The 55,134-nt window shown below is 60.9% G+C and carries 60 protein-coding genes; 27 read left to right on the top strand and 33 right to left on the bottom strand.

The window, feature by feature from the left end:
* Positions 1-183: 183 nt before the first annotated feature.
* Complete coding sequence (locus tag ACK4TM_RS02760; protein ID WP_409696363.1) at positions 184-1,146, bottom strand: YbhN family protein; 963 nt, start codon at positions 1,144-1,146, stop codon at positions 184-186.
* Positions 1,147-1,244: 98 nt separating this feature from the next.
* Here ACK4TM_RS02760 and ACK4TM_RS02755 point away from each other — a divergent pair, with 98 nt between their 5' ends.
* Genes ACK4TM_RS02755 through ACK4TM_RS02740 form a run of 4 tightly spaced genes read left to right on the top strand, consistent with a single transcriptional unit; the run spans position 1,245 to position 5,365 of the window.
* Positions 1,245-2,342, top strand: a complete 1,098-nt coding sequence (locus ACK4TM_RS02755) for an ABC transporter ATP-binding protein (RefSeq protein ID WP_409696360.1) — start codon at positions 1,245-1,247, stop codon at positions 2,340-2,342.
* Positions 2,343-2,363: 21 nt separating this feature from the next.
* A complete protein-coding gene (locus ACK4TM_RS02750; RefSeq protein ID WP_409696357.1) occupies positions 2,364-3,659 on the top strand; it encodes an extracellular solute-binding protein in 1,296 nt (431 codons plus the stop codon).
* 3 nt (positions 3,660-3,662) lie between these two features.
* Positions 3,663-4,538 carry a carbohydrate ABC transporter permease gene (locus ACK4TM_RS02745; RefSeq protein ID WP_409696354.1) on the top strand — a complete coding sequence of 292 codons (876 nt, stop codon included), beginning with the start codon at positions 3,663-3,665 and terminating at the stop codon, positions 4,536-4,538.
* The gene (locus ACK4TM_RS02740) at positions 4,535-5,365 is read left to right on the top strand and encodes a carbohydrate ABC transporter permease (RefSeq protein ID WP_409696351.1); all 831 of its coding nucleotides are present in this window, start codon (positions 4,535-4,537) and stop codon (positions 5,363-5,365) included. Before ACK4TM_RS02745 ends, ACK4TM_RS02740 begins: the two co-directional genes overlap by 4 nt.
* On the opposite strand, the gene ACK4TM_RS02735 is transcribed toward ACK4TM_RS02740, so the two are convergent.
* The gene (locus ACK4TM_RS02735; protein ID WP_409696348.1) at positions 5,362-5,511 is read right to left on the bottom strand and encodes a hypothetical protein; all 150 of its coding nucleotides are present in this window, start codon (positions 5,509-5,511) and stop codon (positions 5,362-5,364) included. The genes ACK4TM_RS02740 and ACK4TM_RS02735 overlap by 4 nt on opposite strands.
* On the opposite strand from ACK4TM_RS02735, the gene ACK4TM_RS02730 reads away from it, so the two are divergent.
* Both ACK4TM_RS02730 and ACK4TM_RS02725 read left to right on the top strand, forming a co-directional pair.
* A complete protein-coding gene (locus tag ACK4TM_RS02730; RefSeq protein ID WP_409696345.1) occupies positions 5,510-5,977 on the top strand; it encodes a GNAT family N-acetyltransferase in 468 nt (155 codons plus the stop codon). The genes ACK4TM_RS02735 and ACK4TM_RS02730 overlap by 2 nt on opposite strands.
* A 233-nt stretch (positions 5,978-6,210) precedes the next feature.
* Positions 6,211-6,636 (top strand): hypothetical protein, encoded by a 426-nt coding sequence (locus ACK4TM_RS02725; protein ID WP_409696342.1) that lies wholly within the window; start codon positions 6,211-6,213, stop codon positions 6,634-6,636.
* A gap of 48 nt (positions 6,637-6,684) precedes the next feature.
* Here the strand turns inward: ACK4TM_RS02725 and ACK4TM_RS02720 are convergent, their stop codons facing one another.
* Positions 6,685-8,307 carry a sulfatase-like hydrolase/transferase gene (locus tag ACK4TM_RS02720; RefSeq protein WP_409696339.1) on the bottom strand — a complete coding sequence of 541 codons (1,623 nt, stop codon included), beginning with the start codon at positions 8,305-8,307 and terminating at the stop codon, positions 6,685-6,687.
* The gene (locus tag ACK4TM_RS02715) at positions 8,304-9,083 is read right to left on the bottom strand and encodes a CDP-alcohol phosphatidyltransferase family protein (protein ID WP_409696336.1); all 780 of its coding nucleotides are present in this window, start codon (positions 9,081-9,083) and stop codon (positions 8,304-8,306) included. The genes ACK4TM_RS02720 and ACK4TM_RS02715 overlap by 4 nt, the downstream gene beginning before the upstream one ends.
* 108 nt (positions 9,084-9,191) lie before the next feature.
* Between ACK4TM_RS02715 and ACK4TM_RS02710 the strand changes: the two genes are divergently transcribed.
* Positions 9,192-9,731, top strand: a complete 540-nt coding sequence (locus ACK4TM_RS02710; RefSeq protein ID WP_409696333.1) for a cytochrome b — start codon at positions 9,192-9,194, stop codon at positions 9,729-9,731.
* 93 nt (positions 9,732-9,824) lie between these two features.
* Here the strand turns inward: ACK4TM_RS02710 and ACK4TM_RS02705 are convergent, their stop codons facing one another.
* Positions 9,825-10,556, bottom strand: a complete 732-nt coding sequence (locus ACK4TM_RS02705; protein ID WP_409696330.1) for an endonuclease/exonuclease/phosphatase family protein — start codon at positions 10,554-10,556, stop codon at positions 9,825-9,827.
* Between the two features lie 166 nt (positions 10,557-10,722).
* Between ACK4TM_RS02705 and ACK4TM_RS02700 the strand changes: the two genes are divergently transcribed.
* The gene (locus ACK4TM_RS02700) at positions 10,723-11,856 is read left to right on the top strand and encodes a lytic murein transglycosylase (RefSeq protein ID WP_409696327.1); all 1,134 of its coding nucleotides are present in this window, start codon (positions 10,723-10,725) and stop codon (positions 11,854-11,856) included.
* Between the two features lie 37 nt (positions 11,857-11,893).
* Here ACK4TM_RS02700 and ACK4TM_RS02695 read toward each other — a convergent pair whose 3' ends face one another.
* Entirely contained in the window at positions 11,894-12,901 is a 1,008-nt protein-coding gene (locus ACK4TM_RS02695) for an LLM class flavin-dependent oxidoreductase (protein ID WP_409696324.1), read from the bottom strand.
* A 479-nt stretch (positions 12,902-13,380) separates the two neighbouring features.
* Here ACK4TM_RS02695 and ACK4TM_RS02690 point away from each other — a divergent pair, with 479 nt between their 5' ends.
* From ACK4TM_RS02690 to ACK4TM_RS02680, 3 genes are read left to right on the top strand one after another with little or no spacing between them, the layout of a single operon-like run.
* Positions 13,381-14,922 (top strand): pilus assembly protein TadG-related protein, encoded by a 1,542-nt coding sequence (locus tag ACK4TM_RS02690; RefSeq protein WP_409696321.1) that lies wholly within the window; start codon positions 13,381-13,383, stop codon positions 14,920-14,922.
* Positions 14,919-15,452, top strand: a complete 534-nt coding sequence (locus ACK4TM_RS02685; RefSeq protein ID WP_409696318.1) for a TadE/TadG family type IV pilus assembly protein — start codon at positions 14,919-14,921, stop codon at positions 15,450-15,452. Before ACK4TM_RS02690 ends, ACK4TM_RS02685 begins: the two co-directional genes overlap by 4 nt.
* On the top strand, positions 15,449-16,066 hold the full coding sequence (locus ACK4TM_RS02680) for a TadE/TadG family type IV pilus assembly protein (RefSeq protein ID WP_409696315.1): 618 nt from the start codon (positions 15,449-15,451) through the stop codon (positions 16,064-16,066). The genes ACK4TM_RS02685 and ACK4TM_RS02680 overlap by 4 nt, the downstream gene beginning before the upstream one ends.
* Here the strand turns inward: ACK4TM_RS02680 and ACK4TM_RS02675 are convergent.
* The gene (locus ACK4TM_RS02675) at positions 16,063-16,839 is read right to left on the bottom strand and encodes a DeoR/GlpR family DNA-binding transcription regulator (protein WP_409696312.1); all 777 of its coding nucleotides are present in this window, start codon (positions 16,837-16,839) and stop codon (positions 16,063-16,065) included. The two genes, ACK4TM_RS02680 and ACK4TM_RS02675, sit on opposite strands and share 4 nt — an antisense overlap.
* 249 nt (positions 16,840-17,088) lie before the next feature.
* On the opposite strand from ACK4TM_RS02675, the gene glpD reads away from it, so the two are divergent.
* From glpD to nikR, 10 genes are all read left to right on the top strand, one after another.
* On the top strand, positions 17,089-18,693 hold the full coding sequence (glpD, locus tag ACK4TM_RS02670) for a glycerol-3-phosphate dehydrogenase (RefSeq protein WP_409696309.1): 1,605 nt from the start codon (positions 17,089-17,091) through the stop codon (positions 18,691-18,693).
* Between the two features lie 26 nt (positions 18,694-18,719).
* On the top strand, positions 18,720-19,808 hold the full coding sequence (locus ACK4TM_RS02665) for an ABC transporter ATP-binding protein (RefSeq protein WP_409696306.1): 1,089 nt from the start codon (positions 18,720-18,722) through the stop codon (positions 19,806-19,808).
* 9 nt (positions 19,809-19,817) lie between these two features.
* Complete coding sequence (locus ACK4TM_RS02660; RefSeq protein ID WP_409696303.1) at positions 19,818-20,924, top strand: ABC transporter ATP-binding protein; 1,107 nt, start codon at positions 19,818-19,820, stop codon at positions 20,922-20,924.
* Complete coding sequence (locus tag ACK4TM_RS02655) at positions 20,924-21,796, top strand: carbohydrate ABC transporter permease (protein ID WP_409696300.1); 873 nt, start codon at positions 20,924-20,926, stop codon at positions 21,794-21,796. The genes ACK4TM_RS02660 and ACK4TM_RS02655 overlap by 1 nt, the downstream gene beginning before the upstream one ends.
* A 79-nt stretch (positions 21,797-21,875) precedes the next feature.
* Complete coding sequence (locus tag ACK4TM_RS02650; RefSeq protein WP_409696387.1) at positions 21,876-22,652, top strand: carbohydrate ABC transporter permease; 777 nt, start codon at positions 21,876-21,878, stop codon at positions 22,650-22,652.
* Between the two features lie 20 nt (positions 22,653-22,672).
* A complete protein-coding gene (locus tag ACK4TM_RS02645) occupies positions 22,673-22,945 on the top strand; it encodes a DUF2160 domain-containing protein (protein WP_409696384.1) in 273 nt (90 codons plus the stop codon).
* 91 nt (positions 22,946-23,036) lie between these two features.
* A complete protein-coding gene (locus ACK4TM_RS02640; protein ID WP_409696297.1) occupies positions 23,037-24,749 on the top strand; it encodes an ABC transporter substrate-binding protein in 1,713 nt (570 codons plus the stop codon).
* Positions 24,750-24,860: 111 nt separating this feature from the next.
* Positions 24,861-26,348, top strand: a complete 1,488-nt coding sequence (gene glpK / locus ACK4TM_RS02635; RefSeq protein ID WP_409696381.1) for a glycerol kinase GlpK — start codon at positions 24,861-24,863, stop codon at positions 26,346-26,348.
* A complete protein-coding gene (locus ACK4TM_RS02630) occupies positions 26,348-27,466 on the top strand; it encodes an iron-containing alcohol dehydrogenase (protein WP_409696294.1) in 1,119 nt (372 codons plus the stop codon). Before glpK ends, ACK4TM_RS02630 begins: the two co-directional genes overlap by 1 nt.
* A gap of 66 nt (positions 27,467-27,532) precedes the next feature.
* The gene (nikR, locus tag ACK4TM_RS02625) at positions 27,533-27,997 is read left to right on the top strand and encodes a nickel-responsive transcriptional regulator NikR (RefSeq protein ID WP_409696291.1); all 465 of its coding nucleotides are present in this window, start codon (positions 27,533-27,535) and stop codon (positions 27,995-27,997) included.
* On the opposite strand, the gene arsJ is transcribed toward nikR, so the two are convergent.
* The 4 genes from arsJ to ACK4TM_RS02605 form a co-directional block, all read right to left on the bottom strand.
* Positions 27,981-29,249 (bottom strand): organoarsenical effux MFS transporter ArsJ, encoded by a 1,269-nt coding sequence (gene arsJ / locus ACK4TM_RS02620; protein ID WP_409696288.1) that lies wholly within the window; start codon positions 29,247-29,249, stop codon positions 27,981-27,983. The genes nikR and arsJ overlap by 17 nt on opposite strands.
* Positions 29,246-30,244 carry an ArsJ-associated glyceraldehyde-3-phosphate dehydrogenase gene (locus tag ACK4TM_RS02615; RefSeq protein WP_409696285.1) on the bottom strand — a complete coding sequence of 333 codons (999 nt, stop codon included), beginning with the start codon at positions 30,242-30,244 and terminating at the stop codon, positions 29,246-29,248. Before ACK4TM_RS02615 ends, arsJ begins: the two co-directional genes overlap by 4 nt.
* Positions 30,244-31,074, bottom strand: coding sequence for a helix-turn-helix domain-containing protein (locus ACK4TM_RS02610; RefSeq protein ID WP_409696282.1), 831 nt, complete (start codon positions 31,072-31,074; stop codon positions 30,244-30,246). The genes ACK4TM_RS02615 and ACK4TM_RS02610 overlap by 1 nt, the downstream gene beginning before the upstream one ends.
* A 70-nt stretch (positions 31,075-31,144) precedes the next feature.
* Complete coding sequence (locus ACK4TM_RS02605; RefSeq protein WP_409696279.1) at positions 31,145-32,290, bottom strand: alpha-D-ribose 1-methylphosphonate 5-triphosphate diphosphatase; 1,146 nt, start codon at positions 32,288-32,290, stop codon at positions 31,145-31,147.
* Between the two features lie 35 nt (positions 32,291-32,325).
* Between ACK4TM_RS02605 and ACK4TM_RS02600 the strand changes: the two genes are divergently transcribed.
* On the top strand, positions 32,326-33,000 hold the full coding sequence (locus ACK4TM_RS02600; RefSeq protein WP_409696276.1) for a DUF1045 domain-containing protein: 675 nt from the start codon (positions 32,326-32,328) through the stop codon (positions 32,998-33,000).
* Here ACK4TM_RS02600 and phnN read toward each other — a convergent pair.
* Genes phnN through phnG form a run of 7 tightly spaced genes read right to left on the bottom strand, consistent with a single transcriptional unit; the run spans position 32,982 to position 37,901 of the window.
* Positions 32,982-33,524 carry a phosphonate metabolism protein/1,5-bisphosphokinase (PRPP-forming) PhnN gene (gene phnN / locus ACK4TM_RS02595; protein WP_409696273.1) on the bottom strand — a complete coding sequence of 181 codons (543 nt, stop codon included), beginning with the start codon at positions 33,522-33,524 and terminating at the stop codon, positions 32,982-32,984. The genes ACK4TM_RS02600 and phnN overlap by 19 nt on opposite strands.
* Positions 33,521-34,204: a phosphonate C-P lyase system protein PhnL gene (gene phnL / locus ACK4TM_RS02590; RefSeq protein WP_409696270.1), complete on the bottom strand. Its 684-nt coding sequence runs from the start codon at positions 34,202-34,204 to the stop codon at positions 33,521-33,523. The genes phnN and phnL overlap by 4 nt, the downstream gene beginning before the upstream one ends.
* 2 nt (positions 34,205-34,206) lie before the next feature.
* Complete coding sequence (phnK, locus tag ACK4TM_RS02585; RefSeq protein ID WP_409696267.1) at positions 34,207-34,977, bottom strand: phosphonate C-P lyase system protein PhnK; 771 nt, start codon at positions 34,975-34,977, stop codon at positions 34,207-34,209.
* Positions 34,974-35,804, bottom strand: coding sequence for an alpha-D-ribose 1-methylphosphonate 5-phosphate C-P-lyase PhnJ (locus tag ACK4TM_RS02580; RefSeq protein ID WP_409696264.1), 831 nt, complete (start codon positions 35,802-35,804; stop codon positions 34,974-34,976). The genes phnK and ACK4TM_RS02580 overlap by 4 nt, the downstream gene beginning before the upstream one ends.
* A complete protein-coding gene (locus tag ACK4TM_RS02575) occupies positions 35,801-36,886 on the bottom strand; it encodes a carbon-phosphorus lyase complex subunit PhnI (RefSeq protein ID WP_409696261.1) in 1,086 nt (361 codons plus the stop codon). The genes ACK4TM_RS02580 and ACK4TM_RS02575 overlap by 4 nt, the downstream gene beginning before the upstream one ends.
* Entirely contained in the window at positions 36,886-37,446 is a 561-nt protein-coding gene (phnH, locus tag ACK4TM_RS02570; protein WP_409696258.1) for a phosphonate C-P lyase system protein PhnH, read from the bottom strand. Before phnH ends, ACK4TM_RS02575 begins: the two co-directional genes overlap by 1 nt.
* Entirely contained in the window at positions 37,446-37,901 is a 456-nt protein-coding gene (phnG, locus tag ACK4TM_RS02565; RefSeq protein ID WP_409696255.1) for a phosphonate C-P lyase system protein PhnG, read from the bottom strand. Before phnG ends, phnH begins: the two co-directional genes overlap by 1 nt.
* Positions 37,902-37,994: 93 nt before the next feature.
* Here phnG and phnF point away from each other — a divergent pair, with 93 nt between their 5' ends.
* Both phnF and ACK4TM_RS02555 read left to right on the top strand, forming a co-directional pair.
* Entirely contained in the window at positions 37,995-38,705 is a 711-nt protein-coding gene (phnF, locus tag ACK4TM_RS02560) for a phosphonate metabolism transcriptional regulator PhnF (RefSeq protein ID WP_409696252.1), read from the top strand.
* 65 nt (positions 38,706-38,770) lie between these two features.
* A complete protein-coding gene (locus ACK4TM_RS02555; protein ID WP_409696248.1) occupies positions 38,771-39,958 on the top strand; it encodes an alpha-D-ribose 1-methylphosphonate 5-triphosphate diphosphatase in 1,188 nt (395 codons plus the stop codon).
* Here the strand turns inward: ACK4TM_RS02555 and ACK4TM_RS02550 are convergent, their stop codons facing one another.
* The 10 genes from ACK4TM_RS02550 to ACK4TM_RS02505 all read right to left on the bottom strand — a co-directional run bounded on the left by ACK4TM_RS02550 (position 39,959) and on the right by ACK4TM_RS02505 (position 49,079).
* Positions 39,959-40,573, bottom strand: a complete 615-nt coding sequence (locus tag ACK4TM_RS02550; RefSeq protein WP_409696245.1) for a chloramphenicol acetyltransferase — start codon at positions 40,571-40,573, stop codon at positions 39,959-39,961. It abuts the gene before it with no gap.
* Positions 40,573-41,901: a phosphonate ABC transporter, permease protein PhnE gene (gene phnE / locus ACK4TM_RS02545; RefSeq protein ID WP_409696242.1), complete on the bottom strand. Its 1,329-nt coding sequence runs from the start codon at positions 41,899-41,901 to the stop codon at positions 40,573-40,575. The genes ACK4TM_RS02550 and phnE (ACK4TM_RS02545) overlap by 1 nt, the downstream gene beginning before the upstream one ends.
* Positions 41,898-42,770: a phosphonate ABC transporter, permease protein PhnE gene (gene phnE / locus ACK4TM_RS02540; protein ID WP_409696239.1), complete on the bottom strand. Its 873-nt coding sequence runs from the start codon at positions 42,768-42,770 to the stop codon at positions 41,898-41,900. The genes phnE (ACK4TM_RS02545) and phnE (ACK4TM_RS02540) overlap by 4 nt, the downstream gene beginning before the upstream one ends.
* A gap of 66 nt (positions 42,771-42,836) precedes the next feature.
* Positions 42,837-43,742, bottom strand: a complete 906-nt coding sequence (gene phnD, locus ACK4TM_RS02535) for a phosphonate ABC transporter substrate-binding protein (protein WP_409696237.1) — start codon at positions 43,740-43,742, stop codon at positions 42,837-42,839.
* 48 nt (positions 43,743-43,790) lie between these two features.
* Positions 43,791-44,609 (bottom strand): phosphonate ABC transporter ATP-binding protein, encoded by an 819-nt coding sequence (gene phnC / locus ACK4TM_RS02530; protein WP_409696234.1) that lies wholly within the window; start codon positions 44,607-44,609, stop codon positions 43,791-43,793.
* 83 nt (positions 44,610-44,692) lie between these two features.
* Positions 44,693-45,310, bottom strand: a complete 618-nt coding sequence (locus ACK4TM_RS02525; protein ID WP_409696231.1) for an ABC-type transport auxiliary lipoprotein family protein — start codon at positions 45,308-45,310, stop codon at positions 44,693-44,695.
* A gap of 3 nt (positions 45,311-45,313) precedes the next feature.
* Entirely contained in the window at positions 45,314-46,987 is a 1,674-nt protein-coding gene (locus ACK4TM_RS02520) for an MlaD family protein (protein WP_409696228.1), read from the bottom strand.
* Positions 46,987-47,772, bottom strand: coding sequence for an ABC transporter ATP-binding protein (locus ACK4TM_RS02515; RefSeq protein ID WP_409696225.1), 786 nt, complete (start codon positions 47,770-47,772; stop codon positions 46,987-46,989). The genes ACK4TM_RS02520 and ACK4TM_RS02515 overlap by 1 nt, the downstream gene beginning before the upstream one ends.
* Positions 47,772-48,881 (bottom strand): MlaE family lipid ABC transporter permease subunit, encoded by a 1,110-nt coding sequence (locus ACK4TM_RS02510; RefSeq protein WP_409696222.1) that lies wholly within the window; start codon positions 48,879-48,881, stop codon positions 47,772-47,774. Before ACK4TM_RS02510 ends, ACK4TM_RS02515 begins: the two co-directional genes overlap by 1 nt.
* Before the next feature lie 69 nt (positions 48,882-48,950).
* Positions 48,951-49,079, bottom strand: a complete 129-nt coding sequence (locus ACK4TM_RS02505; RefSeq protein ID WP_409696219.1) for a hypothetical protein — start codon at positions 49,077-49,079, stop codon at positions 48,951-48,953.
* A gap of 64 nt (positions 49,080-49,143) precedes the next feature.
* Here ACK4TM_RS02505 and ACK4TM_RS02500 point away from each other — a divergent pair, with 64 nt between their 5' ends.
* Positions 49,144-49,995 (top strand): universal stress protein, encoded by an 852-nt coding sequence (locus tag ACK4TM_RS02500; protein ID WP_409696216.1) that lies wholly within the window; start codon positions 49,144-49,146, stop codon positions 49,993-49,995.
* Positions 49,996-50,061: 66 nt separating this feature from the next.
* On the opposite strand, the gene ACK4TM_RS02495 is transcribed toward ACK4TM_RS02500, so the two are convergent.
* Both ACK4TM_RS02495 and ACK4TM_RS02490 read right to left on the bottom strand, forming a co-directional pair.
* Entirely contained in the window at positions 50,062-50,397 is a 336-nt protein-coding gene (locus tag ACK4TM_RS02495; RefSeq protein WP_409696213.1) for a phasin family protein, read from the bottom strand.
* Positions 50,398-50,471: 74 nt separating this feature from the next.
* The gene (locus tag ACK4TM_RS02490; protein ID WP_409696210.1) at positions 50,472-51,197 is read right to left on the bottom strand and encodes an endonuclease/exonuclease/phosphatase family protein; all 726 of its coding nucleotides are present in this window, start codon (positions 51,195-51,197) and stop codon (positions 50,472-50,474) included.
* Positions 51,198-51,226: 29 nt separating this feature from the next.
* On the opposite strand from ACK4TM_RS02490, the gene ACK4TM_RS02485 reads away from it, so the two are divergent.
* Positions 51,227-51,907, top strand: a complete 681-nt coding sequence (locus ACK4TM_RS02485; protein WP_409696207.1) for a hypothetical protein — start codon at positions 51,227-51,229, stop codon at positions 51,905-51,907.
* Here the strand turns inward: ACK4TM_RS02485 and ACK4TM_RS02480 are convergent.
* From ACK4TM_RS02480 to ACK4TM_RS02470, 3 genes are read right to left on the bottom strand one after another with little or no spacing between them, the layout of a single operon-like run.
* Positions 51,904-52,665 carry an ABC transporter permease gene (locus ACK4TM_RS02480; RefSeq protein ID WP_409696204.1) on the bottom strand — a complete coding sequence of 254 codons (762 nt, stop codon included), beginning with the start codon at positions 52,663-52,665 and terminating at the stop codon, positions 51,904-51,906. The two genes, ACK4TM_RS02485 and ACK4TM_RS02480, sit on opposite strands and share 4 nt — an antisense overlap.
* Positions 52,662-53,456, bottom strand: a complete 795-nt coding sequence (locus tag ACK4TM_RS02475; RefSeq protein ID WP_409696201.1) for an ABC transporter ATP-binding protein — start codon at positions 53,454-53,456, stop codon at positions 52,662-52,664. The genes ACK4TM_RS02480 and ACK4TM_RS02475 overlap by 4 nt, the downstream gene beginning before the upstream one ends.
* 2 nt (positions 53,457-53,458) lie before the next feature.
* Positions 53,459-54,460: an ABC transporter substrate-binding protein gene (locus ACK4TM_RS02470; protein WP_409696199.1), complete on the bottom strand. Its 1,002-nt coding sequence runs from the start codon at positions 54,458-54,460 to the stop codon at positions 53,459-53,461.
* A gap of 299 nt (positions 54,461-54,759) precedes the next feature.
* On the opposite strand from ACK4TM_RS02470, the gene ACK4TM_RS02465 reads away from it, so the two are divergent.
* Positions 54,760-55,047, top strand: a complete 288-nt coding sequence (locus ACK4TM_RS02465) for a hypothetical protein (protein WP_409696196.1) — start codon at positions 54,760-54,762, stop codon at positions 55,045-55,047.
* Positions 55,048-55,134: the final 87 nt, after the last annotated feature.

Raw genomic sequence — 55,134 nt, 5'->3', positions numbered from 1 at the left:
TTCCCCTCACACCTTGCTGTACTGAACAACCCGTACAGAAACGGACACGCTCGACCGGGTAGACACGCTAACATAGCGCAGAACAAAGGGAAATGTTCCACCCTGCCGCAGCCAGAATGCGATGGTGGTAAAGCTCTGCGTCTTTTGCCCGACAGCGCAGTGTCAGTAACAGTCGTGCCGCCGCTAGGCTGGCGGGCCAAGTTTCCCCCGCCGGGCCAGCAGCACCCAGATGCCCGGCAGGCTTGCCACCAGGATGACCAGACCAAAGGCGATGCTTGCGGCGATCCCTGCTTCGGCCTGTGCGCCGATCACCGGCCAGATCGCGGCGGCGGCCCCTTCGCGCAGCCCCCAGCCGCCGACCGAGAAGGGAATCATCATCGCCGTCAGGATCAGCGGCAGGATCGTCACGGTTTCGGCAAAGGACAGAACTGTCCCCGTCGCCCGCGCGCAAAGCGCGAAACTGCCCAGATTGCACGCAACGATCAAAAGGCTGAGCACGACCTGCCGGGGCCAGACCCTTGGTGCCAGCAACCCCAGCCGCAGGGCTGCAACAAACCCCGCCGTCATCCGCGCGACCCGGCCTGGCACTGCCAGCAGGACCCCACCTGCGATCACCACCCCCAGCAAGCCCAGCGCCAGCCAACCCACGAAGTCGGACAGCCATTCCGGCAGGTTCAGCCCGCCGGGCCGCAGCACCACGACGAATACACCCAGAAAAAGCACCGAAAACAGCGCCACCTGCCCTACCAACCGTTCCAGCACCACAGCCTGTGCCGCGCGCAGCATCCCGGCCTGATGGCGCTGGCGGACCGCCCGTCCTGCATCGCCCAGCACGCCGCCCGGCACGGCAAGATTGACAAATTGCGACAGGTAATATTCACCGATCGCATCGCGCCTGCGCATCGGCTGATCCAGTTGTGCCGCCGTCAGCCGCCAGCGGAGCGCCGACAGCAGGACCTGCCCATGCGCGGTGGCCAGTGCGGCAAGCAACCACGGCCATTGCGTCTGGGCAAGAAGCGTCACGACCTGCGGTCCGTCGGTCAATTGCCACAGCAGCGCAAGAAGCGCTGCAGTCACCGCCAGGCGCAGGGCGGCGCTTGCTGTCTTGCCGGTCGGGAACTTTTGGGCGGAATCTGCGTTGAACATCGCTTGAGATATCTACCGCTGTTGCCCGATTGCAAGCGTCACGATTGGTTTTTGCCGGATTTTCTGGACCTTGGCACGGTTCCTTCTATCTTCGTTGAATGAATATGAATGCGTTGATCCCTGAACCGGCACTGACCTCCACGCGCGGCGCAACCCTGCGCCTGCGCGATCTGGTCAAGCGCTATGGGCCGGGACCTGCGGCGGTGGACAAGATTGATCTGGATGTCGCGGCCAATGAATTCGTCGTGCTGGTTGGCCCGTCGGGATGCGGTAAATCCACGACGCTGCGCTTGATCGCGGGGCTGGAAGAGGCGTCAGAGGGCACCATCGAAATTGCGGGCGAAAAGGTCAACGATCTGGGGGCCGCGGCGCGCGATGTGGCGATGGTGTTCCAGAATTACGCGCTTTATCCGCATATGAACGTCGCGCAGAACATCGGCTTTGGCCTGCGCCGCCGGGGGGCATCGCGAGCTGATGCGAAAAAGGCGGTGGCCGAAGCTGGGGAAATATTGGAACTGTCCGACCTGATGCACCGCCTGCCCGGCGATCTGTCGGGTGGCCAGAAACAACGCGTCGCGATGGGCCGCGCGATTGTGCGCCAGCCGCGCCTGTTCCTGTTCGATGAACCCCTGTCCAACCTCGACGCCCGTCTGCGCCTGACGATGCGCACTGAAATCAAGCGTCTGCATGCCCGCGTGCCGACCACCACGATCTATGTCACCCATGACCAGACCGAGGCGATGACGATGGCGGACCGTGTCGTCGTGATGAACGCAGGCAGGATCGAACAGATCGGCACGCCGATGGAAATCTACGATGCGCCCGTCTCGCGTTTTGTCGCGGGTTTCATCGGCGCGCCTGCGATGACCTTTGCGGATGGTGTGCTGGACGATCATGGCCTGACGCTTGCGACCGGCGCGCATCTGCCCTGCGCGGTGCAACATCGCGGCCCCGTCACATTGGGCCTGCGGCCCGAGGCGTTGACGCTGGGCGATACCGGATTGCCAGCAACCCTCGATATGCTGGAACCTTTGGGGGCGGAAACGCTGGCGCTGTGGCAGACAAAGGCGCTGGGGCCGGTCTGGGTCCGCATGGCCCCCGACCCCGCCCTGCGCCCCGGTGCCAGCACCCATCTGCTGCCCGACATGACCCGTGCCCATCTGTTCGACGCCGCAACAGGGCGGCGCGTGAACTAGAACATTCAACAGGAGAATTCGATGCGTTTTGCCCTTGCCTACCCTTTGACCGCAGCACTTGCCCTGACCGCCTCTGGCACCAGCGCGCAAGACCTGATCACCCGCGACCGTGTCGGCCCCGCGGATGCGCCCAATGTTATGACGTTCCGTCTGACCGCCTTCGATCTCTATTCCTCCGACGATGCGACACGGGAATTCTTTGAGGAACGGTTTTTGGAGCTGATGGCCGAATATCCCGACTGGCGGATCGAGACGCAGTTGCAGACCGACAATATCGGGCAGGAACAGGCGCGGATGCTGGAACAGGTGCGCGCCGGGCGCGGGCCGGATTGCGCGATGATCGACAGCTCGCAACTGGGTCTGTTCAAATCGGCGGGGGTGCTGTCGCCGATGAACGATCATTTCACGCAGGATCAGATCGACGATCTGTTCCCCTTCGTGCGCGACGGTGTCAGCGATGCCGATGGCAATGTGCTCGCCTGGTGGTGGTTTACCAGCCTGCAGGTGCTGTATCGTGATGCGTCCCTGGTGCCGGATGCGCCCGAAACATGGGAAGATTTGCAGGCCGCCGCCCTGACGACGGTCGAGGCCGGGCGCGAAGGTGTCTTGTTCAACGGCGGACGCTGGGAAGGCACGGCATTCGACTGGCTGCCGAATTTCTGGGCGCAGGGTGGCGAACTGGTCGATGCCGACGGTCGCCCGGTGTTTAACGAAGGTGACAACCGCGACAAGATGCTGGCGGCGATCAATTTCTACAAAGATCTGGTTGATGCCGGTGCCGCACCTTCGCGGGTGACGACGATCATCAATTACGATGAATTCAACGCCGCCGCTGCCGCTGGCACGGCCGGTCTGTTCATCGGGGGCAACTGGCAATATGGCCAATTACGCGGGACCCTGTCTGAGGATGACTTTGCAAACTGGGAATTGTCCGAACTGCCTGGCCCGACGGCCGATCAACGCGCGACTGGCACCGGCGGATGGACTATCGGTGCGTTCAGCGATGATGCGACCGCGGTCGAAATCTGCGCGCGGATGGCCTACGAAATCTACGCCACCGAAGGTAACGCCTTCCAGGGACTGCTGCCCACATCCGCGGGTCTTTATGACGACTATGATGCCTTTGACGGACTGGAATACGACGCCTTCGCCGAAGCCTTGGTAAACGGTGTGGCCCGCCCCGGTGCCGCAATCTATCCCGAGATCAGCAATCAGCTGCAGGTCTTGCTGGGCGATGTGCTGTCAGGCTCTGCCACGCCGGAGGCCGCTTTGGACGCTGCCGCCGCTGCGGTCGATGCCGCCTATGCGCGCCTGTAACCGATGACCAACGACAGGCGTGTCTGGTTCTGGTTCGCGCCTGTCCTTGTGGTGCTGGGTGGGGTTTATCTGATCCCGGTTGCAGACGTCATCCGGTTCAGCTTCAGCGACGCGACCCTGCTACGCCCGATCACGGGCTATGGTCTGGACGGATATAGTGCCGCCTATAATGACGATTCTCTGGGCGTGGTGCTGCGCAATACGGGCGTGTTCACCCTGCTGTCTGTTGTCAGCCTGCAAGCGATGGGGCTGGCGATCGCCCTGCTGCTGGTGCGCGGCGACCGACGCAAGCTTTACGGCATGGGTGCCTTGCGCACCATAGTGCTGGCGGCTTGGGTGATCCCCGGGATCGCCAACGGCTTGATCTGGCAGATGCTGTTTTCCGAGGCGCCGTTCGGCGCGATCAATTCCACCCTGCGCCTGATCGGGCTTTCCCCCGTTGCATGGCTGTCCGATCCCGGTAATGCGATGATTTCGGCGGTGATCGCCAATGTCTGGCAAGGATCGGCCTTTTCGATGATCGTGTTCTATGCCGCAAGGCGCGCGGTCGATCCGGTGTTGTACGAAGCTGCATCTGTCGACGGGGCCAGCCCGATGGCGCAATTCATCTTCATCACCATACCTCAGATGCGCGGGGCTTTGCTGGTCAACAGCATCCTTGTGACGATCCAGACGTTAAACACATTCGACACGATCCTGGCACTGACCGGGGGCGGACCGGGACGCGCGACAGAGGTGTTGTCGCTCAACATCTTCAACCGCGTCTTTTACAGCTATGATCTGGGCGGCGGCTCTGCGCTGGCGGTGCTGTTGCTGGCGATCAGCATGGCGCTGACGCTGATCTATTTGGCGGTCCTGATGCGCAGGGGCGCGCGATGACCCCGCGTATGGGCGACAGGCTGACCTATCTGGCGGGGATCGTGCTGGCGGCGCTGTTCCTGCTGCCCCTGTTGTGGCTGGTATCGCTGTCGCTGCGCACCCCGGCAGAGGTGTATCTGGGCGCAGCACGGTTCATCCCCGAAAACCCCACGCTGGACAATTTCCGCCAGATCCTGACCGACCGTGCCTTTGGCATCTACCTGTGGAACGCGGTCAAGCTATGCGCGCTGGGGGCTTTGGGCGCGGTGATCGTGGCCACCCCCGCCGCCTATGCCGCATCACGATTCAGCTTTCGCGGCAAGGGTCCGGTGATGGTGGGCATCCTGATGGTGCAGATGATCTCGCCCCTTGTCGTGATCATCCCGCTTTACCGCTATCTTGACCGGCTGGGACTGCTGGAAAACCATGCGTCGGTGATCGCCGTCTATATGGCCATTGGCGTGCCGCTGTCGGTCTGGCTGATCAAGGTAGGGTTCGACACGATCCCCAAAGCGCTGGAAGAAGCCGCCGCCATCGACGGCTGCACAAGGTTCGAAATCCTCTGGCGGATCACACTGCCCTTGGCATCCCCAGCGCTGGCATCGGCCTTCATCCTGAACATGATCATGGGCTGGTCGCAGTTTCTGGTGCCCTTCATCCTGCTGACCCGCGACGGGCAATTGCCGATTGCCGTGGCGATCTACAATTTCGCTGGGTCAAGTTCTGCGTCAACCACGCAACTGCTGGCCGCGGCCTGTCTGGTGGCCGTGGTCCCGGCGCTGGCAGCGTTCCTCGCGCTGCAACGGCTGATCGTGCGGGCGATCATGGCAGGGGCGGTCAAGGGTTAGGACACCCGGGACAGGTGATGGGTGATTGCCTTGCGCAGCATATGAAAGGCAGCCCCGGTTGACCCGGATGCGGCATTCGTGTCAGACACCCGGCGTTCAGAATGCCCCGGCGCGCTGGCGCCGGGCAGGCCGAAGAAAGAATTCATGGCTTTCACCCTGCGCCGCAATCACCACCGCGATCTTGCCCCCTTGGCGTCAATGCTGCCAGACGCGGAGATTCCGTTGCTCAATCCGAATGCGAAAGTTCCATTTGATGTGATTGAATGGCATCAAAAGTGGCTTGGTGAGCCTGATGACGTCTCCTTTTACCTTCAGGATGCAGCAGGACGGGACGTGGGATTTTTCGCCCTGCGGGTGGGTGTCGGGCCAGAGGTGCGGCACCTCACCTATGTCTATGTCACCCAAGAGGCGCGCGGCGGTGCTGCGGCAGAACTGACCGAATATGTGGAACAGGCGGCGCAGGCATTAGGCGCATTGGTAGTGACCTTGAAGGTGGAAATCGACAATGCGCCGGCCTTCAATGCCTATCTCTCGGCCGGATACAAGGAACTCTCCCGCCGGAATGGCATGGCCACGACGCGGCTGGATCTGGAGGAACGCCTTGCCCCGTAAACCTGTCGGCATGCCCGGACCGCATCAAGCTGCTGACGGTCATTTGCTGCGACAGTCACAACATGAGGCTATGGACCCTGGCGCCGTGTCGGGTACCGACAACCGTACCGATGCTGCGTGGCACCCAAGGTCGGCAGTGAGCCCACGGACGGTCAATGGCACTCGCCGACCCCAAGGCTATCTGCCATGCTCTATACATGTCTGAATGACAGCGGGAGTATGACGGGATGGGAATGGTGTTGGCAACTGCTGCCGGGGTCGACTCGCGACTTTTCTATTTTATTCCACTTTCCACACTGTTCACTGTCCTGACACTGTCGCTTCTGGCTTGGACTATCGGCGACATCAGTCTTCAGGCCGCACTGGGCGGGTGGAGAGTGTTTCTTCCGTTCGCCGTCCTGCTGATGCCAATGACGCTGCCTCCGGCGCTTGCGAGTTGGGTCCTGGCCAGACTCCTGTTCTGGAAAGCAGGCACGAGCGAACACACCGCCGCAGCGCTTTCCGGCGTAATATCGGGTTTAGCTGCAATGGCAATTCCCGCATTGATGTCTCCATATACTGCAAACGCGCTCTCAGGCGCATTGGTGCTCGGTCTGGTTGCTGGCGTGTCTGGAGGCCTTGCCGCCTATATCGTATATTGGGACGGCTGGAAAAAGTAGCGTCCGAAGATTAGCGCCAACGTCCGCTCCGTCCCACACAGCACACTCCTACGGCACACCCGTCGAAAACGCCCGCAGGAACCTGTCGCGAAACAGATCCATCGACCAGGCGGGCAAATCGTCGTCTGGCAACATTCCCGGTGTCCAGCCCCAGTGGCCGGTCATCGCGACCAGATCGCGGGGGCCGATCACATGCACCGGCACGTCGAAGCTCGGGCCGCCCGAGACGAATTCCGCAGGCTGATGATCGCCCAGAATGATGAACAAAGGCATATCCTCGCCTTGTCGGGCGACATAGGAAAAGCTGGCTTGCAAGGCATAATCCACCGCCTGACGGTACTGGTCACGCACCCGGTCGTGATCGCGCCAGACCACATTGGGCGGATCGTCCGATTGCGCCATTTCGTTGAAGACGGTGCCATCGCCGACATCGTCCCAGTCGATCATCTGCGGCACCGGCACCCATGGCGCATGCGATGAAATCAGCGAGATTTCCGCAAACAAGGGCCGCCCGTCGCGCGGTGCCTGCGCCAGCAGCCTATCATAGGCGGTCAGGGTGAACTGATCGGGCATCGTGACCCAGTTAAAGGGCAGGCCTTGATAGCCCAGATCATCCTTGGCCAGGATCGTTTCGAACCCGATCCGTTCTCCCTCGGGCCAGGCGCGGCTGATGGCCGGCACGACGGTGGCGGTGTGATACCCGGCTTCGGTCGCCAGGTCGAACAGGGTCTTGCGCGGGCTGGCCAGCAGCGCGCGATAGCGGATCTGATCGCTGATCCACAGACCTGACGCGATGGATGCATGCGCAAGCCAGCTTAGCCCGCCGATCATCGGCGCGGTCATCCAGCCGGACCGCATGGCGATGCCGTCGATCCCGGCCAGCTCTGTCTCTGCCGCTTGCAGGGTCGCGCTGTGTGTGGCGATGTAAAGCGGGTTGTCGAAACTCGCGCGGCCATAGCTTTCGATATAGATGAACACGACATCATGACCATCCAACCTGTCGAACAAGGGGCTGGCCGCGGCGAATGGGTCGCTTTGGGCGGCTTCGACAAAAGTGACAACCTCGGCCCGCGTGACGCGGTAAAGGTCGATACGATCATAGGCCAGCCGGGCGGTAAAGGCGGCGCCGGGTGGCTGGAACGGCAGGGTCCAGACCCGCTTGGCAGCGCCGATCTGGCCGATCATCAGCGCGGCAGCAGCGATGGTCAGTACCGCGAACCCGCCACGCCAGACAGGGGGCAATGACACCCGCGCCCAGCGCCCCGTCGCCCACCATAGCAGCGCCGCAATCCCGAACGGCAGCAGCACCGCGCCAATCGCGGCCAGCCCGCCCAGCACGGGGCCCAAAGTGCCAATCCCAAGCTCGAACCCGGCCCTGATCAGGCCCATATCGGTGGCCGGGTTGAACACCCGGTTATAGGCGACAAAATTGGCGTAATCGGCGATTTTCAGCAGGCATACGAGCGTCAGCAGCGTGACCAGCACCGCGCGCAATATGCGCGCCCGCCCGGGCCATGCCAGCAGCAGCGCAAGGATCACCGGCAATTCCAGCGGCACCAACCGCAGGGCGCCCCAAGTCATCGCATTTGGATGATTGGGCTGGATCAGCACCAGATGCAGCAGGGCTGCCGCCAGGGCCAGACCGGCAAGGCGGCGGATGTCAAATGTCATGCCGCACGTGTCTTCCAAAGATAGCGGATGTCAACGCCAAAGGACCACACGACACCCGCCAAGGCCCCTGCCGCGATCAACAGCGCGGTCCCGCCGCTGACCACCGGTGCGATCAGCGCGGTCAGCGCCGCGATCTGGATCACGCACATGACCTTGCCGCTGAACCGTGCAGGTGTTGAACGGTTCAGCCAAGGAAACACCCACGTCGCCACCACGAACAAATAGCGCATTATTCCCAGAAGGATTACCCATTCGCCCACCTTGCCCATCTGCATCACGATCCGCGCGAGGATCAGGGCAAGGACCGAATCCACCTCCATATCGAACCTTGCGCCAAAGCGGCTGATCAGCCCCGCGCGGCGCGCGGCCCAGCCGTCGATCCCGTCACAGGCCAATGCGATTGTGGCAATCGCCACCACGCTCCACGCCAGAAACGGGTCGCCCGCGACAGCCGCCACATTGGGCAGGACGGCGGCCAGCCCGGCGATCAGGGTGGCACGAAAATGGGTGACGATGTTGCACAGGCCCAGCCGGGCATGCGGGTAATTCCGGATCAACCCCCACAACAGTACCGCGTTGACCACCAGATAAAGCCCGAAGGCCAGTAAGGTACCCAGCCCTGCGCCGCGGCCCAGCAAGCCAAACACCAACAGTGCCAGAAGACCCAGATTGACACCCGCAAGCACGGCAAAACGACGCAACAGCCCCACCAGCAGCGGAACCGGCAATCTGCGGCGATCATCGACCGCGGCGGTATGGGGATGTGTAACAACCATGTGACCAGACATAGCGTTGCTTGGCGCGTGTCAACGGCGATCATCTGTCCTGTTGACACAAGTGCTTGATCCGCATCTGCTTGCCCCATGCTGCGAAAGGAGGATCAGATGCAAAAAGGCTATCGGCGACCCGCCCGGGTACTGCACTGGCTTCTGGCGGTGATCGTGATCGCAATGTTGCCGGTCGGCGGGATCATGGTGACCGAAGGGCTGGACCGCGCCACGCAGAACCTGTTGTTCATCCTGCACAAGAATACCGGCGTGCTGATCCTGCTGCTGATGCTGGTCCGGTTGCTCTACCGCCTGACGCATCCGCCTTCGCCCTTGCCCGCTTCGGTCCCCGGCTGGCAAAGGCGCGCTGCAGGCCTGTCGCATCTGGCACTTTATATCATGGTCTTTTTCATGGCGATCACCGGCTATATCCGTGTGACCATGGGCGGCTTCCCGATCGAGGCTTTGGAGGCCATCGGCCTGCACCCGCTTTTGCCGCGCAACGAAGCCGTGGCGGAAATCGCCAAGACCCTGCATTTCTATGGTCGCTACGTCCTGATCGCGATACTCGCGCTGCATATCGCCGCGGCGCTGCATCACGCGCTGATCCTGCGCGACGGCGTGTTTGGACGGATCTGGCCGTTCTGGCGGGCCTGACAACTTCTTTTTTCCAAAAATACGGAGCCTGTCCCGAACTTGATCCGGGGGAGGTGAGGCCCGGACTCCGTCCGGGACGAGGGCAGCGCCCCGTTACCCCACCACAACACTTGCAGTCAGCGGCAGATGATCCGACGCCGCGCGGATCGCAGCCGTGTCCAGCGCGCGCAGATCACGCACCGCACCCGCCCTGTCCGACAAGATCCGGTCCAGCGGCAAGACCGGCCAATGCGCCGGAAAGGTCCGCCGCGCGCCGCCCTCAAACCGCCGCCCCAACAGGGGCTGCGCAAATGCCAGACCCAGCCAGGGCCGCCATTCATTGAGATCGCCCAGCAGGATCGTCTGCATCGGCGGCCTGCGGCGCAGATATTGGCCGATGATCCGCATCTGCACCATGCGCAGCGGCTGCGACAAGGACAGATGCGCGGTGATGATCCGCACAGGCACACCGCCCAGCCCGACATCCACAACCACAGCGCCACGGTGACAATGGCCGGGCAGATCAATCACATCGCGACCCGTCACACTGATCGCGGGGTGCAGAAACAGGATCGCCCCCAGAAAGCCGTGGCTTTGCGCGCCCCAGCGCATCTCGGGGCTGTCGTGGACATGGCGCAGCCCGGTGGCCGCTGCGATCCGGTCCAGATCAAGGAGACCGGCATGCGGCGGGCATTCGCCGTCGGCCTCTTGCAGGGCCAGCACCTGATGGCGGCCCACAGGGCTGACGTCACGGGCCAATGTTGCAACCACCCGGTCCGGGTCGACCTGGCCATCGCTTCCGCGGGCGCGGTGCACATTCCACGTCGCGCAGGTAAGTATCGGCAAAGATGCGCCTTTCATACGGATTTCACACCCTGATGGCATGCGGCGGGCGGGTCCGAAATGCAAAACTCTGTGTGATGACCAGCAAAGCCTTGCCGCAGTGGGGCCTGCGGCATTGTGCGCTTGGGTTTTGCTGTTAAAGTTGCGCAAAAATCATAAGGGGCAGAACATGAGCATCAACCGCCGTTTCATCATTGCAGGGCTTGGCGCCAGCTGGCTGGCCGGTTGCGCCACCAATCCCGGCGCGGTCGCCAACACGCCACCGCGCGCAACCGCCACCCCCAGTGACCTTTTGCCGCAGCGCGATGCGGGTTATGACGCCTGGGTGGCGGGGTTCCGTGGTCGCGCGACCGGACAAGGCATCACGCCCGCGACCTTTGACGCCGCATTCCGCAGCGGGGGCTTTCTGCCCGGTGTCGTCAGCCGCGACCGCAACCAGACCGAATTCCGCCGCACGCTGGAGGATTATCTGGCCATCGCCACCTCGGATGAACGCATCACCAAAGGCCGCGCCGCCTATGCCCGCCATGCGCCCGTTCTCAACGCGATCGAGGCGCGCTATGGCGTGAGCCGTTATATCGTGACGGCGATCTGGGGGCTGGAAAGCTTTTATGGCGAACGACAGGGCGATATTCCCGTCATCGCCGCCACATCCACCCTTGCCTATGAGGGACGGCGCGGTGCGTTTTTCGAGGCACAGACACTGGCCGCTTTGCGCATCCTTCAGGCGGGCGATATCACGCCGGCGCGGATGACCGGGTCTTGGGCCGGGGCGATGGGACATACGCAGTTCATCCCCACGACATTCGCGCAATTCGCAGTGGATTTCACCGGCGACGGGCGGCGTGATATCTGGGCGGATGATCCATCGGATGCTTTGGCCAGTGCCGCCAATTATCTGGCGCGCAGCGGCTGGCAGACCGGCACGAGTTGGGGGCGCGAAGACCCGAATGGCGCGCTGGAGCCGCAGCCGGGCGGGCCACGCTTTACCACCACGGCCAATTTCCGGGCGATCAAACGCTACAACAATTCGGATTCTTACGCGATCGGCGTCGGCCATCTGGCCGACCGCATCGCAGGCGGTGGCCCCTTGCAGATGCCGTTCCCGCCGGACCGGTTCGGCCTGACCAAACCGCAACGTATCGCCCTGCAGAACGGCCTGACCCGGCGCGGGTTCGACACGCAAGGCGCAGACGGCGTGATCGGTGCCAATACCACCCGCGCGATCGAGGGTTTCCAACGCAGCCAGGGATTGCCCGTCACGGGTGATCCGTCACCGGCGCTGCTGCGCCTGGTGTCCTGAACCATCGCCGCAACGGGTAAACCGTTGCGGCATCCCCTCAGGCAGCGACAGCGGGCTGGCGCAGGTCTGTCAGCACATCGGCAGCAATCTGGAACGATCTGATCCGCGCGGCAGGGTCATGGATCATGCCGGTCAGCATCAGCTCATCCGGCTGATAGGTCGCGATCAGGTCCTTCAGACCGGCCCTGACCGTCGCCGCCGACCCGGTGGCCGATATGGCAAGCGCCTGCTGCACCTGTGTCAATACCTGCGGTGAAACCTGTGCCGCCACATCATGCGTGGGTAACGGCAACTTGCCGGGTTTGCCGCCGAACAGGCGGGCAAAGGCCAGAACCTGCGATGACCGCAGATAGGCCGCTTCTTCATCCGTTTCGGCGGCACAGACGCCTGCCGCGATCATCACATAGGGCCGGTCCAGATGCTCCGATGGCCGGAACGTGCGGCGGTACACGTCCAGCGCCTGATCCAGCATTGCCGGTGCGAAATGCGACGCAAAGGCATAAGGCAGTCCCAGATGCGCCGCGAGCTGCGCGCCATAAAGGCTTGATCCAAGAATCCACACCGGCACATGAGTGCCATTGCCGGGGATCGCACGCACCGGTGCCGTGTCAGGGTTATCGCCGAAATAACCGATCAGTTCCTGCACATCCTGGGGAAAGCTGTCTTCGGGGGCCATGTGGCGGCGCAGCGCGCGCGCGGTCGTCATGTCGCTGCCCGGCGCGCGCCCAAGCCCCAGATCGATCCGTCCGGGGTAGAGCGTGGCCAATGTGCCGAATTGTTCTGCGACAACCAGTGGCGCATGGTTGGGCAACATGATGCCCCCTGCCCCCAGCCGGATGGTTTCCGTGGCTGCCGCGACATGCCCGATCACCACCGCCGTGGCCGCGCTGGCAATGCCGGGCATATTGTGATGTTCGGCGAGCCAATAGCGGTGATAGCCCGCAGCCTCTGCCGCGCGCGCCAGATCGACGGTGCCCGCCAGGGCATCGGCAGTGGTCCGGCCTTCGGGCACCGGGGAAAGGTCAAGAAGTGAAAAATGCTGCATCATAGCCTCCGTTCAGGGCTTAGCTAAGCATTGCCTGTACAAACGCCAAGACCAGCCATCCAATCCGTGACCGCACTCGGCAACCCGTGCAAATGCCGCGCGCCCACTGACGGTCCAACGCAGCAATCGGGTACATTTGATTATGACCTATCCACGAAAAACCGCAGCGCTGTCGCCAAAACGGAAACGTCATGGTGATAATTGCGATCGATGCCAATCTCACCAATCACATTCTGATTCGGAGCGTTGTAAAGGAGTTTCAGTGCAGATTCGGAAACCACTCGCCCGGATAAGCAAAGACTTGCCTGAATTTTGCCACTATGTCAGAGTTAAACTTGATTAAGTATTTTGCGACAGACCCAGCGTGTGTCGTTTTTCATTTTGCCGATCAGAAACGAGGAGGCGCGGCCGTGCAGCGACCGTTCAGCCATTTCAACAAGAATTTTGGTAAGAATACTCTCCGCGACGAAACCGGATCCATGACGATTTTTGCGATGTTCATATTCGTGATCATCCTGATTGTCGGTGGGATGGCCGTGGATATCATGCGCTATGAAAACAAGCGGGTGCATTTGCAGAATACCGCCGACCGCGCCGTGTTGGCCGCTGGCAGCCTGCGCCAGCCCAATGATCCAGAAGAGGTGGTGCGCGAATATTTCCGGCGCGAAGGGCTGGAAGATAATTTGCAGAATGTCGAGATTGTCGAAGGCCTGAACTTCCGCCGGGTGAATGTGCAGACAGCCAATGTCCTGCCGACGATGTTCATGAAATTCCTGGGCATCAGCGAATTGAACATGACCCCGGTCAGCGCCTCCGAGGAACGCTATAGCAAGGTTGAAGTGTCACTGGTGCTGGATCTTTCCAATTCGATGAACCAGCAAAACAGGATTCAGAACCTGCGGATCGCGGGCCAGGATTTTATCGACACTCTGTTTGAGAACGCCGAACCGGGTCAGGTTTCGGTCTCGATCATCCCTTATACGGGGCAGGTCAACCTGGGGCCGGACCTTGCCGAATACTTCACCATCGCGCCACCCATCCCGCAGTCGCAGTGCGTCGAATTCTTGGGAACATCTTTCAATTCGATTTCCATCGCACCGTTTTCCACGCTGATCGGCGCTGGCACTTTCGATCCGTGGCACACTACAATCAACCCGCAGATGTTCTTTTGCCCGATCCATTCTGGCGGAACGAGCGAGATTGTCACCTATTCCGGCAATCCCGCCTTTTTGCGCAACCGAATCGCAAACCTCGTGGCCGATGGCAACACATCGATCGATATCGGTGTGAAATGGGGTGCGGCCTTGCTTGATCCGACGATGCGGCCCGTGATCACCGGAATGGTCGCCGACGGCAAAGTCCCCGACGACTTTCTCGGGCGTCCGCTGGATTATGACGATCCCGACGTGCTGAAGGTGATGGTGATCATGACTGACGGTGAAAACTGGGATCAATTTCATATGCACCCGGATTACCGGACAGGCGAAGCACCTGTCTTTGTAGACCCGTCCAATGGCTATCTGTCTATTCATCATCCGACATATTCGGGAAGCAACAACAAGTATTTCGTCTATGACGTACCAGGGCGAAAGGTTGTCGGTTGGCAAAGCAGACCTTCGGGGTCGATCAGTGCCACTAACCTGGGGGTGGTCCAGCGGTTAAGCTGGGATCAGGTGTGGACGCGTCACACCGTGCGCTGGGTTGCCAAAAACCTTTACGGCGATCCGCTGGGTAGCAACAATACCCAACGAAACAACATCACCAATTCGTGGATCAATACCTGGTTGTCGACAACTTCGCCGACGCTCAAAAACCAGCGCCTGACCGCAATCTGCAATCAGTTGAAGTTGCGCGAAATCCCGATCTTTACGGTCGCATTTGAGGCGTCACCCGTCGGCGTCGCCTCCATGCAGACATGCGCCACATCCCAAAGCCATTTTTTCGATGTGAACGGCAGCGATATCCGCGGTGCATTCCGTGCGATTGCCGGGACGATCAACAGGCTGAGACTGACACAATGAAGAAAGTCACGAATTTCCTGGCACGGTTTTGCCGCGACGAAAGCGGCACATCGACCGTGGAATTTGTGATCCTCGCGCCGGTCATGTTCACCTTCCTGTTCATGGGGGTAGAGCTTGGCGTGACGATGACACGTCAGGTGCTGCTGGACCGCGGCGTCGATGTCAGCATCCGCGCTTTACGTCTGGGGCATATCCAGAACCCGACCGTGGATTTGCTTCGCGAAAATATCTGCGCCACCACGAGCATGATCCGTGACTGCGAAAGGAACCTGCTGATTGACCTGCGCCGCGTAAGCATGACGACCTGGAACTATCCCACAGGCCAGACGGAATGTATCAACCGCGACGAAGAGATTGATCCAACAACCCAGGTCACCAGCGGCGGCAGCAATGATCTGATGATCCTGCGCGCCTGCCTGATCATCGATCCATTGTTTCCGACCTCGCGTCTGGGGTTGCGATTGCCGCCGGCACCCGGCGGCGGGTACGAGCTGTTTTCGGTGACATCTTTTGTGAATGAACCCAGATGAAGAAATTCATGTCCCGCTTCTGGAAAGACGAAGACGGTGTAATCACCGTCGAAACAGTCATCGCTGTGCCTTTTGTCGCTTTGGCCTTTTTCGCGACCTATGTCTTTTTCGACCTCTACCGCGTGAACACGGCCAGCCAGAAAGCTGCTTATATCGTCGCTGACAGCATTTCGCGGCAAACCGAACCTGTGAATGTGACCTTCATAGAAGGGATGAACACCCTGCATGACATCCTTGCGCGCACCCGCAACACGACCACGATGCGCGTGTCAAGCATCGGCTGGAGCGATCAGAGCGACCGCTATATCGCGATCTGGTCGGTCAATACCGGCCTTGGCCCGGCCTTGGGCGAAACCGAACTGAACGGCCCGATGTCAGCCCGCCTGCCCCCTATTCCGCAGGGCGAGACATTCGTGATGGTGGAAACATCGGTTGATTACACGCCTTTGTTCAATGTGGGCATCGCAGAACAGACCTTCCGTCAGATGATTGTGACGCGACCGCGTTTTGCCCCGCAAGTCGCATTCGACGATGGCTCACAGCTGTTGGAACAGGATTTTGGCCCGGGCAATTGCAACGATGGCCCCAACCTGTGCAGCCCTGCCGGCAGCTAGGCCCTTTGCGTTGCGTCGCTCAGCGTGACGTTGGTCCCCCACCCCTGGCAGGCTGCCTGTAGATCCGTGCGCAGGGGTGCGTCCGTGTAAAACCCGTCAATCTGCGCCAGCGATCCGATCCGGGCGGGGGCGCGTCTGCGGAACTTGGATTGGTCGGCGACCAGAAAGCTGCGCCGCGCCTGCCGCAGGATTGCCTGGCTGACTCCGACCTCCTGAATGTCGTAATCCAGAATATCTCCGTCTTCGTCCAGCGCCGAACAGCTGATGACCGCCAGATCGAATTTGAACTGGCCGATCGCCTGCGTCGTGATCGTGCCCACCAGCCCGGCATCGGCGCGGCGCAACAGACCACCGACGACGATGATTTCGCACTGGGGGTTATCGACAAGGATATTCGCCACGTTCAGGTTATTGGTCAGCACCATGATATCGCGGTGGCCCAGCAGGGCGCGGGCCACAGCCTCGGTCGTGGTGCCGATGTTCAAAAACAGCGAACAGCCGTTAGGGATGTCCCGCACACAGGCCTGCGCGATGGCGGCTTTGGCGGATTCGTTCAGATCGCGGCGGTCCTGATAACCGATATTGGCGACGGTCGACGGCAGGATAGCGCCGCCATGCACGCGCTGCAGCTTGCCCTGATCGGCAAGCTCGGACAGGTCCCGCCGGATTGTCTGCATGGTCACGCTGAAATGCGCAGCAAGGTCTTCGACAATCACGCGCCCGTCCCGACGCGCGATGATCTGGATATCGCGCAAGCGTTCTTCCTGTGACATGGCCAGCCCCCTTTGCCAATTCGCGCGGGCCGCCGAATCGCGCCCGGGAACTGCAATGTTCGTTTTCACGATATTCTGCATCGCCGCGAACCTGCAATACGGAACATAGCAGAAACAAAGCGCTTTTAATTTTTCGCTTACGGTAAAACGAATATCTTTATCCTATAAAACGAAAAAACTTGCGCATCGGCGCGCCTGCCGACTAGGTTTGCCGTGACCGCAATCTTGCCCTTCAAGGACAGAGCAATCATGTCACAACCGGCACCAGACCTTACCGCGACACAGCAGGTGCATGACCTGTTGGTGATCGGCGGTGGCATCAACGGCTGCGGCATTGCGCGCGATGCCGCCGGGCGCGGATTGTCGGTTGTGCTGGCGGAAAAGGGCGATCTGGCGGGGGCGACATCATCGGCCTCGACCAAGCTGTTTCACGGCGGTCTGCGTTATCTGGAATATTTCGAGTTCCGCCTTGTGCGCGAGGCGCTGATCGAGCGTGAAACCTTGCTGCGCGCGATGCCGCATATTTCCTGGCCGATGCGGTTCGTGCTGCCTTATCATCGCGATATGCGTTTCGACAGCGATACACCGACGTCGCGGCTGTTGGGTATTTTCATGCCATGGATGAAAGGGCGCAGGCCCGCCTGGCTGATCCGGCTGGGCTTGTTCCTTTATGACAATCTGGGCGGACGCAAGATATTGCCGGGCACGACAACCCTGACGCTGACGGGCAAAGAGGGCGCGCCGCTGAATGACCGCTTCACCAAAGCCTATGAATATTCCGATGCATGGGTCGAGGATTCGCGCCTTGTCGTGCTGAACGCCCGCGATGCCGCCGCGCGTGGTGCCACGATCATGACAAGGTCAGAGGTGGTGTCGGCCAGCGTCGCGGATGGTATCTGGCAAGTGAAAATCCGGACCGAGGATGGCGAACAGACCATCGCCGCCCGGATGCTGATCAATGCCGCAGGTCCGTGGGTCGGCGACGTCATCCACGGCAGGCTGCGGCTGAACAGCCGCGAGAATGTCCGCCTTGTGCGCGGCAGCCATATCGTGACTCGCAAGCTCTACGATCATGACAAATGCTATTTCTTTCAGGGCAGTGACGGGCGGATCATCTTTGCCATCCCCTATGAGCAGGATTTCACCCTGATCGGCACGACCGATGCCGAACATCACGACCCGTCGCAAACACCCGTCTGTACGGATGAGGAACGCGATTACCTGTGCAATTTCGCCAGCCAGTATTTCAAACGGCCCGTGACCACGGATGACATCGTCTGGACCTATTCGGGGGTGCGCCCGCTTTATGATGACGGGGCCAGTTCGGCGACCGCCGCGACCCGTGATTACACGCTGAAGGTTGATCAATCCGCCGGTGCGCCGGTGCTGAACATCTTTGGCGGCAAGATCACGACCTATCGGCGGCTGGCGGAATCCGCGCTGGATAAGATCGGGACAATCCTGCCGCTGGATAAAGGCAAATGGACCGCAGGCGTCGCCCTGCCGGGGGGCGATTTTCCGCATGACGGTGTGGCGGCTTTGGTGGCGGAACTGCAGCGTGATTACCCCTTCCTGACCGATTTCTGGGCGCGCCGTCTGGCGCGCGCTTACGGAACCGAGGCCCGCGATATCCTGGGGGCTGCAAAAACCGCCACCGATCTGGGCCACGATTTCGGCGCGACCCTGTCCGAGGCAGAGGTCAGTTGGCTGATCACCCATGAATACGCCCGCAGCGCAGAGGACGTGCTGTGGCGACGGTCCAAACTGGGCCTGCGGATGGATCAACACCAGGTGGCGGTGCTGGAGGAATGGACCGCCAACCATGCAAAGAAAGTATTACGCGCCGCAGAATAAAGCAGCGCTTTGAGGGAGGAGAGAATATGTCGCTGGTCTTGGACGGCGTCAGCAAGGTGGTAGAGGGCGCAAGCCATATCTACCCCACGGATCTGACGCTGGAACGTGGCACGATGAACGTGCTGTTGGGCCCGACCCTGTCGGGAAAAACCACGCTGATGCGCCTGATGGCGGGTCTTGATGTGCCTGCGACGGGCCGTATCCTGTGGGAAGACCGCGACGTGACAGGCATGCGCGTGCAGGACCGCAAGGTTGCCATGGTCTATCAGCAGTTCATCAATTATCCGTCGATGACCGTGTTTGACAATATCGCCTCGCCCTTGAAACTGATGGGCCTGAACCGGGCCGAGATTGACCGCAAGGTCCGCGAAACCGCCGATCTGATGCAATTGGGCCCGATGCTGGACCGCAAGCCGCTGGAATTGTCGGGCGGGCAACAGCAGCGCTGTGCGCTGGCGCGCGCCTTGGTCAAGGATGCGGGGCTGGTGTTGCTGGATGAACCGCTGGCGAATCTTGATTACAAATTGCGTGAAGAATTGCGCGCAGAAATCCCCCGGATTTTTGAGGAATCCGGCGCGATCTTTGTCTATGCCACGACCGAACCGGAAGAGGCATTATTGCTGGGCGGCAATGTCGCGACAATGTGGGAAGGCAGGATTACCCAATTCGGCCCCACCCCGTCGGTCTATCGCCAGCCCAAGGATGCGACCACCGCGCGGGTGTTTTCCGACCCGCCGATGAATTTTACCAAAATCGTCAAGGCGGGCGACAAGATCAGCTTTGGCGCAGGCCAGACGGCTGCGGCGACCGGTGCCCTGGGGCAATTGTCGGACGGCACCTATCTGGCGGGGTTCCGCCCCGACCATCTGCATCTGGAACCGAAAGGCCGCGACGGTCTACAGTTTGCCTGCACCTTGCGGGTGACGGAAATCACCGGATCGGAAACCTTTGTTCATCTGGACCATGCCGGCGACCGTTGGGTCGGGCTTATTCACGGTGTGCATCACCTTCAATTTGGCGCGCCGATCAATGTCTGGCTGGACGCCGCCCATGTCTATGTCTTCACCGAAAGCGGCGATCTGGTGGCCCCCGCATCCTATGCGGCAGCGGCCTGAGGAGGACCAATGGCACAAATCACACTTGATAATCTGGCACATTCCTATCTGCGCAATCCCAAGGGCGAAGATGATTTCGCGCTCAAACAGCTCGACCATGTCTGGAAAGATGGCGAGGCTTATGCCCTGCTTGGTGCCTCCGGTTGCGGGAAATCCACGCTGCTCAATATCATCTCGGGTCTTGTTGTGCCGTCACGTGGGCGCATTCTTTTCGGCGACAAAGACGTGACCCGTCAGGACACCGTGGCGCGCAATATCGCACAGGTTTTCCAGTTTCCGGTCGTCTATGACACGATGTCCGTGGGCGACAATCTGGCCTTTCCATTGCGCAATCGCGGCATGGACCCGGCCTATATCGCCGAACGCGTGCAAAAGATCGCATCCATGATCGGGATGGATGATCTGCTGAAACGCAAGGCGCGCGGGCTGACGGCGGATGCCAAGCAAAAGATCAGCCTTGGCCGTGGCATGGTGCGCGAAGACGTGAACGCGATCCTGTTTGACGAACCGCTGACGGTGATCGACCCGCATATGAAATGGGAATTGCGCACGCAGTTGAAGGCGCTGCACAACGAATTCGGTCACACCATGATCTATGTGACCCATGACCAGACAGAGGCGCTGACCTTTGCCGACAAGGTCGTGGTCATGCATGACGGCCGCGTCGTCCAGCTAGGTACGCCCGAGGAATTGTTCGACACGCCAGAACATACCTTTGTCGGCTATTTCATCGGATCGCCCGGTATGAACCTGATCGATGCAGAGGTCGCAGGCGATACCGCCCATTGCGCAGGCCATGCGGTGCCGCTGGGCGGACATTACCGCACGACCCAGGGTCGAATCCAGATCGGCATCCGCCCCGAATTCGTAACCCTGACCGATGGCGAACACGGCCTGCCCGTCACCATCAAACGGGTCGAGGATGTGGGCCGTCACCAGATCCTGCGCGCGGAATTCGCGGGCAAGCCCGTCAACGCGATCCTGCCCGAAGGCTTTGCCGTGCCAGCCGGTGCCAACCGCCTGCATTTCGCGCCAGAGCGGATCAATGTCTATGCCGAGGACTGGCGGATCGCCCCGTTGCAGGCTGTCGCCACCTCTGAACGAAAGGTCGTCTGATGGATAAGGTACAAAACAACAAGGCGTGGTTTCTGGTTCTGCCGGTGCTGGTGCTGGTCGCGTTTTCCGCCGTGATCCCCCTGATGACTGTGGTGAATTATTCGGTGCAGGACACATTCGGCAATAACGTGTTTTTCTGGGAAGGTCTTGGTTGGTTCCGCGATGTGCTGACTTCTGACCGGGTGCATGCGGCACTCGGGCGGCAACTGGCGTTTTCGGGGATCATTCTGGCGATCCAGATCCCGCTGGGTATCGCGATTGCGGTCTGCATGCCCAAACGCGGTTTTTGGGCCTCGGTCTGCCTGGTCTTGATGGCCCTGCCCTTGCTGATCCCATGGAACGTTGTCGGCACGATCTGGCAGATCATGGGCCGCACCGATATCGGACTGGTGGGCTATACGCTTGATCAGGTCGGGATCAGCTGGAACTATGCCCGCAACCCTGTTCATGCCTGGGTCATGGTGGTGATGATGGATGTCTGGCACTGGACGTCGCTTGTCGCGCTGCTGGCCTATGCCGGGCTGCAATCGATCCCGCAGGCCTATTATCAGGCGGCCAAGATCGATCAGGCCAGCCGGTGGAAGGTTTTCCGCTACATCGAATTGCCCAAGATGCAGGGCGTGCTGCTGATCGCGATCCTGCTGCGCTTCATGGACAGTTTCATGATCTATACCGAACCTTTCGTCGTCACCGGTGGCGGGCCGGGTTCAGCGACATCGTTCCTGTCAATCGATCTGGTGAAAATGGCGCTGGGACAGTTCGACCTTGGACCTGCGGCTGCCTTCTCGCTGATGTATTTCCTTGTGATCCTGCTGGTATCCTGGGTGTTCTACACCGTCATGACCAACCTTGATAAAGCGGAGGGCCGGTAACATGGTCGCAACATCCGAAACCTACACAGCCACCACGCGCAAAGCCACTTTGCCAAAGGTGCGCGCCCGCCATGTCGTGATGGTTGTATATCTGATGTTCATGCTGGTCCCGATCTATTGGCTGACCAAGATGAGCCTGCAGACCAACCGCGAGATCCTGGGCGGTTTCACCCTTTGGCCGCAGAACCCGACGCTGGATAATTACCGCGTCATCCTGACGGATCGGTCGTGGTATATCGGCTATATCAATTCGATCACCTATGTGGTGATGAACACGATCCTGTCGCTGGCCGTGGCACTGCCTGCCGCCTATGCCTTTAGCCGCTACCGGTTTCTGGGCGACAAGCACCTGTTCTTCTGGCTGCTGACCAACCGTATGGCACCCCCTGCTGTCTTCGCGCTGCCGTTCTTTCAGCTTTATTCATCCGTCGGACTGTTCGACACCCACATTGCGGTCGCCTTGGCGCATACCTTGTTCAACGTGCCGCTGGCGGTGTGGATTCTGGAAGGGTTCATGCGCGGTGTGCCCAAGGAAATTGACGAGACCGCCTATATCGACGGTTATTCATTCCCGCGCTTTTTCGTGCGGATATTCATGCCACTGATCGCCAGCGGCATCGGGGTGGCGGCGTTTTTCTGCTTCATGTTCTCATGGGTGGAATTGCTGTTGTCGCGCACTCTGACGGCGGTGGATGCGCAACCCATCGCGTCGATCATGACGCGCACAGTGTCGGCCTCTGGCCTTGACTGGGGCGTGCTCTGTGCGGCGGGGGTACTGACAATCGTGCCGGGTGCTTTGGTGATCTATTTTGTCCGTAACTACATCGCCAAGGGCTTTGCCTTGGGCCGCGTGTAAAGGGAGGAACCGTAATGTCATTGGCATGGATGGCCTGGACCGGCCCCACAGCAATCTTTTTCTGCGTGATTGCCACGCTTTTGGTGATCTTCACCATTCTGGGCATCAGATACCCGGAAACGCCACGGCGCGGCATTCTGACGATCGAAACCACACGCGGTGACCGTTTGTTCATCACGCTGCTGGGATCGGCCTTCATCAACGCAGGCTGGCTCGCGATGAGCGGGCAGCCGCAATATTGGGCATTGGGAATTTGCGCGTTCTACGCCGCAGCGGTGTTCCGCTGGGTATGACACGACGCAAAGACGCGCAGGGTGCGCCGCAGGAGGTGCGGCAAGTCTTGCAAACGACAACGACAGTTCAATCCATGGGAGGATTTACATAATGAACCGTATTTTAAAGACATCCACAGCGCTGGCACTCGCGCTCTCGGTGACGGGGATCCCGGCATTTGCCGATATGGACGCCGCCATCGCGTTTCTTGATGAACATATCGGCGATATGTCCGCCCTGACCCGCGAAGAACAGGAAGCCGAAGTGCAATGGTTCATCGACGCAGCAGAGCCTTTGCGCGGCATGTCGATCAATGTCGTTTCTGAAACGATCACGACGCATGAATTTGAATCCAGCATCCTCGCCCCCGCGTTCAGCGCGATCACCGGCATTAACGTCACCCATACGCTGATCAGCGAAGGCGACGTGGTCGAACGTCTGCAAACCCAGCTGCAAACCGGGGAAAACGTGTTTGACATGTATATCAACGATGCCGACCTGATCGGGACGCATTGGCGCTATCAACAGACCCGGAACCTGACCGATTTCATGGAAGGTGACGGTGCCGATTTCACCAACCCGGGTCTGGATCTGGATGATTTCATGGGGACCAGCATGGCGACAGGGCCGGATGGCAAGCTGTACCAGCTGCCCGTCCAGCAATTCGCCAACCTCTATTGGTTCCGCCATGATTGGTTCACCGACCCCGAGATTATGGCCGCCTTTGAAGAGGAATATGGCTATCCATTGGGCGTCCCGGTGAACTGGTCGGCCTATGAAGATATCGCCGCCTTCTTTACCGGGCGCGAGATTGATGGAACGACCGTCTATGGTCACATGGACTACGGACGTCGCGATCCGTCGCTTGGCTGGCGTTTCACCGATGCCTGGCTATCGATGGCTGGCGCATCCGACCTTGGCCTGCCCAATGGCGTGCCGGTCGATGAATGGGGTCTGCGCGTCAACGACAATTTCCAGACCGTTGGGTCCTGCGTTGCGCGTGGCGGTGCCACGAACAGCCCGGCTGCGGTTTATTCCATCGAAAAATATGTCGACTGGCTGCAGAACTATGCCCCGCCAGAAGCCAATGGCATGAACTTTTCGGAATCCGGACCAGTGCCGTCGCAGGGCAATATCGCCCAGCAGATATTCTGGTACACCACTTTCACCGCCGATATGGTCGCCCCTGACCTGCCGGTGATGAACGAGGATGGCACGCCAAAATGGCGCATGGCCCCCAGCCCGCATGGTGCCTATTGGCAGGAAGGCATGAAGGTCGGCTATCAGGATGTGGGTTCCGCCACTATCTTGGAATCAACGCCGCTGGACCGCGCACAGGCCGGATGGCTTTACGCGCAGTTCATCGCGTCCAAGACAGTGGATGTGGCCAAATCGCATTACGGTCTGACCTTCATCCGCGAATCCACCGTCAACCACGACAGTTTCACCGAACGTGCGCCGCAACTGGGCGGTCTGGTGGAATTCTACCGTTCGCCCGAGCGTGACTTGTGGACCGATACGGGTTTCAACGTGCCGGATTATCCCCGTCTGGCACAGCTGTGGTGGCAGAACATCGGTGACGCGTCATCCGGCGCGCGTACCGCACAGGAAGCCATGGATGCACTTTGCGCTGAACAAGAGGCGGTGATGGAACGTCTGGGCCGGTCCGGCGTACAGGGCGAATTCGGCCCGGCGCTGAACGAGGAACAGGATGCGGAATACTGGCTGTCACAGCCCGGCGCACCCTGGCCCGCGCTTGAAGATGAAAAAGGCGAACCGCAGACCATCGCCTATGAAGAGCTGATCCGCCGCTGGACGGAATAGGTTCATGTCGGGGGCGGCGCGCCCGCCCCTGACACATCCCTGGCGAAGTGGCCCGCTGGCTGCTTCGCCAGTTTCATGACAGGCTACAAGCCGCAGCAGAGGAGCGACATCATGGGTTACATTCTGGCACTGGATCAAGGCACGACATCCAGCCGGGGGATCGTCTTTGGTCCAGACATGAAAATTGTCGCCACCGCACAGGAAGAATTCACGCAGCATTATCCGAAATCCGGCTGGGTCGAACATGACCCCAGCGATCTTTGGGCCTCGACTGCCGCCACCGCGCGCGCCGCGATCGAAAAGGCCGGGTTGAAGGCCAGGGATATCGCCGCCATCGGCATCACCAATCAGCGCGAAACCACGATTGTCTGGGACCGCAAGACCGGCAAACCCATTCATAATGCTATCGTCTGGCAGGACCGCCGCACCGCCGATTTCTGCGCGAAACTGCGCGATGACGGGCAAGAGGCGATGATCACCGCCCGCACCGGGCTGATCGTCGATCCGTATTTTTCGGCGACCAAGCTGAAATACATCCTCGACACCGTGGACGGCGCGCGTGATCGGGCGCGCAAGGGTGAACTGGCTTTCGGCACTGTCGATAGCTGGCTGATCTGGAACCTGACCGGCGGGCGCAGCCATGTCACCGACGCGACCAATGCCGCACGCACCATGCTATACGACATTCACAAGGGTCGGTGGAGCGAGACAATCTGCGACCTGTTCGATATCCCGCAAGAGATGCTGCCAGAGGTCAAGGATTGCGCAGCCGATTTCGGCATGACGCGGGCCGATCTGTTCGGTCATGAAATTCCCATCCTTGGTGTGGCGGGCGACCAGCAGGCCGCGACCATCGGGCAGGCCTGTTTTGAACCCGGCATGGTCAAATCCACCTATGGAACCGGTTGTTTCGTTGTTTTGAATACTGGCGACACGCCTGTCACCTCCAACAACAAGCTTTTGACCACTATCGCCTATCAGCTGGACGGGAAACCGACCTATGCGCTGGAAGGGTCGATCTTTATCGCCGGTGCCGTGGTCCAATGGCTGCGCGACGGGATCAAGATCATCCGCGCCGCCCCCGAAACCCAAGGGCTGGCCGAAACCGCAGATGACAGTCAGGACCTGATCCTTGTCCCTGCCTTCGTCGGTCTGGGCGCGCCCTATTGGGCACCAGAGGCGCGCGGCGCGATCTTTGGCATGACCCGCAATTCCGGGCCGGGCGAATTCGCGCGGGCGGCGCTCGAATCTGTGGGCTATCAGACGCTTGATCTGCTGGAGGCGATGCAAGCCGATTGGGAACGCGACGCGGCAGAGCCGTCCTTGCGTGTCGATGGCGGCATGGCCGCGAATGATTACGCGATGCAATTCCTGTCCGATATCATCGGCGCGCCGGTGGACCGGCCGCAGGTGCTGGAAACCACCGCACTCGGGGCGGCGTGGCTGGCGGGGATGCGCGCGGGCGTCTGGCCGGATATGGCGGAATTCGCCAAAGGCTGGGCGATTGACCGCCAGTTCACCGCCAATATGGACGCGGATCAGCGCGATGGGCGCTATGCCCGCTGGGGGCGTGCCGTGCAGGCCGTGCTGGCCGTATGATGATCGCGCCATTCGGTTTTGCCACGGCAGGGACGATCCGTTTTGGTCGCGGGGTATTGGCCGAGGCTGCACCCTTTGCCGCACCGTTTCAGCGGGTGCTTCTCGTGCGCTCTGCCTCTGTCGCGGCGGCGGATCATCTGGCGCGTGATCTGCGCCAATCCGGCGAGGTGATGGAACTGATCGCCGAGGGCGAACCTGACCTGCCCGCGATCAACGCGCATCTGGCGACCACGAGCCCCTTTGCCCCCGACCTGATCATCGCCATCGGCGGCGGTGCCGTCATCGACTATGGCAAAGCCTTCGCCGCGCTGATCCCCGCGCCGCATGGTGCCTTGCGCTATCTGGAGGTGGTGGGCGAAGGTCAACCACTGGACAAGGCCCCCCTGCCCCTGATCGCGATCCCGACAACCGCTGGCACCGGCACAGAAGTCACCCGCAACGCGGTGATCGGTGTGCCAGAGGCCGCACGCAAGGTCAGCCTGCGCGATCCGCGCCTTTACCCGACACTGGCGCTGATTGACCCCGATCTGTGCCTGTCCTGCCCGCGCGGCGTCATCCTCACCTCTGGCCTTGATGCCGTGACGCAGGTCATCGAACCTTTTATCAGCGCCCGCGCCAATCCGATGACTGACGCCTTGTGTCGCGATGCGATCCCGCGCGGATTGGCAGCGTTGCACCGGTTGATCGACCATGACGACACCGGCGCTTGGGACGATATGGCGCTGACCAGCGTCTTTGGCGGGCTGGCGCTGGCCAATGCGGGCTTGGGCGCGGTGCATGGCTTTGCCGGTGTGATCGGCGGACAGACCGGGGCGGCGCATGGCGCAATCTGCGGCGCGCTGCTGGTCCCGGTGTTGCAGGCGAACCTTGCGGCGGCTGCGGGCGACACGACCGCGCGGATTGCCTGGGTGATTGACCGGATCAGCGATGAATATGGCAGCTTGGCGGATTTCCAGACATGGGCGCGCGGTCACGGCTTGCCGCGCTTGCAGGAGCTTGGGGTCACGCCAGACACGCATGACCAGATCGCCAGCGATGCGCGGGATGCCTCATCCTACAAGGCCAATCCTGTCGATCTGGATATGGCCGCCTTGCTGGATATTCTTGCAAAGGCGTAACGTTCAAAGATCATTGCCCTTCGCCCGGCTTTGCCCGATGCTGCGGTCAGCAAGAGGATATCGCCCATGAAACGGATCACAATGACGCTGGATGACGACCTTATGGCGGCGGTGGATGCGCATATGGACGCGTCAGGTGCGACCAACCGTTCAGAGGCGATCCGCGATCTGGTCGCGCGTGCGCTTACCCCTGCCGCGCCCGCCGATGCCGCCTGTCTGGGTGTGGTCAGCTATACTGTCGATCCCGATATGCGCGATCTTGCGCGCAAGATCCCGCAGGTGCGGCAGGACAACCACGACCGCTTTGCCGCGGCGCTCTCCGTGCCGGTCGATCATTCGACATCGGTGGAAGTCGCCGTGCTGAAGGGCTCGGTTGCGGAGGTGGAGGCGATCGCCAATGCGCTTTTCCTCGAACGCGGTGTGCGCCACGGCCGTCTGGCGCTGGTTCCGGTGGTGGTCGAGGATTCGGCCCATGCCCATGGCAATGGCGCGCCGCACCGGCATGACAAAGTGGTCAACCGGTTTCAGTGACAGCGCTGTCCAAACGTCCCGCCGCCAAAGCCGAAACCGCGACCATCACCGCAGCCGTGCCCAGCATCAGCGCCAGCCCACCCGCCTGATAGGTCAGCCCGGACAAGAGCGTGCCGAGCAACCGACCGGCGGCATTGGCCATGTAATAGAACCCCACATCCATCGTGACCCGTTCTGCCTTGGAAAAGGACAGGATCAGATAGGAATGCAGCGCCGAATTGATCGCAAAGATGGCGCCAAAGACCAACAGCCCGATGACCAGCGTCACCGTCAGCCATGTCTGCGGCCCGCCCGATGCCAGCGCCGCTGCGGTCAGCGCGGCGGGCACCGCTGCCAGCGCCCATGCCCATTGCCGCGCCGCGCCTATCAATTCACCCGCAGGCCGTGTCGTGGCGTGCAGCACCTTGGGGGCTGATGCCTGCACTGCGCCGTAAAGAATGATCCAGACTGCCATGAAACTGCCGATCATGAAGAACGCATTGCGGTTGCCGGCGACTGTACCATCGGACAGTACCGCATAGAAATAAATCGGGATGCCGACGACGAACCAGATATCGCGCGCACCGAACAGGAACACCCGCGCAGCACTCAGCCAGTTGACGTTATGGGATTTCGAAATGACTTCCGAAAATTTCGCGCCCTTGCGGCCCTTTGGCAGGCCCGCAGGCATGAACACCAGCACCGCGATCAGGATCACCGCCAGTGCTGCTGCCATCGCCAGCACAGCCCCGACAAAACCGATGGTGGCCAGCAAGGCCGCACCCAACAGAAAGCCCAGCCCTTTGACCGCGTTCTTGGACCCGGTCAGCAGGGCGACCCAGCGGAACAGGCCCGCCTGCCCGTCCGGCGCCAGCAGTTTGACGGCGGATTTCGACGCCATCTTGGCCAGATCCTTGGCCACGCCGCTGGCCCCTTGGACCAGCATCACAAACACGACCGAGGCCCCAATGGCCCAGGCCGGATCAAGCTGCGCCAGCGCCAACAGCGCCACGACCTGCAACCCCAGACCGGCGTATAGGGTAAAGGTCAGGCCGAACCGCGCCGCGATCCACCCGGCGGACAGGTTGGTGACGATCCCGGCGATTTCGTACAGCACGAACAGATAGGCCAACTGCACCGGGGAAAACCCCAACGTATGGAAATGCAGCAGCACCAGCATCCGCAACGCGCCATCGGTCAACATGAAGGCCCAATAGGACGCGGTGACGGCGATATAGGCGCTCAACCCCTCAGGTCTGGCAGCGGCGGTCACAGCGACGCCCCGACCATCAGCGCGACATCGACCAGCCGATGGGCATAGCCCATTTCATTGTCGTACCAGACATAGAGTTTCACCTGCGTGCCATTCACCACCATGGTCGAGGGCGCATCGACAATCCCCGACCGCGTGTCATTGGTGTAATCGGCAGAGACCAGCGGGCGTTCCTCATAGCCCATGATGCCTTTCAACGGCCCTTCGGCGGCGGCTTTCAGCAGGGCGTTGACCTCTTCCGCCGTGGTTTCGCGCGCAACCTCGAACACGCAATCGGTCAGTGACCCGTTCAGCAAGGGCACCCGCACCGCATGGCCGTTCAGCTTGCCTGTCAGTTCCGGGTAGATCAGCGTGATCGCCGTGGCGCTGCCGGTGGTCGTCGGGATCAGCGAATTCAGCGCGGATCGCGCGCGGCGCAGATCCTTGGCCGGGCGGTCCACGATGGTCTGGGTATTGGTGACATTGTGGATCGTGGTGATGGAGCCATGCCTGATCCCGATCCCTTCCAGAATGACCTTGACCACCGGGGCAAGGCAATTGGTGGTGCAGGAGGCGGCGGTGATGATCTGATGTGTTGCCGGGTCATAGGCATCATTATTCACGCCATAGACGATATTGGCGGTCGGCCCGTCCTTGACCGGGGCAGAGACGACGACCTTTTTCACCCCGGCGGCGAAATAGGGGGCGATCTTGCTTTCGGTCTTGAACACACCTGTGCAATCAATCACCACATCAACGCCGTCCAGCGGCAGGGCGTCGATGTTTTTGGTGCCGATAAAGGGCAACCGCGTGCCATTGATCGTCACGCTGTCAGCGTCATAGGCGAAATCAGCATCCCAGCGCCCGTGCACCGTATCGAATTCCAGCAGATGCGCATGCATCGCCGGATCACCGACGGAATCGTTGATCCACGCAATCTTTGCGCCTTTTTCCAGCAGCGGTTTCAGCGCCAGTTTGCCAATCCGGCCAAGGCCGTTGATCGCGTAGGTCGTCATCAACGCGTTTCCTCTTTGTTGCGGCCAATATCATCCACGGCTTTTTGCAGCGACATCCGGTCCAATGTGGCCAGTGGCAAGGCCGTGAACAGCTTGATCCGGTTATGCAGCGCACCATAGGCTCGCTGAAACGCGAGGCTTTTTTCGGCATCTGTCCCCGTCGCCTTGACCGGGTCCGGCATGCCCCAATGCGCGCTGACCGGCTGGCCGGACCAGGCGGGGCATTCCTCATTCGCGGCCTGATCGCAGACGGTGAAAACAAAATCAAAGGCGGGCGCATCAGGGCCGGTAAAGGCGCTGACGTTCTTGGATTCCAGCACCGATATGTCATGACCTTTCTGGCGCAAAACTTCGAGCGCGAAAGGGTTCAGGTCCGACCGGGGCATGGTGCCTGCGGAATAGGCGATAAAGCGATCCCCCGCCTCTTTGCGCAGGATTGATTCAGCAAAGATCGACCGGGCGGAATTGCCGGTGCAGATGAACAGCACGTTATAGGTGGTCTGGGTCATGGGATTATGTCCAAGGGGCGCGGGTGCGCAAAGGTCGGGCCTGCCCCGACAGCAATCATTGTAGAGGTCCTGAACGGTGGCGTTCACGGCATCCATAGCGATGCTATATTGCAGGGATGTGGCAACGCGGTGTTGGGTGACCAACCCCGCCTGGGTCAGCGCCGAAAGATAAGCCGACAGGGTCGATGGCTTGATCCCCAGCGCCGCAGACATTTCGCCTGCGGGCACACGGTCGGGATAGCGCCGCATCAGCAGCCGGAACACGGCCAGCCGTTGCGGATGGCCAAGGGTGGTCAGACGTGTGGTGATATCAGTTTCCATATTTCGTGAATATCCGAAATAAAGATTCGGGCAACCGATTTTTCCGCGCTTTACAAAAACTTCATATTGGTCAGAACACCCGCGATCCTGCGGCATACGTCTGCTGCACCATCGCGACATCATCCATCATGTCAAAGGCTACCAGATCAGCGCGCTGGCCGATGGCGATGCGCCCCCGGTCGGTCAGCCCTGCCGCCTGTGCCGGGGCGGATGTCACCGTGGCGATGCCGCGCGGCAGATCATCCCAGATCAACCCCAGCCGCACCGCCGCCAGCAGCAGCGCTGCAGGCACGTAATCCGACGACATGATATCCAGCCTGTCCGTGTGCGCCAGATCCAGCGCCGCCACATTCCCCGAATGCGACCCGCCGCGGATCAGGTTCGGCGCACCCATGATCACCGCGATACCGCTGGCGTGACAGGCATCGGCGGCCTCAAGCGTGGTGGGAAATTCCGCAAGCCTGACACCATGGGCGTGGCTGGTCGCAACCTGTGCGGCGGTCGTATCATCATGGCTGGCCAGCACTGCGCCCAGCCTGTTTGCCGCAGCGACTGTCGCCGCCTCGTGCTTTGTGCCGAAACGCGTCTGCAGGCCATACAGAAAGTCCACATAGCCCGCGAAATCCGTCTCGGACAGGTTATGCTTGCCGCGCACATAAGCCTCGAATTTCGCGACATCGGAAAACTGCCGCTGCCCCGGCGTATGATCCATCATCGAGACAATGCCGATCCGGTCCGTACTGGTGAATTCATCCAGCTCTTCGGTCAGGGTTTCAGAACAAATCTCGGCGCGCAGGTGCAGGTGATGGCTGATGCGCAGCGCACCCGCCCCGCGCATGGCCAGAATCTCATCCGCCATCTGGCGCGCATATTTGCCATAACGCTTGCCGCCCCCCGATGTGATCGACCCCACGCGGATCGCATCAAACACGGTGGTGATCCCGCAGCCCGCCAGTTCGCGGTCATGCGCCATGATCGCGGCGCGATAGGGCCAGTCCACCTTGGGCCGGGGTGTCAGATGCCGTTCGAGGTTATCGGTATGCAATTCCACCAGTCCCGGTGCCAGATAAGTACCATCAAGATCAATTGCAGCCTTCGGCACGCCAGCACCGGTGCCGATATCGGCAATCAGCCCATCCTTGATCTGCAGTGATCCGGTGATCACCTCATCGCCAAGGATCAGGCGGGCGTTGGCAAGAATTATCTGGTCTGTCATGGCAGTGTCACGATGCTTTGGCTAAAGGTGGATCTATGTTCGAAAGATTTGCAATATTCTACACGCCGAAAGGCGCGCTGGCCGATTTCGGCGCGGAATGGCTGGGTTGGGACAGCGCCACGGGGCGCGCAGTGCTGCATCCAGACGTGCCGGGCGTCGATGTGGCGGCAGTCACGGCGACCCCGCGCAAATACGGGTTGCACGGCACGTTGAAGGCACCGTTCCGGCTGTCTGCGGAGTCTGGACCCGCAAAGCTGCAACAGGCCGTCGCGGATTTCGCGCAGCGCCATGGGCCGGTGGATATCGGCAAGCTGCACCTGGCGCATCACCACGGCTTTGTCGCGTTGCGTCCTGCGGGCGATCCGCCTGCCCTGCGCGATCTTGCGGGCGCGATTGTCACAGAACTTGACGATCACCGCGCACCTTTGACCGAAGCCGATATCGCGCGGCGCAGACGTGCGCCCCTGACGGTAAGGCAAGACCAGCAGATGCTGGACTGGGGCTATCCTTACATTTTCGATGACTTCCATTTCCACCTGACGCTGAGTGGGTCTCTGCCCGAGGCTGAAGGCGCACAGGTCGTTACTGCATTGCAGCCCATGGTGGATCCGATCATCGCTGATCCTTGGGTCATCGACGGCATCACACTGATGGGGCAGGACGCGGGGGGGATGTTTCACCAGATCCACCGCTATGCCCTGACCGGGTAAAGCAGGGACAGGATGCCCTGCACGGTCGCATCCAGATCGCCGGAATTGTCGATAGTCACGGCTGCGATACCCTCTGGCAGCGCGTATTCCGCACGGTCTAGCCTGCGCGCGATATCATCCTTGGATTCTCGCCCACGCGCGGCAAGACGCTCTGCCAGGACATCACGGGCGGCGGTCAGTTGAATGGTAAAGAACGGATCGAACTGCGCCTTGGCTGCGGGCAAGGCCGCACGCGACAGATTGGCCAGCATGTCACGCCCCGTTGCCAGATCATCGGCCACCGTCGCGGGAATGGCGTAGTGCAAGCCATGCGCAGGCCATGTCAGGGCAAAGTCGCCCTTGGCCGCGCGGGCATGGAATTCATCGGCGGTGACCCCCTCAAAATCCTCCCCCCCCGCATCGCCGGGCCGTGTGATCACCCGGCGCACCAGCGCCAGACGCGGATCGCGGGCGGCAAGCGCCTCCATCACCGAATCCTTGCCGACACCGGAGGGGCCAACAATGGCGATAAACCGGCCCCTCATGCCGCCAGTCCCGGGGTAAAGCGGGTGACATCGACCTGCCGGTCGCAGATTTCATCGCGCGCCGCATGGTCGTGGAAAATCCCGATGATCGCGGCACCGCGCGCCTTGGCCTCTTGCACCATGCCCAGCACCACGGCGCGGTTCGTGGGATCAAGGCTGGCGGTCGGTTCATCCAGCAACAACGCCGGATAGGGAAAGGCAAAGCCGCGCGCGATATTCACCCGCTGCTGTTCGCCGCCTGAAAAGGTCGTGGGGCTGAGACCCCAGAGCCGCTCGGGGATGTTCAGCCGCGCCAACAGTTCCGCCGCCTGTGCGCGGGCCTGTTGCTGCCCAGTCCCCGTCAGCAGCAAAGGTTCGGCGACCACATCCAGCGTCGGCACCCGTGGCACGACGCGCAGGAATTGACTGACATAACCCAAAGTGCGGCGGCGCAAAGCAATCACCTCGCGCGGGGCGGCTTGTGCGACATCGACGTCACCGACCATGATCCGGCCAGAGGCGGTCAGGTAATTGCCATAGATCATCCGCATCAGCGTGGATTTGCCCGCGCCCGAGGCACCGACCAGCGCCACGCATTCGCCCTTGGCCACATGCAGGCTGGCCCCGGCCATCACCGGGATCGTGGTGCCGCCCTGATTATGCAGAACAAAATTCTTCGCGACATTCTCAATAGAGATCATTTTCACACCTGCAAGACAGAGGATACAAGAAGCTGGGTATAGCCATGCTGCGGATCGTCCAGCACCTGATCGGTCAGCCCGGTTTCCACGACATGACCATCTTTCATCACCATCAGCCGGTCGGCAAGCAGGCGCACGACGGCCAGATCATGGGTGACGATGATCGCGCTCAACCCCATATCACGCACCAGCCCGCGCAACAGGTCCAGCAACCGCGCCTGCACCGAGACATCGAGGCCGCCGGTCGGTTCATCCATGAACACCAGACGCGGCCCAGTGACCAGATTGCGCGCGATCTGCAACCGTTGCTGCATGCCGCCAGAAAAAGCGGTGGGGCGGTCATCGATCCGGTCGGGGGTGATTTCAACCCGTCCCAGCCAGTCAATCGCCTGGGCGCGGATATCACCGTAATGGCGCGCATTCACCGCCATCAGCCTTTCGCCGACATTGCCACCGGCGCTGACATTCATCCGCAAACCATCGCGGGCATGTTGATGGACAAAGGCCCAGTCGGTGCGCCCCAGCATCCGGCGTTCGGGTTCGGACATGGTGACAGTGTCGCGCAATCCGTCGCTGCGGGTGTCGAACCGCACGGCACCCCTGTCCGGTTTCAGATGCCCTGCCAGACAGTTCAGCAAGGTGGATTTGCCTGACCCGCTTTCGCCGACGATGCCCATCACCTCGCCGGGGAAAAGATCGAAGCTGACCTGCGCGCAGCCGATCCGCGCGCCGTAGAATTTCACAAGGTTTTCAACCTGTAACAGGGGGGTCATGCGGCATCCTCCACGCGGGTTGCGCAGTAATCGGTATCGGAACAGATGAACATCCGCCCGCCCGCGTCATCGGTGATTAACTCGTCCAGATAGCTGGTGGTCGATCCGCAGATGGCGCAGGCATGGTCGGCCTTGCTGGGCTGAAACGGGTAATCCTCAAAATCCAGACTGACGACCTTTGTATAGGGCGGCAGCGCATAGATCCGCTGTTCGCGTCCCGCGCCGAATAGCTGTATCGCGGCCATTTCAAGTTTCGGATTGTCGAATTTCGGAATGGGTGACGGGTCCATGACATAGCGTCCTTCGACCTTAACCGGATAGGCATAGGCGGTGGCGATATCGCCGTGCTGGCTGATATCCTCGTAAAGTTTCACATGCATCAGCCCGTAATCCTCCAGTGCATGCATCTTGCGGGTTTCCACCTCTGAGGGTTCAAGAAAGCGCAAGGGTTCCGGGATCGGCACCTGATAGACGATGATCTGATCCTCGCGCAGCGCCTGTTCGGGAATGCGGTGGCGGGTCTGGATCACGCTGGCCTCAGCCGTTTTCTCGGTCACGGCGACGCCTGCGGTACGCTGGAAAAACCGGCGGATCGACACGGCATTCGTCGTGTCATCGGCCCCCTGATCGATCACTTTCAGCGTGTCATCCGGCACAAGCACGGCGGCCGATACCTGCACACCGCCGGTGCCCCAGCCATAAGGCATCGGCATTTCGCGGCTGGCGAAAGGCACCTGATAGCCGGGAATGGCGAGGCCCTTCAGGATCGCGCGGCGGATCATGCGTTTGGTCTGTTCATCCAGATAGGCGAAATTATAGTCGCTCATTCTGCGGCCTCCTGCATCATCGACTGGGCATCACGGCGGAGTTTGCGGATCAGCTCCAGTTCAGACTGGAAATCCACATAATGTGGCAATTTGATATGTTCGAGGAAACCGGTCGCCTGAATGTTGTCACAATGATACAGCACGAATTCTTCGCATTGCGCGGGGGCACCCATGTCATCCTCGCCCAGTTCTTTCCAGCGCAGGGCGCGGTCCACCAAGGCCATGGAAATCGCCTTGCGTTCGGTCATGCCGAACACCAGCCCGTAACCGCGGGTGAATTGCGGCGGTTGGGTTTTCGACCCCTGAAACTGGTTCACAGTTTCGCATTCGGTCAGGGTGATTTCGCCGATCTCGATGCTGAACCCCAGTTCGGGGATATCCATTTCAACGGCCACCGTTCCGATCCGCAATTCCGCGACGAAGGCGTGGTTGCGGGCATAGCCGCGCTGGGTGGAATAGGCCATCCCGAGGGTGAACCCTTCATCCGCGCGGGTCAGTGCCTGCAATCGCAGGGCACGGCTCGCGGGCATTTCAAGCGGTTCGCGGGTCAGGTCAGAGGGCGCGTCATCGCCCGCAGGTTCTGGCTGGATCAGGTTTTCGCGGTCCAGGAAGCCCATGATATGGGGGGTCTGACCTTGTAAGGCCGCAGCCTCGGTTGCGGGCGGCACGTCGCCATCGGCGGCGAGTTTGAAATCCAGCAAGCGGTGCGTATAGTCAAAAGTCGGCCCCAGCACCTGCCCGCCTGGCGCGTCTTTGAACGTGGCGGACACGCGGCGGTCACAAGCCATATTGGCGGTATCCACCGGCAGCGACCCACCGAAACGCGGCAAGGTGGTGCGATAGGCGCGGATCAGAAAGATAGCCTCGATCAGGTCACCGCGCGATTGTTTGATCGCCAGTGCGGCAAGGTCAGGGTCATAAAGCGAACCTTCGGCCATCACGCGGTTGACGGCAAGCGCCAGTTGTTCGCGGATTTGTGCGACACCCAGTTCCGGGACCGATAGATCACCGCGCCTTTCCTCGGCCAGCCAGCCATGGGCATTGTCGATGGCGCGTTCGCCCCCTTTGACGGCAACATACATCAGGTGATCCTCGTGCTGCGCGGCAGGCCAGCCAGACGGTTGCCACAGGTAAAGATGAAATCCAGCCCCAGCGGAAACAGCGCATTGTTCCGCTGAAACGCGGCGATGTCGGGCAAGGACAATTGCGCCTGATCCTTGATCCCCGGTCCGCGCAGAACGGGGCCAGCATTCGTCAGGTCCGGCAATTCCACGATCAACGTGGCCGAACGGTCAGGATATTCCGCCGTGCCGGGCACAAAGTCAGCCAAGGGCAGATCGTCCCAAGCCCCCAGCGCGAATTGCGCCTTCTCCGCAGCCACCAATGGCGCGCCGCAGTGAAAGGTGATCCAGTCGCGCAGACCCAGGCTGTCGCAACTGCGCCCCAGAAACAACGGCGTTTCGGGATCACACAGCGTCAGCAGCGCGACACCGGCAGCGATGGACACCGGCGCGGGCGGCGCAGCGCCCGCAACACGGTGGATCGTGCCGGGCTGCGCCATGGCCGTCATCATCGCGCGAAAGCCGATCGCGGCATCCACGGGCGGTGCGGCAAAACCGCCACCAAGCAGTTGCGTGTCCATCAATCTTCTCCCCGCACCATCGTGAAAAAATCCACCTTCGTGGCGGCGGCCTTAGCGGCGCGTGCGTCTTTGCGGCGGATCATCGCGTCGCGCAGGGGGCTCAGCACGGCGGCTTGCACCTGCTCTGCGGCGTCCGTCTGCATCAGCGCATCGACAAGGGCCGCCTGCAGCGCATGGTCCTTGGCCCGACCCTGCACATAGCCATGCCCGACCACGCCATCCGCCAGTTGCACGCTCGCGCGGGTCACCGACATTTCACCCAGATTGAACGCCGCACCCACCGCGCCTGCCCGTCCGCGTACCATGACCGCACCAATTTCTGGCGCGCGCAGGACGCTGTGCACGGGCGTCAGGTCCAGCGCGCGCCACAATGCCGCCAGATCGCTGGCAGGGGCTTTGGCCAGCAGGCCAAGCCAGTCCTTGCGATCCGCTTGAGTTTCATCCGTCATCTGCATCTAGACACCTGTCGCGCTTTTCTATACAACTAGACAAATCATAGAGCGGTCCTGCCGCCCTGCCAATCCCCGCAATTGTGAAATTTGAGTGACATGACCCCGCGCACCCCGATCTGGAAAGCCATCAGCGATGTTCTGCGCGACGAAATCGCCGAACATCTGCACCGACCCGGTGACAAACTGCCGACCGAAGCAGCCCTTGCCGCGCGCTTTGGCGTGAACCGCCACACGGTGCGTCAGGCACTGGCCGCGCTATCGACGCAAGGTTTGGTGCGGCCCCGGCGTGGTGCAGGTGTGTTTGTGACGGCGACGCCCACGGATTACCCCATCGGGCCGCGTGTCCGGTTCCATCAGAACCTGCGTGCCGCAGGGCGCAGCCCGGCCAAACGCCTGCTTGCGCTGGACACGCGCGCGGCCAGCAGTGCCGAACGCAGCGCATTGCAGATCGATGACGCGCCCGTTCACGTTTACGAAGGTCTGTCGCTGGCGGACGGTCAGGTGATCGCGTTGTTTCGATCGGTCTTTCCGGCGGCGCGGTTTCCGGACCTGCCCGATCATCTGCGCGCCGATCCATCGGTCACGGCGGCCCTGCGCGCCAGTGGCGTGGCCGATTATACCCGCGCCAGCACGCGGATCACGGCAAAGCTGGCAAGCGTTACACAGGCGCTGCATCTGCAGATCGACGAAGGCGCGCCGATCCTGCGCACCAGCAGCATCAATGTCGATGCGGATGGCACTCCTGTCGAGGCAGGGCTGACATGGTTTGCAGGCGATAAGGTCACCCTGACGTTGCAGGACGACTGAAACGTCATACCTGTGACACACAATCAGATTATCATGACAAAAACCTAGCAGATCGAGCAGTTCCCATGACACGCAGGCAAAAGCTGCGCCTAGTCGGCGCAGACATCCTTATCGAGGGCGCGTTGGCGCAAGGCGACCTTTGCGTTGCAGATCATCTGGTGTCGGTTCAGGGCATGGGCGCGGACCGGCAGATCGATCTGTCGGGATATATGGTGCTGCCGGGAATCATCGACCTGCATGGCGATGCGTTTGAACGCCATCTGGCCCCGCGCCCTTCTGCACCCTTTCCGGCAGAGATCGGCCTGCAATCGGTGGATCGCGATGCAGCCTCCAGCGGTGTCACCACCGCCTGGATGGCGCAAAGCTGGTCCTGGGAGGGCGGCACACGCGGCCCCGATTTCGCCGTGCAGTTCATGCAGGATCTGGCCCGCTATCGCCCGCAAGCATTGACCGATCTGCGTATCCAGTTGCGGTGCGAAACATTCACCGTGGATACTGCCGATCTGCTGATCGCCGCCGTGCGCGACCACAGGATCGACTATGTCATCTTCAACGACCACCTTGGTGAAGCGCTCGACATGATCAAGACCGACCCAGAAAACCTGTCGGTCTGGGGCAAACGCGGCGGGCGCGATCTGGCCGGGTTCATCCGGCTGCTGCACGACACCAAGGCGCTGGCGCCGCGCGTGCCGCGCTATCTGTGTAATCTGGCCGCGGCCTTTGATGAACTGGGCGTGAAATACGGCAGCCACGACGATCACGATGCCGCCACCCGCGATTATTACGGCATGATCGGCGCACGGGTCTGCGAATTTCCGACACGCCATGCGCCTGCCAGCGTGGCCAGAGCCAATGGAGATCCGGTGCTGATGGGCGCGCCCAATGTCGTGCGCGGCGGGTCGCAATCGGGCAATATCGCAGCGACCGATCTGATCCGCAGCGGGCTGTGTGATGCGCTGGTGTCGGATTACCATTATCCGTCGCTGGCCAATGCCGCCTTTACCCTTGCTGACAAGGGCATCCTGCCGTTCCCGCAGGCTTGGGCGATGATTTCCGGCAATCCCGCGCGGATCATGGGACTGGATGATCGCGGCATTATCGCGCCAGGCAAACGCGCCGATCTGGTGATCTGCAACGCTGCCACCCGCGCTATCGAAGGCACACTGGCCGCTGGTCGCTGGTCGCATCTGTGCGGTGAACTGGCCGACCGCGTCGGTCAGGCCCCTGCCCGGATGGCGCATGCCGCCGAATGATCATTCGTAACGGTCAAGGAAATCCAGCGCGGACAGGCTGCGGAAATCATCCAGCGCGGCGCGCAGCCGTTCATGCGGCCAGTCCCACCAGGCCAGCGCCATCATCCTTTCGGCGATCGGCGCGCTGAACCTTGCGCGCAAGGGTGTGGCGGGGATACCCGCAACGATCATATAAGGGGCGACATCCTTGGTCACGATCGCGCCACCGGCGACGACAGCCCCATGTCCGACAGTCACTTCGGGTCGGACCTGCGCGCCATGGCCGAACCACGTGTCATGGCCGATCACTGCCCTGCGCGACCGGCGATGCGCAAACCATGCTTCATCATCACTTGCATCGTCAAAGTAATCCGCTGACCGATAGTGAAAGTGATGCAGGCTCGCCTTGTCCATTGGATGGTCGGTGGCACCGATCCGCACGAAACCGGCGATATTGGCAAATTTTCCCACGGAGGCGTTGGCAATGTCGGCGAAACGGTCGCAATAGGAATAATCGCCGATATGGCTATGTGCGATCCGGCTGCCCTGCCCGACTTTGACATAGCTACCGAATGTCGCTTCGGTAATCGTGCAATCCGGTTCGATGAAAGGCGCATCAGCGGACAACCCTGCCATCAATGCCCACCATCGTCGCCCTTGATCAGCTTGCGCCGCAACCAACCGGAAATCGTATCCATCAGCATCACCATGATCAGGATCAGGACGATGTAATAGGTCACCTTTTCCCAATCGTTCTGGGTCTGGATCGCCTGTGTCAGGAACAGGCCGATCCCGCCACCGGTGATCGCGCCGATGATCGTTGCGCTGCGGGTGTTGGATTCGAAATAATACAGGATCTGGCTCAGCAATACCGGCGTCACCTGCGGGATCACCCCGAAACGATAGCGCTGCACAGGTTTCGCGCCGGTGGATTCCAGCCCCTCGATCTGCTTCGCATCGACGTTTTCCAGCGCCTCGGAAAAGCTTTTGCCGAAACTGCCGGTGTCGGTGACAAGGATCGCCAGCGCACCGGTCAACGGCCCGGGGCCAAAGGCGCGGCTGAGGATGATCGTCCAGATCAGCCCGTCCACGCCGCGCACGAAGTCGAAAACGCGACGCACGGCGAACCGCACAGCGACGACAGGGGCGAAATTCTTGGCCGCCAGAAAGGCCAGCGGCAAGGCGATGATCGCCGCGCCAAAGGTGCCCAGAAACGCCATCAGCACGGTTTCCCACATGGCCCAGGCCACATCGGAATGCCGCCACAGACCATTGTTCCAGAAATCCTGCCATGCCCCGACGATATTGCTGCGGTTCGCGTCCAATTGCGGGCCGGTCAGCAATCGCACCAACCCCACGTCATGATAGGGGCTCGACAGGGTGAACCAGAACATTTCCCAGCCAAAGGAATAACGAAACACCTCGGTCTTGGATCTTGTGTAGGTCAGTCGCCCCGCATCTGTGGTGATTGCCACCCGCGTGTCGGACGCATTGACCCAGGACGGTGCCGGATCGGGCAGATTGGTCACGACTACATCGTTGATCAATTGCAGGGTGATGGTCGGGAAATCGGGCATCTCATAGGTGACGCGCGTATCGTCAAGATAGGTCACGACATGACCATCCCCCAGATCGACCACCATATTGCCGCCATCGACAGCCACCCAATCGGGCGCGGTGCCGTCCGCATAGGTGCCTTGCCGCGCGCCTTCGATGGCAAAGGACAGATCACCGGACCGGTTGTCGCGGCTGACATGGGTCTTGTAGCTATAGCTGTCGGCGACCAGCGTGCGGGCATTGTCCATCCGCGCGCGTTCCGCCAGACCGGCAAAGTTGAAGCTGATGAAGATATAGGTCAGATAAATCAGGATCACCGCAGGTACGGCCAGCGCCACGAATTTCTTGCGTGCGAAAATCCTGACCGTCTGGTCGCGCAAATCGCCATCAATGATGAGCATGGTCATATCTGGTCCCCCTTTACCAATTTGTTGCGGTAATGGCTGGATAGCTGGTCAAAAAAGACGATGGTCAGGAACAGCAAGACGAAAATCGCCGCCGCCAGATCGAACCGTCCGGTGCCGAAGGTCATCGCGTTGCGCAGCTCGTATCCGATGCCGCCCGCACCGACAAAGCCAAGGATCGCCGAGGCGCGGATGTTGATCTCGAACCGCATCAGCGTATAGCTGAGGTAGTTGGGTGCCACCTGCGGGATCACCCCCAACAACATGCGCTGCGACCAGTTCGCACCCACGGATTCCAACCCTTCCACGGGCTTCAGATCGGCGTTTTCGGCGACCTCGGAATACAGCTTGCCCAGCGCGCCGGCGGTATGGATGGCAATCGCGATCATCGCAGGGATCGGTCCGCCGCCAAGGATAAAGATCAGCACCAGCGCGATGACGATTTCAGGGAAAGCGCGCATGATATCCATGATCCGGCGAAACACCGGGATCAGGCGCGGCCATTTCGCCAGCCCGCGTGTGGACAGCAGCGACAATACCAGCCCGAACAACGCACCGACCAAGGTCGATACGGCCGCGATATTGATCGTTTCCAGCAAGGCCGGAAAGAAGTTCACCAGATTGGCGGGCATCCGGTCGATCTTTTCCCAGGCTTCGCGGACGACACCGGCGGGAAAATCAAAGACCTGCGACAGGCCCGACCAGAACCCGCCGGCGCTGCGCGCATCCACGGTCTGAAAGCCGGTGACCATCAGCAATACGAATATCGCCAGAATGATACCGCCGTAGGCGCGTTTGCGGCGGGTCATCGCCATGTAATTGTCACGCGTTGTCTGCGTGTTTATGGGTCCTGCTGCGGATAGATCTGCCATTGGCCTGCCCTGTCACGAAAAAGCGCGGGCCCGGTTGATTCGGACCCGCGCGGGATTTGGGAACGCTTAGTTATCAATCTGCGTGCGGCGCACGGCGACGATGGATTCATAGGCATCATGGCTGATCGGCTGGAACCCGGCGGTGTCGCCTGCGGCCACGCCATAGGCGCAATCGGCGTCCGTTTCATGCAGATTGCCAGTCAGTTCGATCATGGTCGCTTTGACGTCTTCGGGCAGCGCCTGACGCAGAACGATCGGACCCTCGGGGATCGGCTTGGACTGCCAAATTTCGACCAGATCATTCATATCAACCAGCCCGCTGTCTACCGCGCGGCGCAATGCGCCGGAGTTATAGCCATCTTCCCAATCACCCAGACCGTCCGCCCAGGTCACGCCCGCGTCGATATCGCCATTCGCGACAGCGACGATGGTCTGTTCGTGTCCGCCGGTAAATACCACGTCAGAGAAATATTCGCCCGGTTCCATTGAAAAACCTTCTTCCGGAATCTCGACCAGTGGGATCAGATAGCCGGAAGTGGAGTTCGGATCGCCGAAAGCAAAGACTTTGCCTTCCATATCGGCCAGCGACGTGATGCCGCTGTCAGCGCGGGCAAACCCGATGGAATGGTAGGTATAGGACCCGTCAAGGTTGGTTTTGACCAGAACCGGTTCGACCGCATCAGGATCTTCCACATAAACGGCGGCATAGGCAGAGGCCCCCAGCCACGCCATGTCCAATGTGCCGCCGATCAGGCCCTGAATGACGCCGTTATAATCGGCAGCGGTAAACAGACGTGTAGGCACGCCCAGCGCTTCTTCGGTATAGGCGCGGAAACATTCGTTCGACGCAAGACGGTCCTGTGCGTTTTCACCGCCCAACAGGCCGATGCGGAATTCGGTGATGCTGTCCTGCGCAAAAGCAGGGGCCACAAGGGCGGTCGTCATCAGGGCGGTCGCGATGATCTTTTTCATGAAGGTCTCTCTTGGTTGCTGGTGCCCCGTGGGGCACGGGGGAAAGGGTCAAAGGGCGGCGGCTTTTTCCATCATGGCGGCAGCGGCGGCGCTTTGTTCGATCTGGGTGGACGTCATGCTTTCGGAAAAGCTGGCATCGGCCCCGTAGATGTCGCGCGCGACACCTGTGGTCAGTTGTTCGGGTGATCCGTCAAAAACGATCCGCCCGTCGCGCATCCCGATCACCCGGTCGCAATAGCGGCGCGCGGTATCAAGCGTGTGAAGGTTGGCGATGACCATGCGCCCGTCTTCTTCGTGGATGTCACGCAGCGCCTGCATCACGACCTGCGCATTCATCGGGTCGAGCGAGGCGATGGGTTCATCCGCCAGAATGATCCGCGGGTCCTGCATCAACGCGCGGGCGATCGCGACGCGCTGCTGCTGGCCGCCGGACAACGCCTCGGCCCGTTTGGGCGCATGGGCGGCCATGCCAAGCCGGTCGAGGATGTCGATAGCCTTGTGAATATCGGGGGTGGGGTAAAGGTTGAACATCGTGGCCAGCGTGGACTGGCGGTTCAATGTGCCGTGCAGCACGTTTGATACGACATCCATCCGCGGCACGAGGTTGAATTGCTGAAAGATCATCGCGCATTGCGATTGCCAGCTGCGCTTGGCCGCGCCGCGCAGGGCGGTCACAGCCAGCCCGTCAAAGGTGATCTGCCCAGATGTCGCGTCTGACAGCCGGTTCAATATCCGCAGCAGCGTTGATTTCCCCGCGCCGGACCGCCCGATGATCCCGATCATCATGGGTTTGTCGACGGTGAAACTGGCTGCACTGACAGCCGTGTTCGCGCCGAATGTCTTTGTCACTTTTTCGAATGTCAGCATGATCAGCCCCCTTGTCGGGCGGATCATTATGCCGGGTGCGTTTCACATTTGTGTTGGTTCCATGAACCTTTTGTAAATCGCACTTATGCGCGGTCGAGCGCCCAATCGGCCATGCCGGGCAGCATCGCATCGACCAGCGCCTGAAATCCCGCCACGATGGTGACAGGGTTGTCGTTGCCGACCGGCACCGACTGGCTGAACCTTTGGGTGCCGATCACCCGTTGATCCCGGTCATCCAGCACGGTCAGCGTGATATCGATCAGCACGGTAAAGCTGCCATCAGCCCCGACCGATACGTCAAACGCATCGATCCGGGTCAGCAGCGCGCTGTCCGGTACCGGCCCGCCGTCGCTGCGCCCGACATAGCCAATCCGCCCGGTGGCCGAAATGCTGCGCACCAGCAGGGATTGCACGACGCGCGGCAATTCATCGGTCCAGCGTGCCTGCGGCAGATAGGTGATCGCAGCGGCATTGGGGCGGATCATGATCCGGTCGGTGCTGATCGCCGCCGCCGCATCGGGCAAGGCCAGCAGCAAGGTGCGCTGTGTCCGCCGCCCGCCCGTGCTGCCCGCGCGCGGCGTCAGGTCATAGGTATCCAGCGGTGACGCCGCAGTATTCAGCGCCGACACAGCACCACAGCCCCCAAGGGCGACAGCACCCCCCAGCAGGGCAACACGGCGGGTCAGTTGGATGGGGGTCATGATCTATCTCCGATATTCGGGAACGCGGTTATCCAGGATAAACCCGGTCGGGTTGCTTTCGATCCGGCGCGCCAGCGTATTGAGCGTGGAAACCAGGCTGCGCGCCTCACTGCCAAAGCGGGTCAGCTCCGGCAGGCCGGTTGTTGTAAAGGCGCTGATGCCGGGGCTGGATTGTGCGACAGCTGCCTGCACCTGCACCACGACTTCATCCGCGCGTGCGATCAATGCACGCAGATCGGCGGCGATGGCGGGCACATCGGCGGTGACATCTTCGACCGCGACGCTGATCCTGCCGGCGGCGGTGCGCAGATCAGCCAGAACCGGGCCGATATCGCTTTGCAGGACATCATTGGCGCTGTCGAACGTATCCTGCGCCGATCCCAATGCGCCGTCGACCACCACCAGCGTGGTGTTGAGCGCGGCCAGCGACGTATGCGCCTGCGCGATCAGATCGGTGGCGGCGGTGATCGTCTGCTGCGCGTCGCTGGCCATGGGTTCCAGACGTGAGGTAAATCCAGTCACGTCCGCCGCCACATCCTCGACCGCGACGGCGGCGGTGTTCACCGCGCGGCGCACGTCCGCGACGATCAACGGCAGATCGGTGTTCACGACGGTTTCGACGGTGGCGATGGCGGCGCGCGCCTCGGCGATGAATGCAGTGCCATCGCCTTCGATCATTTCGCTGAAACTTTCCGATGCGGTGGTGACGGCATCAAACGCCTCGGACGCATCGGCAAGCGTTGTTTCCAGCTCTACCAGACGCGCATTGAGCAAACTGGCCGTCTCGCCGAAACCGTCCAGCGTATCGCTGGCGCGGGTGCTGATATCCCCTAGGCCGATTGCAATTTGCGTCAGCACGGCGGGAATTTGGTCGCGCATCAGGATTTCAGCCAAGGCAAACGTCCCCTCGAATCGTTCCAGTGCGGGGACCATCGTGTTCAGCACGGCATCGGCGGATATGAACGCCTGTTGCACGGCCACCAGCGCGCTGTCGGTGCTGCGCAATGTCGTGTCCACCCCTTCGCCAATGCTTTCCAGCCGGTCGGTGAACAGGGTGATCTGGGCGGTCGCATCGCGCACTGTGCCGCTGATGTCGGAAAAATCGCTCAGCGCCTGATCGAGCTGGCCGGATGTCCGCGCCAGATTGGACAGGATATCATTGACCAGCGCCTGATTTTCCGGCCCGGTGATGACCTGCGCCTGCTGCAGCAATTGCTTGGCCTCGGCCAGAATATCGGGTGCATCCTCGACCAGCGCCTGTACGGTAGACCGGCGTGACGGGATGATGGGCAGACCGTTGCTGAAATTCGACAAAGGCTCTGCCGCCTCTTCTCCGGTCGAAAGCGAGATATAGGCAACCCCGGTCACGCCCTGTGACTGCAATTGCGCGACGGTATTGCTGGTGACAGGGGTGGCAGCGTCAATCTGAATGGTGGTGAACACTTTGGAAGGATCATTTTCATAGATCCGCAAATTGATGACCGACCCGACTGCGATGCCGTTGTATGTCACAGCACCGGATGCATCCAGTCCAGTGACATCGTCGAACAGGATGCCATAGCTGGCATATTGCCGGTCCAGTTGCACCGAGGCGAGCCAGATAAAAAACCCCAGCGTCCCAAGGATCGCCGCAAGGGTAAAGGCCCCGATCAGGATAAAATTCGCACGGGTTTCCATCAGTTCGTCTCTTTCGGGTTCGCGTGGGGCATAGCCGCGCGGGCACGTGGCCCATGGAAATATTCCTGCACCCAAGGGTGATCGATATCCAGCATTTCCTGCATCGTCCCCACGGCCAGCACCTTTTTGTCAGCCAGCACGGCGATGCGGTCGCAGATCGCGTGCAGGCTGTCCAGATCATGCGTGACCAGAAACACAGTCAGGCCCAGCGATTTCTGTAGCTGCTTGATCAGCGTATCAAAAGCCGCCGCGCCAATCGGGTCAAGCCCCGCAGTGGGTTCGTCCAGAAACACGATTTCCGGGTCCAGCGCAATGGCGCGCGCAAAACCGGCCCTTTTGCGCATCCCGCCGGACAGTTCGGACGGATAATTGTCCTGCGCCTTGTCGGGCAGCCCGACCATGCGCACCTTGATCCCGGCCAGCAAGGCGCGCAGATCATCATCAAGGTTCAATTGTTCGCGCATCGGCGCTTCGACATTCTGGCGCACATTCAGCGATGAAAACAGCGCGCCGTCCTGAAACATCACGCCCCAGCGGCGGCGCAGCGCGCGGTAATCCTCGGCGGAGGTGTCGCGCACGCTTTGGCCGAACACCTCGATCTGGCCCTCAGCGGGTTTGAGCAATCCGACAATCGCGCGCAACAGCACCGATTTGCCGGTGCCGGACCCGCCGACGACGCCGATAATCTCGCCGCGTTTGACATCCAGATCCAGCCCGTCATGCACGACATTGGTGCCAAACCGGGTCACGAGGCCGCGTACACTGATGATGGCTTCGTCCGTCATCATACCCCCACGATGGCAAAGAAGATCGAAAACAAGGCGTCGACCACAATCACCATGAAGATCGCCATCACGACGGACGCCGATGTCAGCCGCCCGAGGCTTTCTGCATCGCCGCCGACCTTCATCCCCTGATAACAGCCGATGATCCCGATGATCAGCGCAAAAAACGGTGCCTTGATCATGCCGACGTTGAAATGCCACACGTCGGTATTGCTGACCAGACGCGACTGGAACACCGCAGGCGATACGCCAAGTTCGATCCAGGACATCATCGCCCCCCCGATCAGGCCCGACACATTGGCGATCAGCCCCAGCGCGGGCAGCATGATAATCAGCGCAAGCACACGCGGCACGATCAGGATCGCGACAGGGTCAAGGCCAAGCGTGCGCATCGCGTCAATCTCTTCACGCATCTTCATTGACCCGATGGCGGCGGTAAAGGCCGACCCGGACCGGCCCGCCACGATGATCGCGGTCAGCAGGATACCCAGTTCGCGCAGGATGGAAATGGCGATCAGATCGACGACAAATACCTCTGCCCCGAACTGGCGCAACTGGGCAGAGCCCTGAAACGCGAGCACGACGCCGATCAGAAACGCCATCAGCGCGACGATCGGCACCGCCTGCACACCGACCTGCTGGCAATGATGCACAACCGAGGTCAGGCGTAGCTGGCCCGGATAGCGGATCACCCGGCCCAGTGTGGCCATCACCTGCCCCAGAAAGGAAATCAGCTCCAGCCCGTTGCGACCACCCAGCAGCACACGGCGGCCCAGATTTTCCAGGTAGTCGGACAGGCCTGCTGCTTTCGGCGCGGGCGCATCCTCTGGCGGCATATTGCGGCGGATCGTGGCGATCAACTGATCCTGCGCATCGCTGGCTCCGGTGATTTTCGTGCGGTCGCCATCGGGCATCCGACGTTGCAGATCAACCAGAAACCATGCGCCGGCAGTGTCCAGCCGGGTCAGCCCTTCGATATCGATGACCTGAGCGTCCTGCGCCTTTTCATAGGTGCCGGGCCGGTCCAGATGTTCAAAGCAGTCAATCGTCAATTGACCATGCGCCAGCAGGCGGCCCCCATCCAGCACGAAACGCATGGCACCGGTCATGCGCGCCGCCCGTTGCGGGACGCGGCGGAGGTTTTGCAGCGGGGTCCTGTCATGATCATGCCGGACATGCTATCCTCTGAGGGTGTCGGGGCGCGCAATCGTCATCGCGTCCTGCGTACCTATGACCTTGATCAAATGCACGCGCAACAGGTCGCACATCTGCGCAGCGCGGGCAAGCACATGGTTGATCTGGGTCAACGCAAAGACACAACAGCCATGCGACCGTGAACCATGACCCCGGATAGGACAAAGGAACCGTCCCATGAACAGATTAACCGCCCTGATCGTTGTCGATGCCGCCTGCAGTGACGACAGGATCAGACATTATATTTCCAGCCTTCCTGCGCAGGGCGTACATCTGTCGGTCATGGTGATCGGGGTCGCGCCATCCTTGCCGATGTGGGCCTATGGGTCTGCGCCTTATGGCCCGATCATCTTTCCCGACACCTGGCACGACAACTACCGCGAAGGCGGGGCCGAGGTGACGACACGTGCCGAAGCCATCGAAAAGTTGCTGCAAGGCACTGATGTTCCCGGCGACGTGACCACCGCCTATTGCGATGCGCAGATGCTGGACGAACGGGTCGCCGCGCGCGCGGGGATGGCCGATCTGGTGCTGATCGATCCCCACCTGACCGAGCGTGACTTTACCTTCCAGCAGGCTGTGGACGGGGTTTTGTTCAACACCCCGGTGGCGGCTGTGCTGAATGCCAAAGGCGTGGATCAGGTGATCCATGCCCAGCGCCCGATGCTGTCATGGAACGGCAGCCTGCCTGCCCTGCGCGCGGTGCACCGCGCCCTGCCGATCCTGCAACAGGCCGAGGCGGTCACGATCCTGATCATCGACCCCGACCAGCATGGGCCAGAGGGTGAAAACCCCGGCAGTGACGTGGCCACATGGCTGACGCGGCACGGCTGCAACGTGACGGTGCAACAATCGCCCAGCGGCGGCCATGATGTCGGCAAATGCATCCTTGACCGCGCCAGCGAACTGGGGGCCGATCTTATCGTCATGGGGGCTTACGTTCATTCGCGGGCGCGCCAGCGCATTTTCGGCGGCACCACGCAGATCATGGTCGGGCAGAAAGACCATGCGACCCTGCTGGCCCATTGACAGGTAAGAGGGGCGGGTCATTCCCTGCCCGCCCCTCCCCTCGCAGGTGACGGGCCGGACGGCGACCTAGGACTTGGGCTTTGCGTGCAGATCAGCGGCCAGCCTGCCGGTCATCGCGATCAACCTGCCGGTTTCGGCCTGATATTGTGCGATGGCGTTCTGGACAAAGGTTGCCTGCACGTGCCGCACTTCGCCCAGCGTCTTGCATTCCAGCAGCGCTTGGCGGGTCTGCAGGTCTTCCTTCAACCGCTCTGCCATGAACGCGGCAACGGTGTTGCTCATCGCCGTCACGTTTCCGAGCCAGGCGGCGGTCATCCATGATACCGGGGCCAGCGGGGCCACCGCGGTGAATGCTTCCAGCGCGTCGGGCGCAAGCGTTTGGGTGTCATCCTGCTTGGTCATATCCGTCTCCTAGAAAAAGGGGGGCGATGCGGGATTTTAGCACAATCAGACGACCGTTGCTTGACCTGCATCAATCAACCTTGATTTCGGCGATTAACCACCACTTCGCCCCAGACCGGCAGATGGTCCGATGCCTTGAGGCTTTGCCGCGTCTGCACGACACCGCCATCGGTCAGTGTGACATCGCGGCTCAGCGCGATCCGGTCGAGCGCCGCCATCGGCAATGCGGCATGAAACGACTTGCCCGGCGCGTGGATCGTGAAATCATCGCGCAGAGGGTCCAGTCCGCGTTTGGCCGACCATTCGTTGAAATCGCCAAGAACCACGCTGGCCTGCGCATCGGGATCAACGGCCGCCCGTATCGCCGCCAATTGTGCCTGCCGGTGATAGCGGGTCAGCCCCAGATGGGTGGCGACGATGCTGATACCCCCGCCCAGCCCCAGATCGACGCGCAGGGCGCCGCGCGGTTCCAGCCCCGGCAGGGTCAGGCGGATCACCTGCCGCACATGGGTGCCGCGCCGGACAAGCACGGCATTTCCGTGCCAACCAAGCCCGTTACCATCCGCACCCACCGGCACGATATCGTAATCGGTATGTTCCGCGATCATCTGCGCCGACAACGCGCCTGGCCTGCCGCGCCAGCGAAAATCGACCTCTTGCACGGCGACCACATCCGCCGAAAGCCCGGCAAGGATATCCACGATGCGGCCCGGATCATAACGTCCGTCAACCCCCTTGGCCTTGCGTATGTTATAAGAAGCAAGCCGCAAGGGCCGCAGGTTATGGGATGCATCTGGCATGCGCATAATATAGGAACGAGATTGCCTGCATGAAAGACCAGCCGGAAATGACTGACAGATCAAAGCATAATACCGCCAACCTCAGATTCCTGATGCCGGTCTGGATCGCCCTGATCCTGTCTGTCATCGTGGCGGTCTGGGAAGGCTGGTGGCCGCTGGCTGCAATGTCGACGCTGACGCTGATCCTGTCGCTGGCACCGAACCTTCTCGCGTCGCGGTACGACATCGCACTGCCCAAGGCTTTTGTGGTCAGTATGGTGGTGTTCATTGTCGCATCGCTGATCATGGGCGAAGTCTTTGACGTCTATTACCGCATATGGTGGTGGGATCTCGCCTTGCACGGCTTGTCCGCCATCGCGCTTGGGATGATCGGATTTCTGTTCATCTATATGCTGTTCCACGGTGATAATTTCGCAGCCCCAGCCGGTGCCATTGCCTTTCTGGCCTTTACCTTCGCGCTCAGCATCGGCGCGCTGTGGGAAATCTTTGAATATACGATGGATGTGGTTTTTGGCACCAATATGCAGAAAAGCGCCAATGACACGATGATCGACCTGATCTTCGATGCTATCGGCGCCATCGTCGGTGCGCTGGCGGGCTATGCCTATCTCAAGGGGCGCCGAAAGGGGCTGTTGTCACGTCTGCTCAATGACTTTGTTACGCTGAACAGGCATTTGTACAAAAAGACCCGCCGTCTGGATCGCGACTAGACATTGCTGCGGTCCGCCCAACCGGCAAAGGTTTTTTCCAGCGCCACGACGATGTAATACAGAAAAATCCCCAACAGCGCCAAGGCGATCAGCACGGCGAACATCAACGGATAGTCGGAATTTGTCTTGCCGCTGTCGAACAATGCCCCCAAGCCGCGGCCATGCGGCGATACGATCTCCATCAGATTGGTGCCGATAAAGGCCAGTGTGACTGCCACCTTCAACGCGCCGAAAAACTCCGGCAGCGTCTTGGGCAGCGCGATTTTCCAGAAAATCGTGGATTGCGACGCGCCCAGCGACCGCAGGATATCGCGGTATTCAGGTTCCAGCGTGGACAACCCGATGGAAACGGACACAGCAATCGGGAAGAAACTGATCATGAAGGCGATCAGCACCGTGTTGAAATCATGCCAGCCGACGAACAACAGCGCCACGATGGGGACCACCGTCGCCTTTGGCACTGCGTTGAACCCTACCAGCAGCGGATAAAGCGCGTCGCGCATCAGCCGCGAAAAGCCCATGATCATGCCAAGTGCTGTGCCAAAGATCACCGCCAGCAACAACCCGGCCATCGTGCGCCACAATGTCTGCCAGCCCATGACAAGGAAAAGTTCGGAATATTTCGCATAGGCCGGCGGCAGGTCGCTGGGTGCCGCCATCTTGTAGGTGGGCCAGCCCATGACCCAGACCAAAGCCTCCCACGCGACAAGGAACAGCACCAGCGCCGTGACCGGCACGACAATTTGCTGCACCTTCATGGCTGCACCTCGGCGGGCACGCGGCCTTGGGCAACCTCGATCTGGTGACGCAGGATATTGAGCATATTCGCAGCCTCGGGCGTATAAAGATGATCCAGCGTGCGCACACCGGTATCGGGGATATCCATCACATATTGGGTCCGCGCAGGTCTGCCTGACAAGACGACAACCTGATCGGCCAGAAAAATGGATTCGCGCAGATCATGCGTGATCAACACGCCGGTAAAGGGTTCCTCGGCCTTCACGCGGTGCATGATCTGCCACAGGTCTTCGCGGGTAAAGGCATCGAGCGCGCCGAAAGGTTCGTCCAGGATCAGAACCTCCGGCGCATGGATCAGCGCGCGACACAGCGATGCCCGCTGTTTCATGCCCCCCGACAATTCTGACGGGCGCTTGTTTTCAAACCCTTCCAAGCCCACAAGCGCCAGCAACTTGCGTGCGCGTTCCTCGCCCTGCGCCTTGGACAGCTTGGTCGGCACAATTTCCAACGGCAGCAACACGTTTTGCAGGATCGTGCGCCATTCCAGCAGGACGGGGTTCTGGAACGCCATGCCGACATTGGACCGCGGTGCGGTGATGCGGGTGCCATGCACCCGCACTTCACCCTCGTCCGGTATCAGCAGGCCCGCGACCAGCCGGGTCAGGGTGGACTTGCCACAGCCCGACGGGCCGACGACCGCGACAAAGCCACCTTCCGGCACGGACAATTCCAGACCGTCCAGCACTGGCAAAGGGCCAGAGGCGGTGCGATATGCATGCCGCACCCCCTTGATATCAATCAGGTTATCCAAGGTTATTCAGCCAACGAAAACCCGCCCTCGGGCAGATAGGCATCGGTGAAATACAAGGATGCATCGGCTGCGTTGACGAATTCGTAAGTCGTGGCGATCTGTTCCAGCGATGTCGCCATGCGCGCATCGTCGATGATGCCGAACCCGTTTTCCATTACCCAGTCGGTCGCGACGTTGTCTTCGATCGACAGTTCCAGACGGCGCAGTTCCAGTTCGGCGTCAGCGGCGGGGTTGCGCGACATCAGAAGGGGGATCACCGCCTCCGGGTCGGCAATGGCCGCGGCCCAGCCTTCGGCCACACCTTGCAGGAAGTTGGAAATCACTTCGGGGTTGGCTTCAGCATATTCGGTGTTGACGATGATCACATTGCCGTAAAGTTCGACCCCGTAATCGGCCATCAACAGCGTGACCAGATCATCCTCTGGCACACCAAGGCGGGCGGTGTTCAGATAGGACGTGAACGAAAAGCCGGTGATCGCGGCGACATTGCCTTCGGCCAGCATCGGTTCGCGTGTGGGGAAACCGACGGGTTCAACCGTGATTGCAGACATATCAAGGTCATTCTCAGCCGCGAAGATCGGGAATTGCGCCCATGCGCCATCGGGCGGCGGCGCGCCCAGCACGCGGCCTTCGAGACTTTTCGGCGTATCGATGCCAAGCGACCGGCGCCCGATAATCGCAAAGGGCGGCTTGTCATAGATCATCATCGCGCCGATCACGGGTGCGCCGGGGTTCTGGTCCAGAAACTTGATCAGACTGTTGATATCGGCCATCCCGACAGGAAATGCGCCCGTCGCCACCTTGGGGATCGCGTCCAGCGATCCATCACCGGCAGCAACCGTCACGTTCAGGTCCAGTGCGGCGAAATTGCCGTTGTCGATGGCGGCGAAATAAGGCGCCGCCGGTCCTTCGAACCGCCAGTCCAGCGTGAATGGCAGATCGGTCTGCGCCTGCGCCGCTGTCGCGCCGGTCAGCGCCACGGCCAGAATTGTGCGATTGAACATGTTGTTTTCCCCGTGAATAGATTGATGGTCTTGCGACAGATTTCATCTGCGGCGCACAAAGACACCAGCCAGCCTGCCCCACCCTGATCACATCCATAGCAGAACAGTTACGATTTGATCAATTGTTGTGCGGCTTGCCGCAAAAGAAAGCAGAAGTTCGGCAAACCTGCGTCACCGTCGCAAGGTCGCATTGGCGGAAATATTGCCGATCATGCGCAGACAAGGTTGCGCATTGTCAAAGGTGCTGCCAATCACAGGAGGGATAAACGGCCCCGGCCGAAGGTTACTGGAGGATCAAAATGAATCTATCGTCAAAACTGCTGATCGTGGCGGTGATGTCATTGGGCGCCTGCGCCGAAATGCCGATGCAGTCCACGGCCGATGCGTCTGGCAGCGTCAGCAATGTGCCGGACTCCGTCCGCGAAATCGCAGCACCGTTTCAGGATCTGAGCACGGTTGTATTTCTGGAAGAAGACAATTGCTATTGGTACGAACACCAAGGCCCGGTCGAAACGACCTTGCTGCCATTGCGCACCGTGACCGGCAGCACGATCTGCGCCGAAACAGCACCACCACCGGCGGCCTGACCGTAGGGTGCGCCCGCGGGCGCACCCCGCTGGAGGATAAGCTAAGCGCGGTGACGGGTTACGCTGGGTACAACACCCCACTCACCC

The organism is Yoonia sp. (assembly GCF_046292185.1).
Lineage (GTDB): Bacteria > Pseudomonadota > Alphaproteobacteria > Rhodobacterales > Rhodobacteraceae > Yoonia.
The sequence above is the reverse complement of the archived record's forward strand: the minus strand, read 5'-3'. Positions and strand labels throughout refer to the sequence as shown.

Coding starts and splice junctions, on each gene's coding strand:
- phnK (WP_409696267.1), bottom strand. CDS start 34,977: ATGACCCCCCTGTTACAGGTTGAAAACCTTGTGAAATTCTACGGCGCG.
- ACK4TM_RS02685 (WP_409696318.1), top strand. CDS start 14,919: ATGAAGAAAGTCACGAATTTCCTGGCACGGTTTTGCCGCGACGAAAGC.
- ACK4TM_RS02720 (WP_409696339.1), bottom strand. CDS start 8,307: ATGACATTTGACATCCGCCGCCTTGCCGGTCTGGCCCTGGCGGCAGCC.
- phnN (WP_409696273.1), bottom strand. CDS start 33,524: ATGAGGGGCCGGTTTATCGCCATTGTTGGCCCCTCCGGTGTCGGCAAG.
- ACK4TM_RS02655 (WP_409696300.1), top strand. CDS start 20,924: ATGGATAAGGTACAAAACAACAAGGCGTGGTTTCTGGTTCTGCCGGTG.
- ACK4TM_RS02490 (WP_409696210.1), bottom strand. CDS start 51,197: ATGCCAGATGCATCCCATAACCTGCGGCCCTTGCGGCTTGCTTCTTAT.
- ACK4TM_RS02675 (WP_409696312.1), bottom strand. CDS start 16,839: ATGTCACAGGAAGAACGCTTGCGCGATATCCAGATCATCGCGCGTCGG.
- phnG (WP_409696255.1), bottom strand. CDS start 37,901: ATGCAGATGACGGATGAAACTCAAGCGGATCGCAAGGACTGGCTTGGC.
- ACK4TM_RS02660 (WP_409696303.1), top strand. CDS start 19,818: ATGGCACAAATCACACTTGATAATCTGGCACATTCCTATCTGCGCAAT.
- ACK4TM_RS02745 (WP_409696354.1), top strand. CDS start 3,663: ATGACCAACGACAGGCGTGTCTGGTTCTGGTTCGCGCCTGTCCTTGTG.
- ACK4TM_RS02555 (WP_409696248.1), top strand. CDS start 38,771: ATGACACGCAGGCAAAAGCTGCGCCTAGTCGGCGCAGACATCCTTATC.
- ACK4TM_RS02760 (WP_409696363.1), bottom strand. CDS start 1,146: ATGTTCAACGCAGATTCCGCCCAAAAGTTCCCGACCGGCAAGACAGCA.
- nikR (WP_409696291.1), top strand. CDS start 27,533: ATGAAACGGATCACAATGACGCTGGATGACGACCTTATGGCGGCGGTG.
- ACK4TM_RS02680 (WP_409696315.1), top strand. CDS start 15,449: ATGAAGAAATTCATGTCCCGCTTCTGGAAAGACGAAGACGGTGTAATC.
- ACK4TM_RS02740 (WP_409696351.1), top strand. CDS start 4,535: ATGACCCCGCGTATGGGCGACAGGCTGACCTATCTGGCGGGGATCGTG.
- ACK4TM_RS02755 (WP_409696360.1), top strand. CDS start 1,245: ATGAATATGAATGCGTTGATCCCTGAACCGGCACTGACCTCCACGCGC.
- ACK4TM_RS02610 (WP_409696282.1), bottom strand. CDS start 31,074: ATGGAAACTGATATCACCACACGTCTGACCACCCTTGGCCATCCGCAA.
- ACK4TM_RS02715 (WP_409696336.1), bottom strand. CDS start 9,083: ATGGTTGTTACACATCCCCATACCGCCGCGGTCGATGATCGCCGCAGA.
- ACK4TM_RS02650 (WP_409696387.1), top strand. CDS start 21,876: ATGGTTGTATATCTGATGTTCATGCTGGTCCCGATCTATTGGCTGACC.
- ACK4TM_RS02500 (WP_409696216.1), top strand. CDS start 49,144: ATGAACAGATTAACCGCCCTGATCGTTGTCGATGCCGCCTGCAGTGAC.
- phnC (WP_409696234.1), bottom strand. CDS start 44,609: ATGCTGACATTCGAAAAAGTGACAAAGACATTCGGCGCGAACACGGCT.
- ACK4TM_RS02700 (WP_409696327.1), top strand. CDS start 10,723: ATGAGCATCAACCGCCGTTTCATCATTGCAGGGCTTGGCGCCAGCTGG.
- ACK4TM_RS02485 (WP_409696207.1), top strand. CDS start 51,227: ATGAAAGACCAGCCGGAAATGACTGACAGATCAAAGCATAATACCGCC.
- ACK4TM_RS02520 (WP_409696228.1), bottom strand. CDS start 46,987: ATGGAAACCCGTGCGAATTTTATCCTGATCGGGGCCTTTACCCTTGCG.
- ACK4TM_RS02525 (WP_409696231.1), bottom strand. CDS start 45,310: ATGACCCCCATCCAACTGACCCGCCGTGTTGCCCTGCTGGGGGGTGCT.
- ACK4TM_RS02465 (WP_409696196.1), top strand. CDS start 54,760: ATGAATCTATCGTCAAAACTGCTGATCGTGGCGGTGATGTCATTGGGC.
- ACK4TM_RS02615 (WP_409696285.1), bottom strand. CDS start 30,244: ATGACGACCTACGCGATCAACGGCCTTGGCCGGATTGGCAAACTGGCG.
- ACK4TM_RS02510 (WP_409696222.1), bottom strand. CDS start 48,881: ATGACCGGTGCCATGCGTTTCGTGCTGGATGGGGGCCGCCTGCTGGCG.
- phnF (WP_409696252.1), top strand. CDS start 37,995: ATGACCCCGCGCACCCCGATCTGGAAAGCCATCAGCGATGTTCTGCGC.
- ACK4TM_RS02575 (WP_409696261.1), bottom strand. CDS start 36,886: ATGTATGTTGCCGTCAAAGGGGGCGAACGCGCCATCGACAATGCCCAT.
- phnD (WP_409696237.1), bottom strand. CDS start 43,742: ATGAAAAAGATCATCGCGACCGCCCTGATGACGACCGCCCTTGTGGCC.
- phnE (WP_409696242.1), bottom strand. CDS start 41,901: ATGACCATGCTCATCATTGATGGCGATTTGCGCGACCAGACGGTCAGG.
- phnH (WP_409696258.1), bottom strand. CDS start 37,446: ATGGACACGCAACTGCTTGGTGGCGGTTTTGCCGCACCGCCCGTGGAT.
- ACK4TM_RS02600 (WP_409696276.1), top strand. CDS start 32,326: ATGTTCGAAAGATTTGCAATATTCTACACGCCGAAAGGCGCGCTGGCC.
- ACK4TM_RS02725 (WP_409696342.1), top strand. CDS start 6,211: ATGGTGTTGGCAACTGCTGCCGGGGTCGACTCGCGACTTTTCTATTTT.
- phnL (WP_409696270.1), bottom strand. CDS start 34,204: ATGATCTCTATTGAGAATGTCGCGAAGAATTTTGTTCTGCATAATCAG.
- ACK4TM_RS02710 (WP_409696333.1), top strand. CDS start 9,192: ATGCAAAAAGGCTATCGGCGACCCGCCCGGGTACTGCACTGGCTTCTG.
- ACK4TM_RS02515 (WP_409696225.1), bottom strand. CDS start 47,772: ATGACGGACGAAGCCATCATCAGTGTACGCGGCCTCGTGACCCGGTTT.
- glpK (WP_409696381.1), top strand. CDS start 24,861: ATGGGTTACATTCTGGCACTGGATCAAGGCACGACATCCAGCCGGGGG.
- ACK4TM_RS02730 (WP_409696345.1), top strand. CDS start 5,510: ATGGCTTTCACCCTGCGCCGCAATCACCACCGCGATCTTGCCCCCTTG.
- phnE (WP_409696239.1), bottom strand. CDS start 42,770: ATGGCAGATCTATCCGCAGCAGGACCCATAAACACGCAGACAACGCGT.
- ACK4TM_RS02630 (WP_409696294.1), top strand. CDS start 26,348: ATGATCGCGCCATTCGGTTTTGCCACGGCAGGGACGATCCGTTTTGGT.
- ACK4TM_RS02735 (WP_409696348.1), bottom strand. CDS start 5,511: ATGAATTCTTTCTTCGGCCTGCCCGGCGCCAGCGCGCCGGGGCATTCT.
- ACK4TM_RS02495 (WP_409696213.1), bottom strand. CDS start 50,397: ATGACCAAGCAGGATGACACCCAAACGCTTGCGCCCGACGCGCTGGAA.
- ACK4TM_RS02690 (WP_409696321.1), top strand. CDS start 13,381: ATGACGATTTTTGCGATGTTCATATTCGTGATCATCCTGATTGTCGGT.
- glpD (WP_409696309.1), top strand. CDS start 17,089: ATGTCACAACCGGCACCAGACCTTACCGCGACACAGCAGGTGCATGAC.
- ACK4TM_RS02605 (WP_409696279.1), bottom strand. CDS start 32,290: ATGACAGACCAGATAATTCTTGCCAACGCCCGCCTGATCCTTGGCGAT.
- ACK4TM_RS02470 (WP_409696199.1), bottom strand. CDS start 54,460: ATGTTCAATCGCACAATTCTGGCCGTGGCGCTGACCGGCGCGACAGCG.
- ACK4TM_RS02580 (WP_409696264.1), bottom strand. CDS start 35,804: ATGAGCGACTATAATTTCGCCTATCTGGATGAACAGACCAAACGCATG.
- ACK4TM_RS02750 (WP_409696357.1), top strand. CDS start 2,364: ATGCGTTTTGCCCTTGCCTACCCTTTGACCGCAGCACTTGCCCTGACC.
- ACK4TM_RS02550 (WP_409696245.1), bottom strand. CDS start 40,573: ATGGCAGGGTTGTCCGCTGATGCGCCTTTCATCGAACCGGATTGCACG.
- ACK4TM_RS02695 (WP_409696324.1), bottom strand. CDS start 12,901: ATGCAGCATTTTTCACTTCTTGACCTTTCCCCGGTGCCCGAAGGCCGG.
- ACK4TM_RS02665 (WP_409696306.1), top strand. CDS start 18,720: ATGTCGCTGGTCTTGGACGGCGTCAGCAAGGTGGTAGAGGGCGCAAGC.
- ACK4TM_RS02640 (WP_409696297.1), top strand. CDS start 23,037: ATGAACCGTATTTTAAAGACATCCACAGCGCTGGCACTCGCGCTCTCG.
- ACK4TM_RS02480 (WP_409696204.1), bottom strand. CDS start 52,665: ATGAAGGTGCAGCAAATTGTCGTGCCGGTCACGGCGCTGGTGCTGTTC.